Raw genomic sequence first — 57,671 nt, 5'->3', positions numbered from 1 at the left:
ACCGGACTCCCGAGCCGCCCGGAGTTGGTCCGCTGAACCGAAGCGGATCAGCTTGGCGTGCGGACGTTCCGAGAGCACCACCGACTCGCTGGCGCTGGACGGGGCGAGGTCGTCGGTCAGGACACGAGCAAGGGTTCGAAGGTCACTGAGCATGGAGGGCACGGTACCTTGTGCCGCATCCGCCGTCGCACGCCGTGTTGTTCCCGGACGATCGATGTGGTTCCGAGGTGATCGGCGCTCTCCTGCGACACCGAGTGCGGGCGCGCCCGGTGCGCTTCACCGGAAACGGCGGCGGAGCGGGTACCGTTTGTGCTGGTCCGATTGCATGGGACTCCGATTGCATGGGACAAGGCGTCGAGCGTTAGGCTGGATCCGATTCGCTCGTAGGGGCCGCACGGCCCCGAAGCGGAAAAACACGAGATGTTCGTATAGCGTCGCGTGGACAAACCGAACTGTAGACACGAAAGACGGAGGAACCGTGGCTCTTCCCCAGTTGACCGATGAGCAGCGCGCTGCAGCGCTCGAGAAGGCGGCTGCCGCTCGCCGGGTGCGCGCGGAGCTCAAGAACCGCCTGAAGAGCGGCGGCACCAACCTGCAGCAGGTGCTGGCCGACGCAGAGAACGACGAGATCCTCGGCAAGATGAAGGTCTCGGCCCTTCTCGAGGCCCTGCCGAAGGTGGGCAAGGTGAAGGCGCAGGAGATCATGACCGAGCTGGAGATCGCTCCGACTCGCCGTGTCCGCGGTCTCGGTGACCGCCAGCGCAAGGCGCTTCTCGAGAAGTTCAGCTCCTGAGCGTGACCCGGGAGCACACCCGACGGAGGGGCCGACTGGTTGTACTGGTCGGCCCCTCGGCTGTCGGAAAGTCGACCGTCGTCGCACGGCTGCGCGAGCTCGTTCCCGATCTGTGGTTCAGCGTGTCGGCGACGACCCGCGATCCGCGGCCGGGTGAGGTGGACGGTCACGACTACCACTTCGTGAGCCGAGAGAAGTTCGACTCGATGATCGAGAACGGCGAACTCCTCGAATGGGCCGACATCCACGGAGGACTGCAACGTTCGGGAACACCCGCGGCTCCGGTGCGCGAGGCCCTCGAATCCGGCTCGCCCGTGCTGCTGGAGGTCGACCTGGTGGGATGCCGCAACGTGGTGACGGCGATGCCGGAGGCGACGACGGTGTTCCTGGCGCCGCCGAGCTGGGAGACTCTGGTGGAGCGGCTGACCGGCCGCGGCACTGAATCCCAGGAGGTGATCGACCGTCGACTGGAGACGGCGCGGTCGGAGATGGCCGCCCGCGAGGAGTTCCAACACGTCGTGGTGAACGACGATGTCGACGCGGCCGCCGAACAATTGGTAAACTTGCTGGTTGGGCCGCCGTTAGAGGAGCAGGCCCAAGCAGAGACTTCGCAGGAGAATTGAGTGAGCACTCAGACCGAGACCGAATCAACCGTGGTTGTGGACGAGCCCGTCTACGACGCCCCGCTGGGTATCACCAATCCGCCGATCGACGAACTGCTCGAGCGCACCTCGTCGAAGTACGCCCTGGTGATCTACGCGGCCAAGCGCGCCCGGCAGATCAACGACTACTACAACCAGCTCGCCGAGGGCATCCTCGAGTACGTCGGCCCCCTCGTGGAGCCGGGCGTCCAGGAGAAGCCGCTCTCGATCGCGATGCGTGAGATCCACTCGGACCTGCTCGAGCACACCGAGGGCGAGTAGGCCCCACAGGTGTCCAAAGCGCACATCCTGATCGGTGTGGGCGGCGGTATCGCCGCATACAAGGTGTGTTCGGTCATCCGGCACTACACCGAGGCGGGGCACGACGTCCGAGTGATGCCGACCAGGGCCGCCCTCAACTTCGTCGGGGCCGCCACCTTCGAGGCGCTGTCGGGCAACCCGGTCAGCACCGAGGTCTTCGACGACGTCGACGAGGTGGCGCATGTGGCGCTGGGACGCCGCGCCGACCTGGTGATCGTCGCGCCGGCGACGGCGGACCTGATGGCCCGCGCGGTCGCGGGTCGCGCCGACGACCTGCTGACCGCATCGCTGCTCACGGTGAGCTGTCCGGTGCTGTTCGTTCCGGCGATGCACACCGAGATGTGGGAGCATCCGGCTACCGTCGCCAATGTCGCGACCCTCCGGAGTCGCGGCGTGACGGTCATGACTCCGGCCGTGGGGCGTCTCACCGGCACCGACAGCGGTGCCGGGCGCATGCCCGAGCCCGCCGAGATCGCGGCGCTGGGGGATCTCCTGCTGACCCGCGCCGACGCTCTGCCCTACGACCTGTCGGGTGTGCGCATGGTGATCAGCGCCGGCGGCACCCGCGAGGCTCTCGACCCGGTGCGATACCTGGGCAACCACAGTTCCGGCAAACAGGGGTACGCCCTGGCCCGGGCGGCCTCGCAGCGCGGAGCCCGGGTGACGCTGGTCTCCGGCGCCACCTCGGATCCGGGTGAGCCGGCATCGGTCGAGATCGTTCACGTGGACTCCGCACGCGAGATGCAGTCGGAGATGACCACGCGGGCCGCGGATGCCGACGTGGTGATCATGGCGGCCGCCGTCGCCGACTTCCGGCCCACGGCGGTGGCCGGCGCCAAGATCAAGAAGGGCGACGACGGACCCTCTCCCATCCACTTGGACACCAACCCCGATATTCTCGCCGGCCTGGTCGCCGACCGTGCGCAGGGCCGGATTCCCCGGAGTACCGTGATCGTCGGATTCGCCGCAGAGACCGGTGACGCCGACGGCGGAGTCCTCGACCACGGCCGCGCCAAGCTCCGCAGAAAGGGCTGCGACCTGCTGGTCGTCAACGCCGTCGGCGGCGGCAAGGCGTTCGGCACCGAGGACAACACCGGCTGGCTGCTGACCGCGGACGGCCGCGAGACCGGACTGCCATTCGGCTCAAAAACTTTGATGGCGAGCAGAATCCTTGACGAAGTGGCCGCTCTCGTGCCAGATGGACAGGTGCCCTCGCGCGCCGGCACCGGCGAACGAGACGGCAACGAACTGACACACAACCCCGAGAGGAACCGATGAGCGCCTCAGCGTCCCGTCTATTCACGAGCGAATCCGTCACCGAGGGTCATCCGGACAAGATCTGTGACGCGATCAGCGACTCGATCCTGGACGCGATGCTCGCGAAGGATCCGAAGGCCAAGGTGGCCGTGGAGACCCTGGTCACCACCGGTCAGGTGCATGTCGCGGGCGAGGTCAGCACCACCGCCTACGTCGACATCCCGACCATCGTGCGCGAGAAGATCCTCGAGATCGGCTACGACTCGTCCACCAAGGGCTTCGACGGCACGTCGTGCGGCGTCAACATCGCGATCGGCGCGCAGTCGCCGGAGATCGCCCAGGGCCTGACCCACTCGCACGAGAAGCGCACCGGCACCCACGACGACGACATCGACCAGCAGGGTGCAGGCGACCAGGGCCTGATGTTCGGTTACGCCACCGACGAGACGCCCGAGCTGATGCCGCTGCCGATCGCGCTGGCCCACCGGCTCTCGCGCCGGCTGACCCAGGTCCGCAAGGACGGCGTCCTGCCGTACCTGCGTCCCGACGGCAAGACTCAGGTCACCATCGAGTACGCGGGCGACACCCCGGTCCGTCTCGACACCGTGGTGGTCTCCACGCAGCACGCCGCCGACATCGACATCGAGGGCATGCTCGCCCCCGACATCCGCAAGCACGTCCTCGAGCCGGTCTTCGCCGAACTCGACCTCCCGGTGAAGCTCGACACCTCCGACCCGCGTCTGCTGGTGAACCCCACCGGCAGCTTCGTGCTCGGCGGACCGATGGGCGACGCCGGTCTCACCGGCCGCAAGATCATCGTCGACACCTACGGCGGCATGGCGCGTCACGGCGGCGGTGCGTTCTCGGGCAAGGACCCGTCGAAGGTCGACCGCAGCGCCGCCTACGCGATGCGCTGGGTGGCGAAGAACGCCGTTGCGGCGGGCCTGGCCAGCCGCATCGAGGTCCAGGTGGCCTACGCCATCGGCAAGGCCGCGCCCGTCGGTCTGTTCGTCGAGACCTTCGACACCGAGAAGGTGGACCCCGGCACCATTCAGAAGGCGATCTCGCAGGTCTTCGACCTTCGTCCCGGGGCCATCATCCGCGATCTGGACCTGCTGCGGCCGATCTACGCACCGACCGCCGCGTACGGACACTTCGGCCGGACCGATGTGGATCTGCCGTGGGAGCGCACCGACCGCGTCGCCGCACTCCGCGAGGCCGCAGGCCTGTAAGAGTGCGCGAGGCTGCAGGTCGGGGAGCGGTCCGCCGCGGCGCGGTCTCAGGCGATCGCTAATCTCGACGTGTGACAGCCGAGACCGAGCGCGTGGCCGCGAAGCCTCCGCGCAATCAGCGGGTCGCCGCACCGCAGCGACCGGTGGCCCGTGTGCTGCCGATGCTCGGGCTGGCTCACCTGGACCGGCCCTTCGATTACCTCGTGGACGCCAAGACGGACGCGGACGCCCAGCCGGGCGTCCGCGTCCGTGTGCGTTTCGCCGGCCGGTTGGTGGACGGCTACCTCTTGGAACGGCTCGACCGCAGCGAACACGAGGGCGCGCTGTCGTGGCTCGATCGCGTCGTCTCGCCCGAACCCGTCCTCACCCCCGAACTGGCCGCGCTGTGCCGTGCGGTCGCCGACCGGTACGCGGGCACGATGGCCGACGTCCTGCGGCTGGCGATCCCGCCGCGGCACGCACGGGTGGAGAAGGAGGCGGCCAGTCACGACGTGGCGCGGCCGATCGCCGAGCCGGCCGCAGCCGGCTGGGACGTCTACGACTCGGGGCGGTCGTTCATCGAACAGGCGGTCGCCGGAGGGCATCCGCACGCCTGCTGGCAGGCGCTGCCCGGCGAGGACGTGGCCGCCCGGCTGGCCGAACTCGCGGCGTCGGTCGCGGCATCCGGGCGCGGGGTGGTGATCGTGGTGCCCGACCAGCGGGATCTCGATCGTCTCGAAGCGGCGTGCGAACCGCTGCTCGGCGACGCCTGCGTGACTCTCGCCGCGGGCCTCGGTCCCACCGCGAGGTACCGGCGCTGGCTGTCGGCGCTGCGCGGACGGGCACGGGTGGTGATCGGCACGCGCAGCGCCGTCTTCGCACCCGTCGTCGATCTCGGCCTGGTGGTGGTCTTCGACGACGGGGACGACAGTCTCGACGAGCCGCGGTCGCCCTATCCGCACCCGCGCGAGGTGGCCGTTCTCCGCGCCCACGGCAGCGGGGCGGCGCTGCTGATCGGCGGACACTCCCGCACCACCGACGCGCAGGCATTGGTGGAGTCGGGCTGGGCGTTCGACGTCGTCGCCCCGCGGGCCGCGGTCCGGGAGGCGATGCCGCGCGTCGACGGACTCTCCGACGAGGATCGCCGCGTGGCGGGCGATCCGATGGCGCGGACCGCGCGGATACCGGCGATCGCCTTCGACGCGGCCCGGCGAGCCCTCGCCGCCGACCAGGCGGTGCTGTTCAGCGTGCCTCGGCGCGGTTACCTGCCGTCGGTGGCGTGCGCCCGGTGCCGCGCGCACGCCCGGTGCCGAGCCTGCAACGGTCCGCTGCAGATGAGCGAACGCGGCGACCTCGCCTGCCGGTGGTGCGGACGACCGGAGAACCGCTTCGTCTGTCCGGTGTGCGCGGGCACCGCGGTGCGCGCGTTGATGATCGGGGATCGGCGCACCGCCGAAGAACTCGGACGCGCCTTCCGCGGCGTCCCGATCGTCACCTCCTCCGGCGACAAGATCGTGGACGAGGTGCCGGCCGGGCCGCGGGTGGTGATCGCCACGCCGGGCGCGGCGCCGCGCGCGCCGGGCGGCTACGGGGCCGCGGTGCTGCTGGACACCTGGGCGCAGCTGGACCGGGAGGATCTGCGTGCCGCCGAGGAGGCGGTCCGCGCCTGGATGGCGGTGGCGACGCTGGTGCGGCCCCGCGCCGAGGGCGGCCGCGTGGTGGTGGTTGCCGACGCGGCCGCGTCGCCGGTACAGGCGCTCATCCGGTGGGATCCGGTGGGCTTCGCCACCGCCGAACTGCGGCAACGGTTGGAGTTGAAGTTCCCGCCCGCGGTGACGATGGCGTCGGTGGACGGACCGCCCGCGGCCGTGTCGGCGTTCCTCGACCTGCTCACCATGCCGCCGGAGGCCGAGACGCTGGGGCCGGTGCCGCTGCCCGCGGGGGTGCGCCGTCCCGCCGGCCTGGACGAGTCGGGGCCGGTGGATCGCATGCTGTTGCGCACACCGCGCAGCGCCGGGCGGTCACTGGCCGAGGCACTGCGTAACGCCCAGGCGCTCCGGAACGCCCGGCATGACGACACCGCGGGCATCAGGGTCCAAGTCGATCCCTCTACGATTGGTTGACATGAGGCTGGTGTTCGCCGGCACGCCCGAGGTGGCGGTGCCGACCCTGCAGGAACTGCTCGATTCGCCCGACCACGAGGTGGTCGGCGTCATCACCAGACCGGACACCACGGCCGGCCGCGGACGCCGGATGATCCGGTCGGAGGTCGGGACGCTCGCCGACAGCCACGGGATCGACGTCCTGACGCCCCGCCGGATGTCCGATCCGGAGGTGGCCCAGGCGCTGGTCCGGTGGAACGCCGACCTCGGCGTCGTCGTCGCATACGGCGGACTTATCCCGCAGAGCGTGCTGGACATGCTGCCTCGCGGCTGGGTGAACCTGCACTTCTCGGTACTGCCCGCGTGGCGGGGAGCCGCTCCGGTGCAGGCGGCCATCGCCGCGGGCGACGAGTTCACCGGGGCGAGCGTCTTCGCTCTCGAAGCCGGACTCGACACCGGACCCGTCTACGGCACGCTCACCGAGCGGATCCGCGACACCGACACCGCGGGCGATCTCCTCGAGCGGCTCTCGGTGTCGGGCTCGGGCCTGCTCCGCGCCGTCGTGGACGGGATCGCGGCGGGCGAACTGGCTCCGGTGCCCCAGGACGCCGAAGGCGTCTCGCACGCCGGGAAGATCACGACCGACGATGCGCGCGTGCGCTGGGACCTGCCGTCGCACATCATCGGGCGCACGGTGCGCGCCCACACCCCGGCACCGGGCGCGTGGACGATGCTCGGCGACGCACGTATCAAACTCGGCCCGGTGATCCCGGTCGACGGCGACGCCGATGTCCCGGGAGCTCTGGAGTGCGGAGCGCTCGCGGTCACCAAGAAGGCGGTCTTCGTCGGCACGGCGTCCGGTGCGGTGCGGCTGACGACGGTGCAGGCGCCGGGTAAGAAATCGATGAACGCCGCCGACTGGGCACGTGGCAGCCGGCTCGACGGAACGGAGCACTTCGCATGAGCCCTGCGGAGCATCGGAGCGGCGATCGGCGCCCGGAGCGCAAGTACCGCGAGAAGGATCTCGACCCGGCACGCATCGTGGCGCGCGATGTGCTGCGGGCGGTGCGCGAACGCGACGCGTACGCGAATCTACTGCTGCCCAGACTGCTTCGCGAGCGGAGGATCACCGGCCGGGACGCCGCGCTGGCCACGGAGCTGACCTACGGTTCGGCTCGGTCTCTCGGCCTGCTCGACGCCGTGATCGCCGCCGCGGCGGGCCGCCCCGTCGACGAGATCGACGGAAGCCTGCTCGACGTACTGCGGCTGGGGACCTATCAGCTGTTGCGGACGCGGATCGGGTCGCACGCGGCGGTGTCGACCTCCGTCGACATCGCGCGCAGCGAGAACGGGATGGGACCGTCCGGATTCGTCAACGCGGTCCTGCGCAAGGTGAGTCAGCGCGACGAGCAGCTCTGGATCGACGAACTCGCGCCGTCGATGATGGACGATCGCATCGGCAACCTGTCGTTCACGTATGCGCATCCGCGGTGGATCGGCGAGGTCTTCCACCGGGCGCTCGGCGGGTCGACGGGTGAGCTGCAGGCGGCGCTCGCCGCCGACGACGAGCGGCCGATCGTGCATCTCGTCGCACGGCCGGGACAGATCACCGCCGAGGAACTCGCGTTGATCAGCGGCGGCGACGAGGGACGCTATTCGCCGTACTGCGTGTACCTGCCCGAGGGCGGTGATCCGGGCGAGCTCGACGCGGTGCGGGAGGGCTTCGCCGGAGTCCAGGACGAGGGGAGCCAGCTGGTCGCGGTCGCGCTGGCACGTGCCGACGTCGGCGACGACGGCGGCCGGTGGCTCGACCTCTGCGCCGGTCCGGGCGGCAAGGCCGCGCTGCTGGGGTCGCTCGCCGAGGTGTCGGGCGCTCATCTGGACGCCGTCGAGATCTCTGCGCATCGTGCCGAGCTGATCGAGAAGGTGGTCGACTCGCTGCCGGTGACCGTTCACGTCGCCGACGGCCGGTCATCGGGACTGGAGCCGGGCTTCGACCGGATTCTGGTGGACGCCCCCTGTTCGGGACTGGGGTCGCTGCGACGGCGCCCGGAGGCCCGCTGGCGTCGGCGGCCCGAAGACCTCCCGGAGCTGGTGACCCTGCAGAGGGAGCTGCTCGCCGAAGCCCTGCATCTGGTGAAGCCGGGCGGTGTGGTCGTGTACTCGACGTGCTCGCCGCATCCGGCCGAGACCGTCGAGGTGGTCGACACGGTGCTCACGGAGGTGGCCGGGGTGAGCCGCCTCGACGCTCGCCCGCTGGTCGCGGGCGATGTCTTCGATCCGGAGTCGCTGGGAGACGGGCCGTACGTTCAGCTCTGGCCGCACCGCCACGACACCGACGCCATGTTCCTGGCCGCACTGCGGAAGGACTGACGCGCTGCCGCGAGAGCGCCGGCCGCGTTCTCGTAGAATCAGCGCCATGTGCAACCCCGGCCGCCCGGCACCGATGATCGCCCCGTCCATCCTGTCCGCCGACTTCGCCAATCTCGCCGCGGAGATCGCGGCGGTCGGCCCGTCCGACGTCGATCCCGGCGTCGACTGGGTTCACGTCGACGTGATGGACAACCATTTCGTGCCGAATCTGACGCTCGGCCTGCCGGTGGTCGAGAGCCTGCTCAAGGCCACCGACATTCCGCTCGACTGCCACCTGATGATTGAGGACCCGGGCCGCTGGGCGCCGCCGTACGCGGAGGCCGGCGCCTACAACGTGACCTTCCACGCCGAGGCCGCCGACGATCCGTCGGCCGTGGCCCGCGACATCCGCGCGGCCGGAGGCAAGGCCGGCCTGGCCATCAAGCCCGGCACGCCGCTGGAGCCGTACCTGGAGATCCTGCGGGACTTCGACACGCTGTTGGTGATGAGCGTGGAGCCGGGCTTCGGTGGGCAGAAGTTCATGCCCGAGGTGCTCGACAAAGTCCGCACCATCCGGAGCCGGGTCGACAGCGGCGACCTGCGCCTGCTGATCGAGATCGACGGCGGGATCAGCGATTCCACCATCGAGCAGGCCGCCGAGGCCGGGGTGGACTGCTTCGTCGCGGGGTCGGCCGTGTACGGCGGCGACGATCCCGCCGCCCGCGTGGCGCAGTTGCGCCGCAAAGCCACCCTCGTCCGCGACGGTCGGTAGCGCGGTGGTCGATGCGGCCACCGTCGCCGCCGCGATGCGGCGTGCGATCGCCGAGTCTGCGGACTCGCAGGGACTCAGCTCACCGAATCCGCCCGTCGGCGCGGTGATCCTCGACGAGCTCGGCGAGGTGGCGGGAGTGGGCCGGACCCAGCCGCCGGGCGGACCGCACGCCGAAGTGATGGCCCTGCGCGAGGCGGGGGACCGGGCGCGGGGCGGCACGGCCGTCGTGACCCTCGAACCCTGCGATCACACCGGTCGCACCGGCCCGTGCTCGCAGGCGCTGCTCGCCGCCGGCGTCTCGGCGGTGCACTTCGCCGTCGGCGATCCCAATCCGGCGGCGGCGGGCGGCGCCGCCACGCTCCGGGCCGCGGGCGTCGACGTCCATGAGTCGGTGCTCGAGCACGAGGCTCGCCGAGGTCCGCTGCGGCAGTGGCTCTTCCAGCGTGAGCGGGGGCGTCCGTTCGTCACGGCGAAGATCGCGGCGACTCTCGACGGCCGCGTCGCGGCACCCGACGGCACCAGCCAGTGGATCACCGGCGCCGCCGCACGCGAGCATGCGCATGCGCAGCGCGCGCGGATCGACGCCATCGTGGTCGGGACCGGAACGGTGATCGCCGACGACCCGGCGCTCACCGCCCGGCGGCCGGACGGGACGCTGTACAGCCACCAGCCCACCCGCGTCGTCCTCGGGCTGCGCGACGTGCCCCCGACGGCACGGGTGCGCAGTGGACCGTCCCCGCTGCTGCACGTCGCGAGCCGTGACCCGCGCGAGGTGGTGGCCGCGCTGCCGGACGCACTGCACGTCCTGGTGGAGGGGGGCCCGGCGATCATCGGAGCGTTCCTCGCAGCAGGTCTCGTCGACGAACTGCACTGCTACCTGGCACCCACTGTGCTGGGAGCGGGCCGCGCAGCGGTGGACGACGGCACGGTCGGAACACTCGCGGATGCGCACCGCTTCATCCGGACCGGCACGCGTGGACTCGGCGACGACCTGCTGGTCACCCTCGAGCGCCGCGACTGAGCACAGGCCGGCGTTTCGCGCACTGCGCGCTTAACGGTGCGAGGCCCTCTGACGTGCCCGGACCCGGTGTACGGGAGAGCGGGTACGCGGCTGGGCCCGGCTGCGTGCTAATTTCAATATTGAGTTCTCGGGGCGGGGTGAAATTCCCCACCGGCGGTGATGCCCTCCAAGGGATGAGCCCGCGAGCGCCCTCGCGACAGCGAGGGGACGAGCAGACTCCGGTGCGATTCCGGGGCCGACGGTCAGAGTCCGGATACGAGAGAATGGCAGTGCGGCGCCGTGCCGCGATCTGTCTCTCCCGAGCACACCTGGCAAAGGAGAGACGGTGTTCACGGGAATCGTGGAGGAACGCGGCGAAATCACCGCTCGCGACGACCTCACTGAGGCCGCGCGTTTTCGTATTCGTGGGCCGCTGGTCACCAGCGATGCCTCATTCGGAGATTCGATCGCCGTCAACGGCGTCTGTCTCACAGTCACCGAGCTGACCGACGACGAGTTCACCGTCGACGTGATGGCCGAGACGCTGCGGCGCAGTTCACTCGACCGCCTGGGTCCGGGCGCGAGCGTCAACCTCGAACGCGCGATGGCCGCGGGCGGCCGTTTCGGCGGGCACATCGTTCAGGGACACGTCGACGGGGTCGGCGTCATCGTCTCGGTGTCGCCGAGCGAGAACTGGACCGTGGTACGGATCGGCATTCCCGAGCAGCTCGCACGCTACATCGTCGAGAAGGGGTCGATCACCGTCGACGGCATCTCGTTGACGGTCTCGTCCGTCGGTGTCGACCGGGAATACGGGGACTGGTTCGAGGTGTCGTTGATTCCGACGACTCTGAGTGAGACGAACCTCTCCGGCGCCCGAGCCGGGGTGCGCGTGAACTTGGAAGTCGATGTCATCGCGAAGTACGTCGAGCGTCTCACCGGCGCCGGCCGGCTCGCGACCAGTGGTGTGGAAGGCAGTGAGCCGAATGAGTGAGATCGGGACCGGCGGGGTGCGCGAGAGCGCCGAGGGCAGCGGGTCGACAGTCGGCGGTGAGACGGGACGCGTGGTCCTCGACAGCGTGGAGCGCGCCATCGCCGACATCGCCGCGGGCAAGGCCGTCGTGGTCGTGGACGACGAGGACCGCGAGAACGAGGGCGACCTCATCTTCGCCGCCGAGAAGGCGACTCCGGAGCTGGTGGCGTTCATGGTGCGTTATACGTCGGGCTACCTGTGCGTGCCCCTCGCGGGCGACGACTGCGACCGGCTCGGGCTGCCGCCGATGTACTCGGTGAACCAGGACAAGCACGGCACCGCGTACACCGTCACCGTCGACGCCCGCGAAGGCATCGGGACCGGCATCAGCGCGGCCGACCGGGCGACCACCATGCGCAAGCTGGCCGACCCGACGTCGGACGCCCACGACTTCACCCGTCCCGGGCACGTGGTGCCGTTGCGCGCCAAAGAGGGCGGCGTGCTCCGCCGCCCGGGCCACACCGAGGCGGCCGTCGATCTGGCCACCGCCGCGGGTCTGGCGCCCGCGGGCGTGATCTGCGAGATCGTCAGCCAGAAGGATCCGGGACACATGGCCCGCACCGACGAGCTCCGGGTCTTCGCCGATGAGCACGAACTGGCCCTGATCTCGATCGCCGACCTGATCTCGTGGCGCAGGCATCACGAGAAGCACGTCGAGAAGGTCGCCGACGCGCGCATTCCCACCGAGTACGGGACCTTCCGCGCCGTCGGGTACCAGAGCCCCTACGACGACGCCGAGCACATCGCGCTGGTGATGGGCGACATCGCCGAGAACGGCGAGGACGTCCTGGTGCGCGTGCACTCCGAGTGCCTCACCGGCGACGTCTTCGGCTCACTGCGGTGCGACTGCGGGCCGCAGCTGCAGGCGGCCATGGAGATGGTGGGCCGCGAGGGCCGCGGCGTGGTGCTGTACATGCGCGGGCACGAGGGCCGCGGCATCGGTCTGATGCACAAGCTGCAGGCGTACCAGCTGCAGGACAGCGGTGCCGACACCGTCGATGCGAATCTGGAACTCGGTCTGCCCGCCGACGCCCGCGACTACGGTCTCGGCGCGCAGATTCTGGTAGACCTGGGCGTGCGATCGATGCGCCTGCTGACCAACAACCCGGCCAAGCGCGTCGGCCTCGACGGGTACGGGCTGGAGATCGTGGACCGCGTGCCGATGCCGGTGCGCGCGAACGCCGAGAACCTGCGCTACCTGCGTACCAAGCGCGACCGCATGGGCCATGTGCTCGACGGTCTGGACGACATCCTGCCCGAGGCGGCAGAGGGAACTGGAGAAGGTGCATGAGCGGCGTCGGTGAACCCACCCTCGATCTCGCGGACGCGAGCGGACTGAAGGTCGCGATCGTCGCCTCGCAGTGGCATGAGACGATCTGCACCGCGCTGCTGGAAGGCGCACTGCGCGCCGCGGCGGCCAACGGCGTCACCGAGCCGACGGTGGTGCAGGTCGCCGGTGCCATCGAGCTGCCGGTGATCGTTCAGGCGCTCGCGCGCACCCACGACGCGGTCGTCGCGCTCGGCGTCGTCATCAAGGGCGAGACCCCGCACTTCGAGTACGTCTGCGACGCGGTCACCGCGGGCCTCACGCGTGTCTCGCTCGACGAGTCGACACCGGTGGGCAACGGTGTCCTGACCACTTTGAACGAGGCGCAGGCCCTCAATCGCGCGGGCCTGCCGGATTCGGCCGAGGACAAGGGCGCGCAGGCGATGACCGCGGCCCTGGCCTCCGCGCTCATCCTCCGGGGACTGGAATGACCGACGCCGCGACCGACGACACGTGGGAGTACGTCTACCGGCCGCGGTGGATGCGGATCGCCGCGTGGGTGGCGGTCGCGGTGGTGATGATCATCCACCTGACCTTCGGGCTGCTCCTGGACATCTCATACACGGGCGTCAACGTCGGATGGTCGGACAAGGTGGCGTTGATCGGCGTCGGCGTCGTGATCAGCGGCGCGATCCTCTTCCTGACCCGCGCGCGACTGCGGCTCGGGCCCGAGGGCGTCGGAGTTCTCAACCTCGTCTCCGAGCGGGTATTCCCGTGGGATCAGGTGCTCGGCCTGGAGTACCCGGAGAAGGGGTTCTGTGCGCGGTTGCTGTTCCCCGGCGACGAGCACATCCCGGTGATGGCCGTGCAGGCGCGCGACGGCGACCTCGCGGTGGACGCGATGGAGCGCTATCGCGAGTTCCAGACTCGATACGGGGTGGCACAGAACGCCGAGTGAGCCGGAAGCCGGAGCGCGCGGCCGTCCGACATCGTCGTCGCCTCATGCGGCGACCGCGATCTGCGCGGGCAGACCGATCTCGGCGGCTCGCGCCCGTATCGATTCCACGACCGTGTCCGGCGTGGTCCGGGACACCGTGAGATAGACCGCCGCCGCGGGTTCGGGCCGCTGCGAGGTGGCCCGGCAGTGCACGGGGGAGGTGCCGGCCGGCAGCAGTGCGAGCAGGTCCCGGTACCGCCCGAGATCGGCCGGCGTGTCTCCGGCGTCCCACTGCAACACGCAGTCCGAACCGGTCACCGAGAGTTCGCGAATGCCCCCGGAATCGTCGGCGATGAACCGGTCGAGGCTCTCCGCCAGCGGGTACGCGTCCCGCGACGACTCGGCGGCGATCGCCGTGCGCCAGGCGCGCACCGCAGTGACCCCGGGGTTCGACGCGGTGAACTGCCGGGTCCGCCGGACCCAGTCCAGATACCTCGCCGGATCGCCGAGGCGCGGGTTGTCGGAACCGGGTACCAGGTAGATCTCGGCCGCGACGGGTCCGCCGGAGGAGTCGCGTGCCGAGAACTCGACGCGGATGCGGTGCTCGTCGATGACGGCGCCGCCGCGGTGGGCGGCGAGCTCACGCGCCGCGCGCGCGACGTCCTCGTCCGGCAGTCCGGCGCGCAGTGAGACGACGGTGTCCACCGAACCGCGGCTCAGGACCGCATTGTTGGGGTGCACGCGAAACGAGGTCACGTCGGACCGGCCGCGCAGATAGGCGGTGTAGTCCTCGGCGAAGGAGTCGGCGGAGTCGGTGGCGCAGGCCCCGAGAGCCACCGCGCTCATCAGCGCGCCGGCGAGCGCGAACGCCGCCGGCCGCCGGTGTCTGCGGTGCCGACCGGTCATGCGACAAGGCTAGGCGCGGCGGGCGTCTCGCCGCAGCGGTACCACCGCGCGGTGTCGTGACCGCGTCCGGGCCGAACCCGTGTCACCGGCGGCGACTAACCTGGGGGCGTGGCTGATCCATCGACTTACCGACCGGCGCCGGGCACCATCCCGACCGATCCCGGCGTCTACAAGTTCCGCGATCAGCACGGCCGGGTCATCTATGTCGGCAAGGCCAAGAATCTGCGGCAACGGCTCACGTCGTACTTCGCCGACATCACCGGCCTGCATCCGCGCACCCGGCAGATGGTCACCACCGCCGCCTCAGTGGAGTGGACCGTCGTCACCACCGAGGTGGAGGCGCTGCAGCTCGAATACAACTGGATCAAGGAGTTCGACCCGCGGTTCAACGTCCGCTACCGCGACGACAAGAGCTACCCGATGCTCGCGGTCACCCTCAACGAGGAGTATCCGCGCGTCTTCGTCTACCGCGGGGCGCGCCGGCCCGGCGTCCGGTACTTCGGCCCGTACTCGCACGCCTGGGCCATTCGCGAGACGGTCGATCTGCTGACCCGCGTCTTCGGCGTCCGGACGTGCTCCAAAGGAGTATTCCGCCGCAGCGAGCAGATGGGTCGGCCGTGCCTGCTCGGCTACATCGACAAGTGCTCGGCACCCTGCGTCGGCCGTGTGTCGGCCGCCGAGCACCGGGAGATCGTCGAGGACTTCTGCGACTTCCTCGGCGGGCGCACGGACAGTCTGATCCGAAACCTCGAACGCGAGATGAACAGCGCGGCGGAGGAACTCGACTTCGAGCGGGCGGCCCGGCTGCGCGACGACGTCTCCGCGCTGCGGCGCGCGATGGAGAAGCAGGCCGTGGTGCTGGGGTCGGGGACAGATGCCGACGTGATCGCTCTGGTCGGCGACGAACTCGAGTCGTCCGTGCAGGTCTTCCACGTCCGGGACGGACGGGTGCGCGGTCAGCGCGGATGGGTGGTCGAGGTCCAGGAGAACGCCTCGCTCGCCGATCAGGTCGGCACCTTCCTGACCCAGTTCTACGGCGCCGAGACGGACATGAGTTCGGGCATCCCGCGCGAGGTGCTGGTTCCCGCACTGCCCGACGACGCCGCGGATGTCGAGAAGTGGCTCGCCGAGCGACGCGGGGCGCACGTGAGTCTGCGCGTTCCGCAGCGCGGCGACAAGCGCACGCTGATGACGACGGTGGAACGCAACGCCACCGAGGCCCTCGCGCGGCACAAGCTGCAGCGTGCGGGGGATCTGACCACTCGGTCGGCGGCGCTGACCGAGCTGCAGGAGGCACTGGGGCTCGACACGGCGCCGCTGCGGATCGAGTGCATCGACATCTCGCACGTCCAGGGCACGGACGTCGTGGCCTCGCTCGTCGTCTTCGAGGACGGTCTGGCACGGAAGTCGGACTACCGGCATTACTCGATCAAGGAGGCGGCCGGCGACGGGCGCTCCGACGACGTCGCGTCGATCGCCGAGGTCACCCGGCGCCGCTTCGCCCGACACCGCGACGGGGCCATCACCCCGCCGCCGGAAGAGTCCGCCTCGGATCAGGCGGGCGCATCGGGGCAGACGGCGGCCGACGACGAGGCCACTTCGCGCCGACCGAGGAAATTCGCATATCCGCCGAATCTGTTCGTCGTCGACGGCGGCGCGCCCCAGGCGCACGCCGCCGCCTCGGTCCTCGACGAGCTCGGCGTCACCGACGTGGCCGTCGTGGGTCTGGCCAAACGACTGGAAGAGGTGTGGATTCCGGGTGATGATGAGCCGGTGATCCTGCCCCGCAACAGCGAAGCCCTGTTCCTGTTGCAGCGCGTGCGCGACGAGGCGCACCGGTTCGCCATCACCTTCCACCGCAGCAAGCGCAGCAAACGGATGACCGCCTCGGCGCTCGACGGGATCGCCGGCCTGGGTGCGGGGCGGCGGACGGCGCTGGTGACTCATTTCGGTTCCGTGGCCAATCTGAAGAAGGCGACCGTGGCGGAGATCGGCGAAGTGAAGGGCATCGGCCCGGCCACCGCGCAGGCCGTCCACGACGCGCTCCACGACTCCGACCGCGAAAGCCCCGAGACGACCGTCCCCGACATGGAGGAATCGCAGAGTTGACTGAAACGGATAGCCGTACGACGGTGCTGTTCGTCACCGGCATGTCCGGTGCCGGCCGCACGTCGGTGGCCAACGTCCTCGAGGACGACGGCTGGTATGTCAGCGACAACGTGCCGATCTCGTTGATCTCGCAGCTCGTGCAGATGGTGCGGAGCAGCGAGGTGGGTGCGCAGCGGATCGCGATGGTGGTCCGGGGCGGCGATCCCTCCTTCGCGGCCGAGATGGCGGCGCTGCGCCGCGATCTGGAGGACGGCGGCGCCACCACGTCGATGATCTTCGTCGACGCCTCCGACGAGGTGCTGGTCCGCCGGTTCGAGCAGGTCCGCAGGCGGCACCCGTTGCAGGGCAACGGCACTCTGGGAGAGGGGATCGCCGCCGAACGTGCGGTCATGGCACCGCTCGCGGCCGGAGCCGACACCGTGATCGACACCTCCAACCTGAGTTCCACCCGACTGCGGTCGATCGTGGAGAACGTCTTCCCCAACGTCGCGGGCCGCCGGCTCGCCATCGCGGTGCAGTCGTTCGGGTTCAAGTACGGACTGCCGATCGACTGCGATCTCGTCGCTGACGTGCGGTTCCTGCCGAACCCGTTCTGGATCCCGGAACTGCGCGAGCACAACGGCCGCGAACCGCAGGTCCGCGACTATGTGCTGGGACAGGAGGACGCCGCGGAGTTCCTCGACCGGTACGTCGACATCGTGGGCATCGTCGGCCGCGGCTACCTGCGCGAGGGCAAGGGATACATGACCCTCGGCATCGGCTGCACGGGCGGGAAGCACCGCAGCGTCGCGATGTCCGAGGATCTGGCGCGACGACTGTCGGAGGTGGTCGACGCCGACGGCCACCGGCTCTACGACGTCGAAGTGACCCACCGAGACCTGGGCAACGAATGAGCGCCGGCGAAGGCGCACCCGAGATCGCCGTACCCGACCTGATCGAGGGGCTCAAGGTGGTGGCGCTCGGCGGCGGCCACGGTCTGTTCAACACGCTCACCGCGCTGCGCTACCTCACCGCCGACGTCACGGCCGTCGTGACGGTCGCCGACGACGGAGGATCGTCGGGCCGCCTGCGCGCCGAACTCGGCCTGATTCCGCCGGGCGATCTGCGCATGGCGCTGGCGGCGCTGATGGCGGCCCCGGCCGCGCTCGAGGCGCGACGGCGCGTGGACCCGGCCTCCGCGGACCGGCACCAGCGCTGGGCGCGCGTGCTGCAGCACCGCTTCGGCGGCTACGGCGCGCTCGCCGGCCACCCGATCGGCAACCTGCTCCTCAGCGGGCTCAACGAGGTGACCGGCGACGTGGTGAAAGCGTTGGACGACCTCACCGACCTCTTCGACGTCGACGGCCGGGTGCTGCCGATGGCCGACGTCCCCCTGGTGATCGAGGCCGACGTGTCCGGACTGGAGAAGGACCCCCGGGTGAGTCGCGTGATCCGCGGCCAGGTGGCGGTCGCGACCACACCGGGAAAGCCGCGGCGGGTGCGGCTGATCCCCGACGCTCCGGCCGGTTGTGCGCAGGCCGCGGCGGCGATCCGGGAGGCGGACGTGGTGACCCTCGGTCCGGGATCGTGGTTCTCCAGCGTGATTCCGCATGTGCTGGTGCCCGATCAGCTCGATGCGCTGAGCGAGACGTCGGCGCGCAAGATCCTGTTCGTCAATCTCGCAGCCGAGGCGGGGGAGACCACCGGATACTCGGTGGAGCGGCACCTGCATGTGCTGCACGCGCACGCTCCCACCCTTCGGGTGGACGACGTCGTCGTCGATTCCGCGTCGGTGCCGGAGGGCGCCGAACGCGAGTATCTCGAACGCGCGGCGGGCCGGTTCGGGGCCCGTCTGCGGGTGGCGGATCTCGCGGTTCCGGGAACCGCGGTGCACGATCCGGCGAAAACCGCCGCGACGGTGGTCGGGCTGATCGACTGAAATGATCGCCGGTAAGGTTGGACCAGCACATCTGGCATGCTTCCGGACTCGAGACGCTCGGCGCGGCTGTCGGGCAACGGGGGATATCAGAGGACAGGAGGCTTTGAACCGTGGCTATGACTGGGGCGGTCAAGGACGAGCTGAGCCGGTTGTCGGTGACGCAGATCAGCTGCCGCAAGGCAGAGGTGTCGGCGCTGCTGCGATTCGCCGGGGGGATTCACATCGTGGGCGGCCGCGTCGTGGTGGAGGCCGAGGTGGACCTCGGCAACGTGGCGCGGCGGCTGCGGCACGAGATCCACGGTCTGTTCGGCTACAACGCCGACGTCCACGTGCTCCGCTCGGGCGGAATGCGGAAGGGCGCGCGCTACATCGTGCGCGTCACGAAGGACGGCGAGGCCCTGGCGCGCCAGACCGGACTGCTCGACATGCGCGGTCGGCCGGTGCGCGGCCTGCCCGCGCAGGTGGTCGGCGGGAGTGTCGGCGACGCCGAAGCCGCCTGGCGCGGAGCGTTTCTGGCGCACGGCTCGTTGACCGAGCCGGGCCGGTCGTCGTCCCTGGAGGTCAGTTGCCCCGGCCCGGAGGCCGCTCTGGCGCTCGTCGGCGCGGCGCGGCGGCTCGGCATCTCGGCCAAGGCCCGCGAGGTCCGCGGCAGCGATCGGGTCGTCATCCGTGACGGCGAGGCGATCGGCGCGCTGCTCACCCGGATGGGCGCGCACGACACCCGCCTGGTGTGGGAGGAACGCCGGATGCGGCGCGAGGTGCGCGCCACCGCGAACCGTCTGGCCAACTTCGACGACGCGAACCTGCGCCGCTCGGCGCGGGCCGCCGTGGCCGCGGCCGCCCGCGTGGAACGTGCGCTCGAGATCCTGGGCGACGACGTGCCCGACCATCTGCTGGCCGCCGGCCGGCTCCGCGTGGAACACCGGCAGGCCTCGCTGGAGGAACTCGGCCAACTGGCGGATCCGCCGATGACCAAGGACGCGGTGGCCGGCCGCATCCGTCGCCTGCTGTCGATGGCCGACAAGCGGGCCCGGACCGACGGCATCCCGGACACCGAGTCGGCGGTCACCGCCGAACTCCTCGACGAGGCGTAGGGGCGCCCGCCCGGCGTGGTGACGAACACCCCATCGCTCACAAGTGACCTTCCGGTGACCTCGCGAGCGGCGGCTATTAGGCTGGTGGGAGCGGGCCGGTAACGAACCGCCGGCTCAACACCACCGCTTAAGGAGCAACTTGTGACTGTTCGGGTAGGCGTCAACGGCTTCGGCCGCATCGGCCGCAACTTCTTCCGTGCCGTCGAGGCGCAGAAGGCGCTCGGAACCACCGACATCGAGATCGTCGCCGTCAACGACCTGACGGACAACGCCACACTGGCTCACCTGCTGAAGTTCGACAGCATCCTCGGCCGTCTGCCCCAGGACGTCCGCCTGGAGGGCGACGACACCATCGTCGTCGGCGACATGAAGATCAAGGCCCTCGAGGTCAAGGAGGGCCCCGCAGCCCTTCCGTGGGGCGATCTGGGCGTCGACGTCGTCGTCGAGTCGACGGGCATCTTCACCGCGCGCGCGAAGGCCCAGGGTCACCTGGACGCCGGCGCCAAGAAGGTCATCATCTCCGCGCCGGCCTCGGACGAGGACATCACCATCGTGATGGGCGTCAACGACGACAAGTACGACGGCAGCCAGAACATCATCTCGAACGCCTCGTGCACCACCAACTGCCTCGGCCCGATGGCCAAGGTGCTGAACGACGAGTTCGGCATCGAGCAGGGTCTGATGACCACCATTCACGCCTACACGCAGGACCAGAACCTGCAGGACGGCCCGCACAAGGATCTGCGCCGTGCGCGTGCCGCCGCGATCAACATCGTTCCGACCGGCACCGGTGCGGCCAAGGCCATCGGCCTGGTCCTGCCCGAACTGCAGGGCAAGCTCGACGGTTACGCGCTGCGCGTGCCGATCCCGACCGGCTCGGTCACCGACCTCACCGCGGAGCTGAAGAAGACCGCCAGCGCCGAGGACATCAACGCCGCCATGAAGGCCGCCGCCGAGGGCCCGCTGAAGGGCATCCTCAAGTACTACGACGCGCCGATCGTCTCGAGCGACATCGTCACCGATCCGCACTCGTCGCTGTTCGACTCGGGTCTGACCAAGGTCATCGGCAACCAGGCCAAGACCGTCTCCTGGTACGACAACGAGTGGGGCTACTCCAACCGCCTCGTCGACCTCATCGGTCTCGTCGGGAAGTCGCTGTAGTCACCATGGCAGTCCGAACTCTGGAAGACCTGCTGGCCGAAGGAGTCGAGGGCCGCGGCGTGCTGGTGCGCTCGGATCTGAACGTGCCGCTCGACGGCGGCGCGATCACCGATCCGGGGCGCATCGTCGCGTCGGCTCCGACCATCGCCAAACTCGTCGAGGCGGGTGCCAAGGTCATCGTGACCGCGCACCTGGGCCGCCCCAAGGGGGAGCCGGATCCCGCGCTGTCGCTGGCGCCGGTGGCCGCCCGGCTGTCGGAGGAACTGGGCCGCAACGTCCAGCTCGCCGGCGACGTGGTGGGCTCGGATGCGCTCGCGCGCGCCGAAGGACTCACCGACGGTGACGTCCTCCTGCTGGAGAACATCCGCTTCGATCCGCGCGAGACCAGCAAGGACGATGCCGAGCGCAACAAGCTCGCGAAGGCGCTCGTCGAGCTCGTCGGCGACGACGGCGCGTTCGTCTCCGACGGATTCGGCGTGGTCCACCGCAAGCAGGCGTCGGTGTACGACGTCGCCCGGCTGCTCCCGGCGTACGCCGGCGACCTCGTGGCCACCGAGGTGGAGGTGCTGCGCAAGCTCACCTCCGACGTCGAGCGTCCCTACGCCGTCGTCCTCGGCGGTTCGAAGGTGTCGGACAAGCTGGGCGTGATCGAGGCGCTCGCGCCCAAGGTCGACACCCTGGTGATCGGCGGCGGCATGGCCTTCACGTTCATCAAGGCGCAGGGCAGCCCGGTCGGCGATTCGCTGATGCAGGAAGACATGATCGACACCTGCAAGGACCTGCTCGAGAAGTACGGCGACGTGATCCACCTGCCGCACGACATCGTCGTCGCGGACAAGTTCGCCGCCGACGCGGACACCAGCATCGCGATGACGGCGGACGGCTTCGAGCAGGGCATGGGCCTGGACATCGGTCCGGGGACGGTCGAGCGATTCGCCGCGGTGCTGCGCGGTGCCAAGACGATCTTCTGGAACGGCCCGTCGGGCGTGTTCGAGTTCGAGAAGTTCGCCGAGGGCACCCGCGGGGTGGCCGAAGCGATCGTCGAGGCCACCCGCGACGGCGCGTACAGCGTCGTCGGCGGTGGCGACTCCGCCGCGGCAGTGCGCGCGCTCGGCATTCCGGACGAGGCGTTCTCGCACATCTCGACCGGCGGCGGCGCCTCCCTGGAGTACCTCGAGGGCAAGGAACTGCCGGGCCTGGCCGTGCTGGGAGTGCAGCAGTGAGCGGGGCGGGCGCGCGCAAGCCGCTCATCGCCGGAAACTGGAAGTGCAACCTCAACCACTACGAGGCCATCGCACTCGTCCAGAAGATCTCCTTCGCTCTTCCCGAGAAGTACTTCGAGAAGGTCGACGTGACGGTGATCCCGCCGTTCACCGACATCCGCAGCGTGCAGACCATCGTCGACGGCGACAAGCTGCTGCTGACCTACGGTGCGCAGGATCTGTCCGAGCACGACTCGGGTGCGTACACCGGTGAGATCAGTGGCGCGTTCCTGGCGAAGCTCGGCTGCACGTTCGTCGTCGTCGGACATTCGGAACGTCGCACCCTGCACTCGGAGACCGACGAGGTGGTGCTGGCCAAGACCAAGGCCGCGCTGCGCCACGGGCTCACGCCGATCGTCTGCATCGGCGAAGGACTCGAGGTTCGCGAGGCCGGTGATCACGTCGCGTACAACGTGGCGCAGATCAAGGCGTCGCTGGCCGGGCTGTCGGCCGCCGACATCGCGAAGGTCGTCGTCGCCTACGAGCCGGTGTGGGCCATCGGCACCGGCCGGGTCGCGAGTGCGGCCGACGCTCAGGAGGTCTGCGGTGCGGTGCGCGGCGCGCTCGCCGAGATCGCCGACCAGGCCACCGCCGATTCGGTCCGCGTTCTCTACGGCGGTTCGGTCAACGCCAAGAACGTCGGAGAGATCGTCGCGCAGTCCGACGTCGACGGTGCTCTGGTGGGCGGGGCCTCGCTCAAGGCCGACGAGTTCGCGCAGCTGTCGGCCATCGCCGCGGGCGGTCCATTGCTGTGACGCGCTGCAGGTGGTTTCACTAGTCACGACCACCATCGCGTAGACTGTGGCAGGTTGCATCCGAGAAGGACGCGACCTGCCACAGGCGTTTTCGCAAGATTCGACGAACAGGACCACCGACCCGTGACTATCGCGCTCGACATCGGCTTGATCATCACCAGCGTGCTGCTGATCGTTCTGGTTCTGCTGCATCGCGCCAAGGGTGGTGGCCTGTCCTCGCTGTTCGGCGGCGGCGTGCAGTCCAGTCTGTCCGGCTCATCGGTGGTCGAGAAGAATCTCGACCGGCTCACCGTCTTCGTCGGTCTCGTCTGGGTCATCCTGATCATCGGCGTCGGCCTCGACATCAAGTTCTCGTAGTCCGCTCGCTCGGTGAGCCGTGAGGCGGCGCGGCGCGTAGTTTTGTGCGCATGGCCTCCGATTCGCTGACTCCCGAGACCCTCGCCCGCGCCATCGCCACTCCGATGGTCGATCGCATCAGCGTCGACGACACCGGGCGCGCCCTCACCGAACCGCTGCGCGAAGACATCCGCTTCCTCGGTGGACTGCTGGGCGAGGTGATCCGCTCCCACGCGGGAGAGGCGACCTTCGAGCTCGTCGAGAGTTCCCGCCGCGACGCCTTCGGCATCCGCTACGCCGAGGTGACGCGTGATCAGCTGGCTGGGCGGTACGACGGACGGGCGGTCGCCGATCTGATGCCCGTCATCCGGGCGTTCACCAATTTCGCCCTGCTCGCCAATCTCGCCGAGGACCTTCACCGCGAACGCCGACGGCGCATCCACCAGCGCGCGGGCGACCCGGCTCCGCCGTCGTCGTTGGCGGCCACATTCGGCAAGCTCGCCGACGCAGGTCGCACGGACGCCGACGTCGCCGCCGCGCTGCGGTCGGCGGAGGTGGTCCCGGTGATCACCGCACACCCGACGGAGACTCGGCGGCGCAGCGTCTTCGACGCGCAGAACCGGATCACCGAACTGATGCGCGTGCGGGCGCGGACCGAGCTGACTCCGGAGGAGGACGCCCGGTTGACGGAGGACATCCGCAGGCAGATCCTGGTGCTGTGGCAGACCGCCCTGATCCGGTTGCGCAGGCTGACCATCTCCGACGAGATCACCACCGGGCTCCGCTACTACGGGGCGTCCTTCTTCGACGTGGTGCCCGCCCTGAACAAGGACGTCCGCGCGGCCCTGGTCGAGGCCTATCCCGACGCCGGTCTCGACGGCCTGTCGATGATCAGCATGGGTTCGTGGATCGGCGGCGACCGTGACGGCAATCCGTTCGTCTCGGCAGAGGTGGTCGATGAGGCGGCCACGAGTGCCGCACGCACCGCGATGCGCCATCACCTGGACGAGCTCGCTGCGCTGCATCAGGAGTTGAGCCTGTCCGCACGGCTGTTCTCGCCGGTCTCACCCGCACTGTCGGCACTCGGCTCCGGGTTCGCCCCGCCCGACGAACCGGGGGACACCGACGACGAACCCTTCCGTTCGGCGGTCTCAGCGGTGCGTTCGCGCGTTCTCGCCCGTGCGCTGCACACGCTCGGCGAGGATGCCGTCGACCCGGCGGAACTGGACACCGCGCGTGCGGCGGCACCCTACGGCGACGCCGACGAATTCCTCGCCGACCTCGACGTGATCGACCGGGCGCTGCGCGCCGCTCATGACGACTCGATCGCCGACGACCGCCTCGCGACGCTCCGGGAAGCGGTGCGCACCTTCGGTTTTCACTTGTCCGGACTCGACATGCGGCAGAACTCCGAGACACATGAGCAGGTGGTAGCCGAACTCCTCTCGTGGGCCGGGGTGTGCGCCGACTACCCGGCGCTGCCGGAGGCGGACCGGATCGGCCTGCTGACGGCGGAGCTGGCCTCGCGCCGCCCGCTCACGACTCCCGACGCCGAACTGAGCGAGCTCGCGATGAAGGAGCTGGGGGTGGTGCACGCCGCGGCGGGTGCGATCGAGCGGTTCGGCCCCCGCGCCGTCCCGAACTACGTCATCAGCATGTGCTCGTCCGTATCGGATCTGCTGGAGGTGCTGATCCTGTTGAAGGAGGCGGGGATCTATCATGCCGCCGGACCGGGCGACGCCGGGCCGTCGTGCTCGGTGCGCGTGGTGCCGCTGTTCGAGACGATCGAGGATCTGCGCGGCGGCGCGGCCACACTGACCGCGGCGCTGAACCTGGGCTTCTACCGGGCATTGGTCCGCGCGCAGGGCGACGTCCAGGAGGTGATGCTGGGCTACTCGGACTCCAACAAGGACGGCGGCTACCTGGCGGCCAACTGGGCGCTGTATCGCGCCGAACTCGACCTGGTGTCCGCGTCCCGCGCGGCGGAGGTGCGGCTGCGGCTGTTCCACGGCCGCGGAGGGACCGTCGGACGTGGCGGCGGACCCAGTTACGACGCGATCCTGGCTCAGCCGCCCGGTGCCGTCACCGGCTCGCTGCGCCTCACGGAACAGGGCGAGATCATCGCGGCGAAGTACGCCGAGCCCGTCAGCGCGCGGCGGAATCTGGAGTCGTTGCTCGCCGCCACCATCGAGTCGTCGCTACTCGACGTGGAAGGCCTCGACGATCCCGAGCGAGCGTACGCCGACTTCGACGAACTCGCCGAGTCCGCGCGGCGGGCGTACAGCGCGCTGGTGCACGAGACTCCCGGCTTCGTGGAGTACTTCACCGCGTCGACGCCGCTGTCGGAGATCGGGGCGCTGAACATCGGCAGCCGGCCGACCTCACGCAAGCAGACCACCGCCATCTCCGACCTCCGCGCCATCCCGTGGGTGCTCTCGTGGACGCAGTGCCGCGTCATGCTCCCGGGCTGGTACGGAGTCGGCAGCGCGTTCGCGCAGTGGACCGGCGGGGACGACGCGCGGATCGCCGACTTGCGGCGGTACTACGAGAACTGGCCGTTCTTCCGCTCGGTGATGTCGAATATGGCGCAGGTGCTGGCGAAGTCGGACATGGGTCTGGCGTCCCGGTACGCCGAACTCGTGCCGGATGAGGAACTGCGCCGCCGCGTCTTCTCGATGATCGTCGAAGAGCACGAGCGGACTCTCGAGATGTACACCGCGATCACCGGCACCACGGATCTGCTGGCCGACAACGACGCGCTGAAACGGTCGGTCTACAACCGGTTCCCGTATCTGGAGCCGCTCAACCTGCTGCAGGTGGAGTTGCTGCAGCGGTTCCGGTCGGGGGAGGACTCGCCGCTCATTCGCCGCGGTATTCAGCTGACGATGAACGGTCTGGCGACGGCGTTGCGCAACAGCGGGTAGGACGTCAGCGGATCGCCTTGAGGAACTCTCGTGTGCGTTCCTCCCGCGGGTCGCCGAAGATCTGCTCGGGCGGACCCTCCTCGGCGATTCTGCCGTCGTCGAACATCATCACGCGGTCGGAGACCTCGCGGGCGAAACGCATCTCGTGCGTCACGATCAGCATCGTGATGTCGGTGGTGACCGCGATGTCGCGCAGCACCGACAGGACGCCGTCGACGAGTTCGGGGTCGAGTGCGGAGGTCACCTCGTCCAGCAGCATCACCGACGGACTCATCGCGAGGCAGCGGGCGATGGCGACGCGCTGCTGCTGACCGCCCGACAACTGCGTGGGATGCGCCGACTCCTTGTCGCTGAGTCCGACGGTGTCGAGCAGGCTCCGCGCATGCTCGACCGCCTCGTCTCGACTCCGGCCGAGGACGTGGATCGGAGCCTCGGTGATGTTCTGCAGCACCGTCATGTTGGGGAAGAGGTTGAATTGCTGGAAGACCATCCCGATGTTCTTGCGGACCTCGCGAAGGTACTTCTCCTTCGCGGGGACCAGCCGGTCCCCGCGCAGCTGATGGCTCAGCGGTCGGCCGCCCACCCAGATGACGCCGTCGGTGACCTTCTCCAGGGTCATGAGCAGCCGGAGAATCGTCGTCTTCCCCGAGCCGCTGGGGCCGATCAGGGTGACCTTCTCGCCGCGGTCGACGGTGAAGTCGAGATGGTCGAGAACCAGGTGGTCGCCGAAGCGTTTCACGACGCCGTCGAAGCGGATCATGGCATCCGCGGATTCGGCTGCGTCGGGGGCGTTCGGAGGGTTCCGGTCGTCAGCGGGCAAGGCGTTTCTCCAGTCGTCGGATCAGGACCGAGGTCGGGTAGCTCGCCACCAGGAAGAAGGCGCCGGCGAGGGTGAACGCCTCGAGGTAGGCGAAGTGGGCGGCGCCGTAGGTCTGTGCGGCGGTGACCAGTTCGACCACCGAGATCGTGAACAGGTAGGGGGTGTCTTTGAACATCGACACGGCGTTGTTGCCGAGTGCGGGCAGCGAGTTCCGCAGTACCTGGGGCAGGATCATCGCTCGCCAGGTCCGGCCGGCCGGCAGCGACAGCGCACGGGCCGCCTCCCACTGTCCGATGGGAACCTCCTCGATGCCGGCCCGGTACACCTCCGCCATGTAGCTCGAGTAGTGCACTCCGAGGACCGTGACACCGATGGACAGCGGCGTGAACTGCGGGAACAGGGCGAATACGAAGAGCAGTTGCACCACGATCGGGGTGAGACGGATGAACTCGGCCACCGCGTACACCGGCGCGGACAGCCAACGCGGCGCCGACCGTCTGATGACGGCGATCACGAGCCCCAGCGCAGCGGCGATGAAGAAGCCGATCACCGTGGCGAGCAGGGTGATCTGGAATCCGTCCCACAGCACCGGGAGCGCGTCCTGTGCGCGTTGCCAACTCCACTCGATCACAGCGCACCCCCGGGAGCGTCCTGGGACTGCGGACGGAGGCTGAGGATCTCCCGAAGCGTGGGACCGCGGCCGAGACGGTGCTTGGCCCGCGCCTCGGCCAGGTTGATGAACAACGTGACCACGTAGGCGAGCACGAGATAGATGACCAGCCCGACTCCGAAGGAGAACAGCGTGTCGCCGGTGGTCTTCTGCAGGTCGACGATGCCGGCCGTGAGGTCCTGCAGGGTGATGAAGGACGCGAACGCGGTGCCTTTGAGCAGATGGATCAGCAGGTTGCCCAGCGACGGGATCATCATCGCCCAGGCCTGGGGGAAGACCACTCGGGTGAGGCGCTGCCGGGCGGTGAAGTTCAACGCGACGGCGGCCTCCACCTGGGCCGGTGGTACCGCGTTGAGGGCACCGCGGACCACTTCGGCCCCGTAGGCGCCGTAGTTGAGTCCCAGTGCGAGGACGCCGCAGAACACCGGATCGAGTTGATAGCCGAGCAGGGGGAGCACGTAGAACAGCCAGAACAGCTGCACGACGAGGGATGTCCCGCGGAAGAACTCGATGAGGACGCGGGCCACGAACCGGATGGGAAGCGACCTCACCCGTACGAGCGTGCCGAGAGTGAGTGCGAGTGCGAAGGCGAGCAGACCGCCGCCGGCCGTCAGTTCCAGCGTGACGACGATGCCGCGCCCGAGGGCGGGCAGGGCGTCGACGAGCGCGTCGAGATCGTGGCTCATCTCGATCCGAACCCGGTCACTCGCCGCGGCACAACCGGTCGGTGGTGAGTGACGGATCGGGGATGTTCTCCTCGGTGAAGCCGAACGGGCCGAGGATCTTCATGTACTCGGTGCGGTCGGCGAGGATCTTCTTCACCTCGGCGTTGTACGCGTCGCGCAGGGAGGTGTCCTCCTTCCGGAACACCGTCGCACCCGCCGGATTCTGGGGTTTGCCGTCGATGAACGCGATGAACGGCTGCGTGACTTCGACGTTGAGGCCGGGCGTGTGCGTCTTGGCGTAGTTCAGGGATACCGCCGTCAGAGCGAAGGCGTCCACCCGGCCGGAGTTCACGGCATCGATCCCGGACTGCTGGTCCTTGACGAGCATCGGATCGGGGATGTCCAGTTCGGAGGCGTAGTCGGCCTCGATGGCACCGGTCATGGCCGCCATCTTCGCGCCGGAGCGTTTGATCGAATCCATGTCCGTGAGGTGCTTCGGATTGCCCGGCTGCACCATCAGCGCGGTGGTGTAGTTGATCTCGGGAACGCTGAACGCGGCTTGGCCGCACCGCTCCGGCGTGATCGACATTCCGGCGCTGACCAGGTCGTATCGTTTGGCGTTGAGTCCGGGGATGAGGCCGCCCCAGTCGGTCTTCACGCCCTTGAGTTCGTTGACGCCGAGCCGCCGGAACACTTCGCGGTGGAGTGCGATGGTGCCGCCGGTGAGCTGCCCGTCGGCGTCGAACGAATACGGCGCTTCATTGGCGTAGGCCACGGTGACGGTTCCGGCCTTCCGCAGATCGTCGAGTGTGGTCTCGCTGCCGGTGTCGGTCTTGGTGCACGCGGTCAGCGCTGTCGCGGTCACGATCATCGTGGCCGCCACGGCCGCCGCCGTGCGGAACACATGTCGTCGGTCGCCGGCGATCCGTCGCTTGGTCGTGTGTGTCTGCTTGATCTTCTTTGCCACTGTGTTCTCCCGCCGGGCCCGGTCCGGACGGAGCCGATGGCGGAGGAGCTCTCAACGGCGAGTGACGTACGGCGGCCCTTGGTTTCGTATGATCGCACTCTTGACTATCGGGTGAATCGACCGTAGCAAGGTGGATCACTTCTGATGAGCGCTTTGAGAAGCCCATCGCATCATCGTCGGCGGGCGCGGGAGTGCGGACCGGAGGTCAGGACAGTTGCGAGGCCGCGGCGCGATCGAGGAACCACACCGTGTTCTCGACCCCGTGAGCGCCGGCGCACGGCCAGTCCTCGCGCGCGGCGCCGGACGCCGCCGCGGCGACCGCCTCCGCCTTCTCGGCGCCCGAGACGAGGAACCAGACCTCGCGGGAGGCGTTGATGACCGGGAAGGTCAGTGTGATGCGGCGAGGCGGCGCCTTGGGGGAGTCGGTGACCGCGACGACCGGACGCGAGTCCTCCGCGGTCGCCGCGCTATGCGGGAACAGGGAGTTGACGTGCCCCTCACCGCCCATGCCGAGCAGATGGATGTCGAAGACGGTCCCGGAACCCAGGCGGCGAGCGTAGTCGGCGGCCGCGGCGTCGATGTCGTCGCCGAACTCGCCGTCGGAGGGCGCCGCCACGTGGACCCGCGCGCCCTCGACCGGCACGTGGTCGAGCAGTGCCTCACGCGCCTGCAGCGAGTTCCGCTCCGGATCCTCGGCGGGGACGAAACGTTCGTCACCCCAGTACAGTTCGATGCGGGACCAGTCGAGGGCGCGGGGGTGGCGGGCGAGCTCGCGCAGCAGTGCGATTCCGTTGCTGCCGCCGGTGAGCGCGACCGTCGCGACCCCGCGGGCGTCCTGCGCCGCGGTCACCGTCGCGATGAACCGTGCGGCGGCCGTCGCCACGAGTTCGGCCGACGAATCGAAGACCAGGTGCTCCACCGGGGCGCTCATCGGGCCGGCTCCGCCGTCGTGCCACCCGCTGTCGCCCGGTCCTCATGGGTGACGCCGGACAGTCCCTGCAGCGCCAGCTCGTACACCTCGTCGGCGTCCAGGCTGCGGAGTTCCTCGGCCAGGCATTCGGCGGTGGTCCGGCGAGCGAAGGCCGACCGTCCGTCCGGGTGGCCGGAGCTGCGGATGATGCTTCCGTCCGGTCCCTGACTCATCGACAGTTCTCCTCCGGTGTGGACCAGGGTCACCGACATGTCGCCGACGGCGCGCACCACCGGGACGCCGAGTTCGGCGGCGAGCCACCCGGCGAACAGATCGAGTCCCGTGACATCGTGCGGTCCCACCACTCGGGCACGGAGGATCTCGTTGTGCGGGGGACGGTCCAGTGCGGACACGAGCATCGCCCGCCACTGGGTGATGGCCGACCACGCGAGATCGGTGTCGCCCGGTGAGTAGCCGATCCGGCGAGCGCCCAGAAATGCGCCGGGGTCGTCGGTGAGGCGGCCGTCGGTGATCCGCCGCGAGGCGAGCCGTCCCAGCTTGTCGTCGGCGGGCCGCGCGGGAGCCCGGCTCGGCCACCAGGTCACGACGGGGGTGTCGGGAAGCAGGAAGGGGGTCACGGTGGCGTGCGGATGATCGGCGAGCGAACCGTGGAGGTGGAGCACCACCACCTCCGACGCTCCGGCGTCGCCGCCGACGCGGATCTGCGCATCCAGCCGCGTCGGTCCCGAGCGGTCGTGGCGCACCACCATGATGACGCGGCACGGATGCTCGCGGCTGGCGCGGTTCGACGCCTCGACGGCGTCCTCCGCATCGTCGTCGGCGTCGAGGTCGATGACGAGCGTCAGGACGCGACCGAGCGTCACAGCGCCCCCGGTGCGCCGCATCTGGACGAGCTTCTTGCTGGTCTCGAGGGTCGAGGTGTCGGGGAGATCGACGATCACGGGCGCCTCCAGGCTCGTCCGGTGCGGTTCATCATCTCGTCGGCCGAGGCCGGCCCCCAGGTGCCCGACTCGTATTCGTCGGGTGTACCGGACCGGGCCCAGTCCTCGAGTACGGGGTCGAGGATCTGCCAGCTGAGCTCCACCTCTTGCGCCACCGGGAACAGGGACGGTTCGCCGAGCAGCACGTCGAGCAGGAGCCGTTCGTAGGCCTCCGGCGACGACACGGTGAACGCGCCGCCGTACGAGAAGTCCATGTTGACGTCGCGGACCTCCATGCTCGTGCCCGGCACCTTGGACCCGAATCGCAGGGTGACGCCTTCGTCGGGCTGCACTCGGATCACCAGGGCGTTCTGGCCGAGTTCGGCGGTCATCGTGTCGTCGAAGGGCAGGTGCGGCGCTCTCTTGAAGACGATCGCGATCTCGGTGACCCGCCTTCCCAGCCGCTTGCCGGTGCGGAGGTAGAAGGGCACGCCGGCCCAGCGCCGCGTGTCGACCTCCAACGCGATCGCGGCGAAGGTCTCGGTGGTGGAGTCGGGGGAGAAACCCTCCTCGTCCTTCAGCCCGACCACGGGTTCGGAGCCCTGCCATCCCGGACCGTACTGTCCCCGCGCCGAGTTCTCGTCGATCGGGGTGATGTTGCGCGTCGCCGAGAGGACCTTGATCTTCTCCGACTGCAGATGCTGCGGCGAGAACGACACCGGCTCCTCCATGGCGACCAGCGCCAACAGTTGCAGGAGGTGGTTCTGGATCACATCGCGGGCCGCGCCGATGCCGTCGTAGTAGCCGGCCCGGCCGCCGAGTCCGATGTCCTCGGCCATCGTGATCTGCACGTGGTCCACGTAGTGCGAGCTCCACAGCGGGTCGAACAGCTGGTTGGCGAATCGCAGGGCCAGGATGTTCTGAACGGTCTCCTTGCCGAGGTAGTGGTCGATGCGGAACACCGACTCCTCGGGGAAGACGCTGCCCACGAGGGCGTTCAGTTCCCGGGCGCTGTCGAGGTCGTGGCCGAAGGGCTTCTCGATGACGACTCTCCGCCAGCTGTCGCCGTCCTGGTCGGCCATCCCCGTGCGCCGCAGTTGGCTCAGGACCACAGGGAACGCCTTCGGCGGGATCGACAGATAGTAGGCGTGGTTGCCGTCGGTCCCGCGTTCCCGGTCCAGATCGGCGAGCGTCTGCTGCAGAGCGGCGAAGGCGTCGTCGTCCTCGAAGGTGCCCGCGACGAAACGGATGCCCTCGGCGAGCCGATCCCACACCTCCTGTCGGAAGCCGGTGCGGCTGCCCGCCTCCACCGCCTCCCGAACCACGTCGGCGAAGTCTTCGTGCTCCCAGTCGCGCCTCGCGAAGCCGACGAGCGCGAAGCTCGGCGGAAGCAGACCCCGATTGGCGAGATCGTAGATCGCCGGCATGAGCTTGCGGCGCGCGAGGTCGCCGGTCACGCCGAAGATCACCAGGGCGGACGGCCCGGCGATCCTCGGCAGCCGCGTGTCATGCGGATCGCGAAGCGGGTTCTTCCACGGCTTGTCGACCGCACGTCCCATATCGCTCTGGCCTCTCGTATCGTCCGGGCGTCGTGTCGGCTAGCGCTGCGCGGCGTCGAGCTGCGTCCGGGTGGCCTCGAGGAGGTCGTTCCAGGCGTCCTCGAACTTGCTGACCCCCTCGGCCTCCAATACTGCGAAGACGTCGGGCAGATCGACTCCCACGCGAGTGAGTGAGTCGAACACCTCCTGGGACGCCTCGGCCCGGCCGAGGATCGAGTCGGTGTCGACCCACCCGTGGTCGGCGAAGGCGTTCAGAGTCTTCACCGGAACCGTGTTGACCGTGTTCGGCGCCACCAGTTCGCTCACGTACAGGGTGTCCGGGTACTGGGCGTTCTTGGTCCCGGTGGACGCCCACAGCGGGCGCTGGGGCAGCGCCCCGTGCGCTTGGAGATCGGGGAAGCGGATCCCGGTCTCGAACACTTCGCGGTAGGCGGCGTAGGCAAGGCGGGCGTTCGCGAGACCGGCCTTGCCTCGCAACTCGAGCGCTTCGGGCGTTCCGATGGCGTCGAGGCGCTTGTCGATCTCCGAGTCGACGCGGGAGACGAAGAACGAGGCGACCGACTCGATCTTGGCGGCGTCGTGGCCGTTGCGGAGTGCGGCGTCGAGCCCGTCGAGGTACGCGTCCATCACTGCGCGGTAGCGGTCCACCGAGAAGATCAGGGTCACGTTGACGCTGATGCCCTCGGCGATCACCCGGGTGATCGCCGGCAGCCCGGCCTCGGTGGCCGGGATCTTGATGAACAGATTCGGGCGGTCGACGATCTTCCACAGCTCGATCGCCTGCGCCACGGTCTCGTCGGTCTTGTTCGCCAGTCGCGGATCCACCTCGATGGAGACGCGGCCGTCGTGGCCGTCGGTGTCGACGAAGACCTGCTGCAGGACGTCACACGCCGCACGGACGTCGTCGGTGGTGATGGCGGTGACGGCCGCATCGACGTCGGCGCCCACCGACGCGAGATCCTTGACCTGAGCCGCGTAGCTCTCGGATTTGGAGATCGAGTTCTGGAAGATCGCGGGATTGGTGGTGACGCCGACGATCGAGTGAGTGTCGATCTCATCCTGAAGAGCGCCCGAGGCGATCAGGTCGCGGGACAGGTCGTCGAGCCAGACGGACACGCCGGCCTCCGAGAGAGCGGCGAGGTTCTTGTTCTGAGACATGGGGATGACTCCTGTTCTCCGGATCGGGTCGGATGTCGTGTTGCGGTGGTTTCGACGCGCTGCGCTCGCTCGACCGCAGGAGGTCAGCGGTTGAGCACGCGGCGGGCGGCGGCCGCGACGGCGTCGGCGGTGATGCCGAACTCGTCGTACAGCTTCTGGTACGGAGCCGAAGCGCCGAAGTGCTCCAGCGAGACGATCTCGCCGCCCGCGACGATCGCATGCCACGGCATGGCGATGCCGGCTTCCACGGCGACGCGCGGAATGCCGGTCGGCAGCACCGACTCGCGGTAATCGTCGTCCTGCTCGGCGAACCACTCCAGCGACGGCATCGAGACCACGCGTGCGCCGATGCCCTCGGCGGCGAGCGTCTGCGCCGCCTGCACCGCCAGCGACACCTCCGAGCCGGTGCCGATCAGCACCACCTCGAAGGTCCCGTCGGCGTCGGACAGGACGTAGCCGCCGCGGGCGACTCCTTCGAAGCTGGTGCCTTCCAGGACCGGCACGTTCTGGCGGGTCAGGGCCAGCCCGACCGGCCGGTGACGGCGCGTCAGCAGATGCCGCCACGCGTGAGCGGTCTCATTGGCGTCGGCGGGACGGACCACGTCCAGGTGGGGAATCGCGCGCAGCGCGGCGAGATGTTCCACCGGCTGGTGGGTGGGACCGTCCTCGCCGAGGCCGATCGAGTCGTGGGTCCACACGTAGATCGGGTCGATCTCCATCAGCGCGGCCAGACGCACCGCGGGCCGCATGTAGTCGGAGAACTGCAGGAAGGTTCCGCCGTACGCGCGCGTCGGGCCGTGCAGGACGATGCCTGACAGGATCGATCCCATCGCGTGCTCGCGGATGCCGAAGTGCAGGGTCCGGCCGTACGGATCGGCTTTCCAGGTCCCGGTGCTGATGGTTTCGGGACCGAACGAGACGGCACCGTCCATCGTGGTGTTGTTGGAGCCTGCGAGGTCGGCCGATCCGCCCCACAGCTCGGGCAGGACGGGCGCGAGCGCCGAGAGGACCTTGCCCGAGGCCGAGCGGGTCGCCACATCCTTGTCGCCGACCTCCCAGGACGGCAGCACGTCGGTCCAGCCCTCGGGCAGCGCATGCGCGGCCAGCCGGTCGAACAGCTCCTTGCGCTGGGGGTTCTCGGCGGCCCAGACGTCGAAGCCCTCCTGCCACGCGGCTCGCTCGGCGGCGGCCCGAGCCTGCAGCGACCGGGTGTGCCCGAGCACGGCCGGGTCGACGTCGAAGCTCTTGGCCGGGTCGAATCCGAGGATCTCCTTGGTCGCGGCGACCTCGTCCGCGCCCAGGGCCGAGCCGTGCGAGGCGCCGGTGTTCATCTTGTTGGGGGCCGGCCAGGCGATGATGGTGCGCAGGCAGATGATCGACGGCTTGTCGGTGACGGCCTTCGCGTTCTCGATCGCCTCTTCGATCGCGACGATGTTCTCGCCGCCCTCGACGATCTGGACGTGCCAGCCGTACGCCTCGTAACGCTTGGCGGTGTCCTCCGAGAGCGCGATGCTGGTGTCGTCCTCGATCGAGATGTGGTTCTGGTCGTAGAAGACGACGAGGTTCCCGAGTTCCTGCGTACCCGCGAGGGAACTGGCCTCGGAGGTGACGCCCTCTTCGATGTCGCCGTCCGAGGCGATCACGTACACGTGATGATCGAACGGGCTCTGGCCCGCCGGTGCGTCGGGATCGAACAGGCCGCGCTCGCGCCGGGCCGCCATGGCCATGCCGACCGCCGACGCGAGTCCCTGTCCGAGCGGGCCGGTGGTGATCTCCACACCCTTGGTGTGGCGGAACTCGGGGTGGCCGGGCGTCAGCGAGCCCCAGGTGCGCAGCGCCTCCAGATCGCCCAGTTCAAGGCCGAAACCACCGAGATACAGCTGGATGTACTGGGTGAGGCTCGAGTGGCCGCACGAGAGGACGAACCGGTCGCGTCCCACCCAGGCCGGATCGGACGGATCGTGGCGCATCACGCGCTGATACAGGGTGTACGCCAGCGGTGCCAGACTCATCGCCGTGCCGGGGTGGCCGCTGCCGCACTTCTGTACCGCGTCCGCGGCCAGAATGCGAGCCGTGTCCACGGCCTTGGTGTCCAGGTCGCTCCAGTCGGCGGGGTGAACCTGCTGGGTGAGCTCGCGGATCTCGTCGGTAATCGCCACGGTGGTGGAGTCTCCTGTGCCTTGTCGTGGGTGCTCGGACGCAATGGTGATTTCCAGCCTAGCGGTCCGCCGCACGCTCGCGCGCGACTGGCTGGGGACTTTCCGGTGTGATGGACCACCTTCGGCGGGCGCGGTCGCCGGGATTGAGTGCGAGTGTGATCTGGGCAGTGCGGATTCTGTTATGAGAGACCTCCGGGTCTACCATCGGTCGTAGTAGCCCGTCGGTGTGCCCATTGTCGCGTACAGACCGTCGCCCGGATCCGTCGTGGACGGATCGCGCGGCGCGATGACGCCGGGTCTTATGTGAGGAGCATCTGTGAGTATTGGGGAAAGCGCGGACACCGACGCCTCCTCGACCTCGATGTCTACCGAGAACCCGGCCGGGAACGCCGGCCTCGGTGCGCGTGCGTGGGGCATGGTCCTGGCGTACATCGCGCTGACCAAGCCGCGTGTCATCGAGTTGCTTCTGGTCTCGACCATTCCGGTGATGCTCCAGGCGGAGCGCGGAACGGTCGACATCGGCCTGATCCTGATCACCGTGGTCGGCGGGTGGCTCGGTGCCGCGAGCGCCAACAGCCTGAACATGGTGGCCGACGCCGACATCGATCAGAAGATGAAGCGGACGCAGCGCCGGCCGCTGGCCCGTCACGCGGTGCCGGTGCGCAATGCGCTGATCTTCGGCATCGTCCTGGCGGTCGTGTCGTTCGTCGTGCTCTACTTCGGTACCGCGAACGACGCGGGGGAGCGGTCGTTCCTGCCGTCGATCCTGGTTTTGATCACCATCGGCTTCTACGTCTTCGTCTACACGCTGGTGCTCAAGCGCCGCACGTGGCAGAACGTGATCTGGGGCGGCGCCGCCGGCTGCATGCCCGCACTCGTCGGATGGGCGGCGGTGACGCATTCGCTCAGCTGGCAGCCCTTCGTGCTGTTCCTGGTGGTGTTCTTCTGGACCCCTCCGCACACCTGGGCGCTCGCCATGCGCTATCGCGAGGACTACCGCGCCGCGGGCGTGCCGATGTTCCCGGTCATCGCCAGTGACGAGCGCGTCACCACGCACATGGTGGTGTACACCTGGCTGACCGTCATCACGTCCTTCGTGCTCATCCCGGCCGCGTCGTGGATCTACCTCGTCGTCGCGGTCGCCTCCGGCGTGTGGTTCATCTACATGGTCACCAAGCTCTACGTCGAGACCCGCAAGGGCGTCGAGGTGAAGCCGCTCAAGATCTTCCTGACGTCCAACGAGTACCTGGCGCTGCTGTTCTGCGGCCTCGCTGTCGACGCGGTCATCAACCTGCCGACCGTCGCCGGCTACTTCTGACCGACACTCGCAGTCTCAAGGCGCCCGCAGGTGAAAGAGTGAGGACTGCACGCGGCGTGAAGCAGCCGGGCCCGGCCGTCACGAGGACAGCGCTCGCGGCGGTCGTCGCGACACTGTGCCTGGTGGTCGCGGTCGTCGTCGATCTTCCCGTCACCTCGGTTCTGTTCGCGGTCGCCGGCGCCGGTGTCGCCATCGGGCTGATCGGCTCGCTCCGTCGATACGGCCAGAAGTCCGCCCTGCGCGGTGCCGCGGTGGTCGTGGCGACGGTTCTGCTCGTCGGTCTGCCCACCGTGGCGGTGCTGGCCGATCCCGAGACGGCGATCGATTCGCATGCCGCCGACGGTGACGCGGTGCTCGAGGGCGGCGGCGATCCCTCGGCAGCGCTGGCGCGCGCTCTGGACCGCGCTGACCGCCTCGTTCCCGGCGGCTCGTCCTCGATCAGGCAGATCAGCATCGACGACGATCGGGAGACGGTGCGCGTGCTCGATCCGCGGACCGGGCGGGAGATCGCCTCGTATCGATCGGGAACATCGTGGAGCGACTCGGATCCGGCGCGCACCGGCGAGCGCACCGTGTTCACCCGCGCCGATGTCGCCCACTTGGACCTGAACGCCGCGGCCGCCCGGGTGAGCGCCGCGCGCCAGAAGATCGGCTATCCGGAGCCGACCTCCAGCGGCGGCATCGAGATCGGCCCGCGCTCGGTCGACGACAAGGTGGTGGCCCGATTCGGCCAGTCCGGCGGGGAGAGCATCGAGACGGATCTGCACGGGCGGGTCGCCGACACCGTCGGCGCCGCGTCCCTTAGTGAGTTCCTCTCGGTTGCCGAGCGTGTGCTGAAGGACGAGGGCATCGATCCCGATGGGGCCGTGCTCCGTTCGATCGCGTACAAGGCCGTCGATGAGGCCGCGCCGTGGATCGGCGTGGCGCACCCCGGTGTCGAGCTGGAACTGGACGGCGGCGGCATCTACCGGATCTGGGTGCAGCCCGGTCGGTTCCCGGAACTGTCCGAGACCGACTCGGCGTCCGACCCCGATGGTTTCTCGCTGACCGGACTGACCGGAGCGACGATGGTGCGGATCCGCGACGACCTGGTGCGCAGACATCGGGTGGCGGCCTACGACCGCGATGCCGTCGGACTCAAGATCGGCGTCGCGCCCGGCGACGACGATCCGGCGGCGGATCGGCTGCCGGTCACGGTGCAGATGCAGGTCGGTCCCGACGCGGTCGGGGCGACGGGCGTCTACTCGCCGAACGGGAAGTTTCTGCGCGAGGGACGCCGCTAGCGAGGGACGCCGCCGCAGAGGCCGGCCCGCACGGGCTCACGCCTCGATCGCGCGCCGGAGCTGCGCGGTCAGCCCGGCCCGGACGCGCTCGGTCTGGGGAACCACACCCCGTTCGGTGAGACGATCGACGGTGGTCAGCACCTGCTGCAGATAGGCCGCGCGTTCCTGGCTCCGGGCCCCGTCCGCGTGGGCGAGCAGCTTCAGCGCGCGTCGGCAGTCGCGGGCGTCGGCGGGGTCGAGGTCGTCGGTCCCGGTACTCCGCGCGAAGCGGTCGGCCGCGGCCCAGGTGCTGCGCAGGTCGGTCACGGCGGCGATGTAGCGCTCACCGGCGGCGTCCCCGGGGAAGCGGTCGGTGCGGAGCTCACCGGCCGTGGCCAGACTGTCGTGGAATGCGATGATCGCGGGCGCCGACAGGTCCCAGAGCCCCGGATACCGCAGGAGCATGGCCGGATCGAGTTCGAAGGAACCGTACGCGCTGAGAACCTCGTCGTGGTGGGCCGCGCTGCGCCGCCAGCGCTCCTCCACCGAGACCGGCGAGGGTGCAGCCGGACGCGCGGTGGCGGCGATCCGGGACGGCATCGGCACCGAGACCGCCAGCAGACCCACGGCCAGTGCGACGGCGAGGGCCACCATCAGTGCCACCGGACCGAAGGGCCGAGACGCCGCCAGCAGAGCGATCGCGGCGACGGCGACCACGGCCCAGCGCAGACCGGCGGCCGGCCCGCCGGCGCTCTTCGCTGCCGGCTCAGTCATCGTCGGCGACAGCGAGCATCGTCGACCCGACCGTGCTTCGGGATTCGAGTGCGCGGTGGGCCTCGGCGGCCTGCTCCAGCGGGAACGACTGTCCGACGGTCACGGTCAGCTCACCGCTAGCGACGGCGTCGAAGAACTGACCGGAACGCCACGCGAACTCGGCGGGGTCGGCGATGAAGTGGGTCAGCGTGGGCCGGGTCACCGACAGTGATCCGGCCGGATTGAGTCGTTGCAGGTCGAACGGGGGCACCGGTCCGCTGGCGGCGCCGAAGAGCACGATGGTGCCGCGGACGGCGGTCGCGGCCAGGGATTGCTCGAAGGTCGCCGCTCCGACGCCGTCGTACACCACCCGCGCCCCGCGCCCGTCGGTGAGATCGCGGACCCGTGCGGCCACGTCGTCGCCGTAGCGCAGGACCTCGGCGGCACCGGCCGCGCGCGAGAGCTGTTCCTTCTCGTCGGAGGAGACCGTGGTGATCACCCGGATGCCCCGCGCGCTCGCCCACTGGGTCAGCAGCAGCCCGATGCCGCCGGCCCCGGCATGCAACAGCACGGTGTCGCCCGCCTCGGGATGTGCGCTGCCGTCGAGCAGATAGTGGACGGTGTTGCCGCGCAGCATCGACGATCCCGCGGCGGCGAGGGAGACGCCGTCGGGTACCGGAAGTGCCCGATCGGCGCGGATACGGACGTACTCGGCGTAGCCGGCCGAGGCGTCGCACCAGGCCACCCGGTCGCCGACGGCACGGTGCTCGACGCCGTCGCCGACGGCGACGATCCGGCCCGCGCCTTCGCTGCCCGGCACGAACGGGGTGGGCGACGGGTACATTCCGGTGCGCAGGTACGTGTCGATGAAGTTCACCCCGGCCGCGGAGACGGCGACCACCACCTCGCCGGGCGCCGGTTCGGGATCGGGGAGATCGACGAGTCGAAGGACTTCCGGACCGCCGTGAGTGGACACTTGGATCGCACGCATGGGTCCATTTTCGCACGCCGCTATACTCGGCAGTCATGAGCGATGACACCGCTGCGTCCACAGCCACTGCTTCCGAATCCGTCGCGGCCGCGCCGAGCGCCGTAGTCTCCGCGATCGGAAAGTTCGTCGCCGCCGAGGGCGGTTCGGCCAAGGCCGTGGTCCAGCCTGCGGGTGCCGCGGGAGTGCGGATCACCCTGGTGGGTGAGGCCGGCGGGATTCTGGGCGATCAGGTGGTCGACAGCGTGCGGACCGCGGACGCGGTCATCGAAGCGGTCGACGGACTCGAGCGCGCGGAGTGGGACCGGGATCTGACCTCGGTCACCGAGGTGAAGCCGTCGCACTGGCGCCAGATGGCCGGTTGGGTGGCCCACCAGTCGCGGTTTCCCAAGGCGCGCAACCGCAAGATCCTCGACTGACGACGTACGCGCACTGCGACACGTGCGCACAGCGCAGAACCCGGCGACCGTACGCGGTCGCCGGGTTCTCGTGTCAGATCCGGCGGATCAGCGGCGCGTCGTCGCGAGCACGAGCTGCGTCGCGCCGATCATGAGCAGAGCGCTGCCGAACATGTGGAGGATGACGAGCACCTCGGGAAGACCGGCCGCGTACTGCACGTAGCCGATGATCCCCTGTACCACGATCACGCCGCCGAAGATCAGTGCGGCGCGGCGCAGCGACGGCACCGCAGCCACCGCCAGGAGGATGAGCGCGGCCGTCAGTCCCACGAGTGTCCAGACGGCGTCCACGTGGAGCTGAGTGGCCTGCGTCGGCTCCAGACCGTTGCGGTGCGCCTTGATGTCGCCCGCGTGCGGTCCGGAACCGGTGACCACCGTGCCGAGATAGATGGTGACCCACGTCAGTGCGTACAGAGCCCAGGCGAGCAGGACTCCGAACCGTCGGAGAACCGCGGATTCGGCATCGGTCGCCCCCGGCTCGCCGGCGTCCGGTCCACGGGCGGCCGACCCGGTGTGCACCACCATCCAGGTGGCCAGCGAGATGATCACCATCGTCGCGAGGAAGTGGAAGGCCACGATCCACGGGTTCAGGTTGGTCAGCACCGTGATGCCGCCGATGATCGCCTGCAGCGGAACACCCATCGCGACCCCGGTGGCCAGCCGCCGCGACAGTCGGTCGACCGGGACGCGCCGCATCGCGGCCACCCAGGTGGCGATCGCGATGACCACGAGCACCCAGGTGAGCATCCGGTTGCCGAACTCGATCAGCCCGTGGATGCCCATCGCGGCGTGCGGTGTCACCGAGCCCGAGGTGCACTGGGGCCACGTGGGACAGCCGAGGCCCGAGTCGGTGACCCGCACCGCGCCGCCGGTCACCACCAGCAGCACGTTGGCGGCGAGGTTGGCGATCGCCCAGTAATAGAGGTATGTCGCGGTCGGCCTCTTGAAGCCGAACCAGGAGTCGATCATTGGAAGCGGAACCACCTAACTGCCAGCGCGCCGCCGATCGCGGCCCACACGATCAGGACACAGAAGCCGAAGACGTCGAACGACGAGTCGAGGGCCCGGGTGAGCGCCTCGGTGAGAGCACCGGAGGGGGAGAGGCGGGCGACAGTCCGCGCCGCGTCGGGCACATGCTGATCGAAGACGACGAGCCCGGCCAGACCGAGCAGGACGAACCAGATCAGGTTGCCGAGGGCGAGTACCACCTCCGCTTTGAGCGTGCCGCCGAGGAGCAGTCCCAGGCTGGCGAACGCGACCGTGCCGACCGCGATCGCCACCGCGCCGAGCAGCAGACCCGCGATGCTCGGCCGCCAGCCGAAGGCCATGCCGATGCCACCGATGATGATCGACTGCAGGACCACCACGATGAGTACCGCGAGTGACTTGCCGGCGATGATGCCCCACCGCGGTATCGGGGTGGCGCCCAGTCGCTTGAGCGCACCGTAGCGGCGGTCGAAGCCGACCGCGATCGCCTGCCCGGTGAAGGCGGTCGACATGATCGCGACCGCCAGGATCGCGGGCACGAAAGTGGCGGCGCGCGCGGCGGGCGTGTCGCCGGCCTCGGTGTCGAGGGGGAGCAGGCTCAGACCGATCAGCATGGTGATCGGGATGAACATCGTCAGCAGCAGCTGTTCGCCGTTGCGGAGCAGCAGAACCAGCTCCATGCGAGTCTGAGCCGCCAGCATCCGGGTGAGCGGAGCGGGCCGCGGACGCGGAGTGAACGTTCCGCTCGGAAAGCGATTGGTCGCGGGTACCTCGGTGCTCATGCGCGCACCTCCCGTCCGGTGAGGCTGAGGAAGACGTCCTGCAGGCTGTTGCTGGCCACGTTGAGCGAGTCGATCAGGATTCCGCGGTCGGCGCAGAACTGTGCGATCGCCGAGACCACGGCGGGCGTGATGTCGCCGGTCACCACATGCTCACCGGTCGGCGAGAGCGTGCAGCGGTAGCCGGCGGGGAGTGCATCCTGGAGCCCGTTCCGGAGTTCGGCCGCGTCGACCCCCGAGACGCTGAGCCGCAGCCGGCGCTCGGCATCGCGCCGGACGAGGTCGGACGGTGTGCCCGCGGCGACGGCGCGCCCGCGGTCGATGATGACGATCTGGTCGGCGAGTTCCTCGGCCTCATCGAGCAGATGCGTGGTCAGCAGAATCGACACCCCGTCGGCGCGGAGTCGGGAGATCAACTCCCACACCACGATTCGCGCGTGTGCGTCGAGGCCGGCGGTGGGCTCGTCGAGGAAGACCAGTTCCGGCCGGCCGACCAGCGCGCACGCCAGCGAGAGTCGCTGCTGCTGGCCGCCGGAGAGGCGGCGGAATCCCGTGTTCGCGACCTCCGTGAGGCCGAGGGCGTCCATCAACCACTCGGGATCGAGGGGATCGGCGCTGTACGCGGCGCAGAGGCGAAGCATCTCCTTGGCCTTCGCCCCCGGATACGCTCCGCCGCCCTGCAGCATCACGCCGATCCGGGTTCGCAGCGCGTCGTTGTCGGCGATGGGATCGAGGCCGAGCACTCGGACCTCGCCCGCGTCCGGCCGGGTGAATCCCTCGCAGATCTCGACGGTGGTGGTCTTACCGGCGCCGTTCGGGCCGAGCAGCGCGAGCAGTTCGCCGCGTGGCAGCCTCAGATCGAGCCCGTCGACGGCGGTCTTGTCCCCGAACTTCTTCACCAGACCCCGGACCAGGAGCGCCGCGTCGCCCGAAGCCGGTCGGTGATCCGGCCCGGTACCGGGCGAAAGAGCTTCATGCACGCCCAACAGCCTAGGCGAGCGACGCAGGTCACCGGGCTGCGGGGCGGTGCCGGCCGAACGGTGCGCATCGCGCCGACTGATCCGGCCGCACACGGTCCTTACTGGCGATTCCGGTCGTGACGCTGCCTGACCCACATGCGGATCGGGCTGTCGATGAAGAAGACCATCGCCGTGATTGCGACCATGATCACACCGGTGGCCAGGCCCTGGGCCACCACGAGGGGGCTGGTGTCCGAACTCGTCGGCATCACGACGATCGCGATGATTCCGGAGATGACGACGGTGCCGACGCGGAACCAGCGGGTGGTGGCCCATGCGGCCAGCGGGATCACGGCCCACAGCAGGTACCACGCCTGCACGAAGGGGAAGAAGATCACCACGCTCGCCATCGCGATTCCGAGGCCGCCGATCGGATGGATGCGGCCCGCGAGGCATGCCAGCAGCCAGCGGACCACGAGGACCGCCGCCACGAGTTGCCCGATGGGCCGGGCGATGTCCAGGATCGCTTGGGTCTGCTCGCCGAGGCCGAGCCACAGTCCGACGCGGCCGGCGACCACCGAGAGCAGGGTCGGCATCGACATCCACGACCGGACGATGCCGCCGGTGCTGAGAGTGTGGGTCCATCCGAAGCCCAGGCCGGTTCCGAGGCACGTCACCACGACCACCGCGCCGGCGACCACGCCCATCACTCCCGCGCTCGCCGCCAGGGCGGCGAGCGAACGCCGCGACCGTCGCCACCATTGACTCACCGGCGCGTGGCGCAGAGCCGGAAGCGTGGCACCCCAGCGCCGGGCCAGGGCCACGCCGACGAAGCCGAGGGCGAGCATCGACGTCACCTTGATCATCGCCGACGCCGCGATGACGGCGACACCGGCGAGCAGGACCCATCCCGCCCGTGACGGCAGCGGACGGTCGGGTCTGCGGAGACGCTGCGTGCCGTAGACGGCGCGGAACGACCATTCGAGGCCGACGAGCATCATGCCGATCATCAGGGACTCGTTGTGGATGCCGCCGACGAGGTGGAGGATGAGCAGCGGGTTGAGCGCGCCGAGCCACAGCGCTGCCACGGCCGAGACGCCGCACCGCCGTGCCAGCCGGGGCAGCGCCCAGACGATCATCAGGACGCCCGCGATCGCCACCAGCCGGTGCAGCAGCACGGCGACGGTGATGTTCTCGCCGGTGATGGCGGTGATCTGCTCGCCGATCCACAGGAACAGCGGCCCGTACGGTGCCGGCGTGTCCTTCCACAGGTTCGGCACCGACAGGGTGAGCGCGTGGTCGACGCCCAGACCGCGCATCGGACTGTAGGTGTACGGGTCCATGCCCTTGTACGCGATCGCGCTCTGTGCCAGATAGGAGTAGACGTCCTTGCTGAGCAGCGGCGGCGCGATGATCAGCGGCGCCACCCACATGAGCAGGGTGCGGTCGGTCTGGCCGCGCGTCATGCGGCGTGCCGGGCTGCGGCCCTCGGCGACCTCCACCCGGTAGCGCCCGACGGCGTATCTGCCGAGCATCACCCACGCGACGACTAGCATGATCGCGCCGCCGATGGAGATGGTCAGAGCGGTGGAGTACATCCGGGAGGGCAGCGACAGGACTCGGGTGCCGACGATCGGATTCTGCAGCACCGGAAGCATGCCGGTGCCGAGCGAACCGATCAGGATCAGAATCGATCCGGTGGTGCCGAACAGCCTGATCCGACGCATCCGCAGCGTCTCCAGGCGGTTGAGCGGGCCCACCTCGCGTTCGTCGTCGTGCATCCGCGCGACGGTGGTGCCGAAGTCGCCGATGCGGTCGGCGTCGTGCTCGACCGCCGGCTTGCCGAGGCCCACGTAATCGAGCGTCCGGCGCATGAGGGGGAGTTCTGGCACATCGAAGACTCTAACGGGTGGGGTCCGCCGCCCCGTCGGGCCGGAGATTTAGGCGACCCTTGCTAGCCCGGTGGAAGTATTTAGGTAACAATATTGTTGTGAAAAGCATGAGCGGTGACGAGCGGCAGCTGCGCGAGCAGCATGCGGAGGCGGGCGGCCACGACGGCCAGACCCGCGCCGCCGTCGTGTCGCTGCTGGTGGACGAGGGGCCGATGACCGCCGGCGACATCGCCGAGCGGTTGGGGATCTCGCCCGCGGGCGTCCGCCGTCATCTCGAGATCCTGTCGGCCGACGGGGACATCGAGGTGGCGCCGTCCGGCTTCTCCAGGGCTGGTCCCGGCAAGGGTACGCGGGGCCGCCCGGCCAAGTGGTTCCAGCTCACGCCGGCCGGCCGGGGCAAGCTCCGGCACGCCTACGACGATCTGGCCGGTGCAGTGCTGCGGAAGCTGCGCGACGTCGCCGGTCAGCAGGCGGTCGACGAGTTCGCTCATGAGCGGATCTCGGATCTCGTCTCCGGCGTCGAGCCGGCGCGCGAGTCCGGTTCGGTGATCGCGACGGTTCAGCAGATCGCCGACGCTCTCACCGCGGGCGGCTACTCGGCCGACACGCGCGAAGTCGGCGCGGGCGTCCAGATCTGCCAGCACCACTGCCCGGTCGCCCATGTGGCGTCCGAGTTCCCGGAGCTGTGTGAGGCCGAGACGGCCATGTTCACCGAGCTCCTCGGTACGCACGTGCAGCGGTTGGCGACCATCGCCAACGGCGACTGCGTGTGCACCACGCACGTTCCCGTGCATCTCACGACTCCGGAGGCCGCTCAGCCCGCAGCCTCCGACACCCCCGATGGAAAGGTTCTCCGATGACGGTCACCGATCCCGCCGCCACCCAGTTGACGCAGGAAGAGACCATTGCTTCCTTCGATCGCTACGGTTACGGCTGGTCCGACAGCGATGAGGCAGGTGCGTCCGCCAAGCGCGGTCTGTCCGAGGCCGTCGTCCGCGACATCTCGGACAAGAAGAACGAGCCCGAGTGGATGCTCGACCAACGGCTCAAGGCGCTCCGCATCTTCGACCGCAAGCCGATGCCCAGCTGGGGCGGCGACCTCGACGGCATCGACTTCGACAACATCAAGTACTTCGTGCGCTCGACCGAGAAGCAGGCCGAGTCGTGGGAGGACCTGCCCGAGGACATCAAGAACACTTACGACCGCCTCGGCATCCCGGAGGCCGAGAAGCAGCGTCTGGTCGCCGGCGTCGCCGCGCAGTACGAGTCGGAGGTCGTGTACCACCAGATCCGCGAGGACCTGGAGGAGAAGGGCGTGATCTTCCTCGACACGGACACCGGCCTGCGTGAGCACCCCGAGATCTTCCAGGAGTACTTCGGCAGCGTCATCCCCGCAGGCGACAACAAGTTCTCCGCGCTGAACACCGCGGTGTGGTCGGGCGGCTCGTTCATCTACGTTCCGCCGGGTGTCCACGTGGACATCCCGCTGCAGGCCTACTTCCGCATCAACACCGAGAACATGGGGCAGTTCGAGCGGACGTTGATCATCGTCGACGAGGACGCCTACGTCCATTACGTCGAGGGCTGCACGGCCCCGATCTACAAGTCCGACTCGCTTCATTCGGCCGTGGTCGAGATCGTCGTGAAGAAGGGCGGCCGCTGCCGCTACACGACCATCCAGAACTGGTCGAACAACGTCTACAACCTGGTCACCAAGCGTGCGAAGGCCGAAGAGGGCGCGACCATGGAGTGGATCGACGGCAACATCGGTTCCAAGGTCACCATGAAGTACCCGGCCGTGTGGCTGACCGGTGAGCACGCCAAGGGCGAGGTCCTGTCGGTGGCGTTCGCCGGCGAGGGCCAGCACCAGGACACCGGATCCAAGATGGTCCACCTGGCGCCCAACACCTCGAGCAACATCGTCAGCAAGTCCGTCGCTCGCGGCGGCGGACGGTCGTCGTACCGCGGCCTGATCAAGATCAACCCCGGCGCCCACGGCAGCCGGTCCACCGTGCAGTGTGACGCCCTGCTCGTCGATCAGATCAGCCGCAGCGACACCTACCCGTACGTCGACATCCGCGAGGACGACGTGACGATGGGACACGAGGCCACCGTCTCGAAGGTCAGCGACGATCAGCTCTTCTACCTGATGAGCCGCGGACTGACCGAGCAGGAGGCCATGGCGATGGTGGTCCGCGGATTCGTGGAGCCGATCGCCAAGGAACTCCCGATGGAATACGCACTCGAGCTCAACCGGCTCATCGAACTGCAGATGGAAGGATCGGTCGGCTGATGGCGGACGCTTCCCAGACCACCGCCTCGCCCGTGGTGGTCAACAAGGGTGAACTCTTCACCTCCTACGACGTCGACGCCTTCGAGGTGCCGTCGCAGCGCGAAGAGGCGTGGCGCTTCACGCCGTTCCGCCGGCTGCACGGTCTGCACGACGGCACGGCGCTCGCCACCGGCACCACCTCGGTGCAGGTCAGCGGCGACGCCGAGGGCGTCACCGCCGAGACCGTCGGCCGCGAGGATCCCCGTCTCGGTGAGGCCGGGGTGCCCTTCGACAGGGTCTCCGCCCAGGCTTACTCGTCCTTCGAGAAGGCCACCGTGCTCACGATCGGCCGCGAGGCGCAGATCGCCGATCCGGTGTTCGTCACCGTCGACGGTCCGGGAGCCGACGAGGTCGCCTACTCGCACATCCAGATCCGCGCCGAGGCCTTCTCGAAGGCGGTCGTGGTTCTCGATCAGCGCGGCAGCGGCGTGATCGGCGAGAACGTCGAGATCCTCGCCGCCGACAGCGCGCATCTGACCGTCGTGAACGTCCACGAGTGGGAGGACGACGCGACCCACGTCGCCACCCACCACCTGTCGCTGGGACGTGACGCGGTCGTCAAGCACTTCGCGGTCAGCCTCGGTGGACACACCGTGCGGCTCTCGCCGCACGTGCAGTACACCGCGCCCGGCGGCGACGTCGAGCTGTGGGGACTGTACTTCGCCGACGGCGGGCAGCACCTGGAGCAGCGTCTCCTGGTGGACCACTCGCAGCCCAACTGCCGCTCGCACGTCACCTACAAGGGCGCTCTCCAGGGCGACCCGTCGGGCGACAAGCGCAAGGAGGCCCACACCGTCTGGATCGGCGACGTGCTGATCCGGCCGGCCGCCGAGGGCACCGACACCTACGAACTCAACCGGAACCTGGTGCTCACCGACAACGCCCGTGCCGACTCGGTCCCCAACCTGGAGATCGAGACCGGTGAGATCGTCGGCGCCGGTCACGCCAGCGCCACCGGCCGGTTCGACGACGAGCAGTTGTTCTACCTCCAGGCGCGCGGCATCCCCGAAGATCAGGCGCGGCGCCTCGTGGTCCGGGGCTTCTTCGGCGAGGTCCTCGCCAAGATCGCCGTCCCGGAACTGCGCGAGCGGCTCGAATCCGCGATCGAGGCCGAACTCGAGTCGGCCGGCGCCTGACCATCCACACATACTTCGACAAGGAATCACCACAGATGACGACCCTGGAAATCCGCGACCTGCACGTCGACGTCGCGCAGTCCGACGCCGACGCCGAGCCGATCCACATCCTCAAGGGTGTGAACCTCACGGTGCGCTCGGGCGAGACCCACGCGATCATGGGCCCCAACGGGTCCGGCAAGTCGACCCTCTCGTACGCCATCGCCGGTCACCCCAAGTACGAGGTCACCTCGGGATCGATCACCCTGGACGGGGAGAACGTCCTGGAGATGAGCGTCGACGAGCGCGCCCGCGCCGGACTGTTCCTGGCGATGCAGTATCCGGTGGAGGTGCCCGGCGTCTCGATGTCGAACTTCCTGCGCAGCGCGGCAACCGCCGTGCGCGGCGAGGCCCCGAAGCTGCGGCACTGGGTCAAGGAGACCAAGCAGGCGATGGCCGAACTCGAGATCGACCCCGCGTTCGGCGAGCGCAGCGTCAACGAGGGCTTCTCCGGCGGTGAGAAGAAGCGTCACGAGATCCTGCAGCTCGGGCTGCTCAAGCCGAAGATCGCGATTCTCGACGAGACCGACTCGGGTCTGGACGTGGACGCGCTGCGCATCGTCTCCGAAGGCGTGAACGCCTACAAGGAACGCGAGAACGGCGGGATCCTGCTCATCACGCACTACACGCGGATTCTGCGGTACATCAAGCCCGATTACGTCCACGTCTTCGTCGACGGCCGCGTGGTGGAGTCCGCCGGACCCGAGTTGGCCGACGAGCTCGAAGAGAACGGCTACGTGCGGTTCACCGCGGCCGCCGCGAAGTGACGGCCGCCATCTCGATCAACGCGACGAAGGGGGAGTGACATGACCACCGCAGCCGCACTCGACGTCACGGCACTGCGGGCGGACTTCCCGATCCTGTCCCGCACCGTCCGCGACGACAGGCCGCTCGTGTACCTCGACTCCGGGGCCACGTCGCAGCGGCCGCTGCAGGTGCTCGACGCCGAGCGAGACTTCCTGCTGAACCACAACGCCGCGGTTCATCGCGGTGCGCACCAGCTGGCCGAAGAGGCGACCGACGCGTACGAGCACGCGCGCGCGGCGATCGCCGGCTTCGTCGGCGTCGCCGTCGACGAGGTGGTCTTCACCAAGAACGCCACCGAGGCGCTCAACCTGGTGGCGTACACCCTGGGCGATGACCGTTCGGCGCCGGTCTTCGGCGGCAGGGCCCTCGGCCCCGGTGACACGATCGTGGTGACCGAACTGGAGCATCACGCGAATCTGGTGCCGTGGCAGGAGCTGTGCCGCCGCACCGGAGCCACCCTGCGCTGGTACGGAGTGACGGCCGAGGGCCGCATCGACATGGACTCGCTGGTACTCGACGAGTCGGTGAAGGTGGTCGCGTTCACTCATCAGTCGAATGTCACCGGCGCCGTCGCCGACGTCGCCGAACTGGTGCGCCGCGCTCACGAGGTGGATGCGCTGGCGGTGCTCGACGCCTGCCAGTCGGTGCCTCACATGCCCGTCGACTTCGCGGCTCTCGGGGTCGACTTCGCGGCCTTCTCCGGGCACAAGATGCTGGGTCCGTCGGGTGTCGGCGTGCTGTACGGCCGCGCTTCGCTGCTGGCTCAGCTGCCGCCCTTCCTCACCGGCGGTTCGATGATCGAGACGGTCACCATGGAGGTGTCCACGTATGCCGCGCCGCCGCAGCGTTTCGAGGCGGGCGTCCCGATGACCTCTCAGGTCGTCGGTCTGGGCGCGGCCGTGGAATACCTCGAGAAGATCGGCATGGACAACGTCGCCGCGCACGAGCACGAGCTCACCGCGCACGCGCTGGAGCGGCTGACGGCGATCGACGGTCTGCGCATCGTCGGTCCCACCACCGCCGAGCGGCGAGGCGGCGCGGTCTCGTTCGACGTCGAGGGCATCCACGCCCACGACCTCGGCCAGATCCTCGACGACGAGGGGGTCGCGATCCGCGTCGGACACCACTGCGCCTGGCCTCTGCACCGGGCCTTCGGCGTTCAGGGCAGTGCGCGCGCATCGTTCGCCGTGTACAACACGCTCAACGAGGTGGACGCGCTCGCCGACGCGATCGGCGTCGCCCAGCGGTTCTTCGGGGGTCGCTGATGCGGATGGAGCAGATGTACCAGGAGGTGATCCTGGACCACTACAAGCATCCGCACGGCCGTGGTCTGCGGGATCCGTACGACGCCGAGGTGCACCACGTGAACCCGACGTGCGGTGACGAGGTGACGCTGCGGGTGTCGGTGGTCGACGACGCGGTCGCCGACATCTCATACGACGGCCAGGGCTGCTCGATCTCCCAGGCCTCGACCTCGGTGCTCTACGACCAGGTGGTCGGGCTGCCCGTCGACGAGGCGCTCGCCACCGTCGATTCGTTCAACGCCATGATGACCTCGCGCGGGACCGATCCCGGCGATGAGGAGGTCATCGGCGACGGCATCGCGCTCGCCGGTGTCAGCAAGTATCCGGCGCGCGTCAAGTGTGCTCTGCTCGGGTGGATGGCGTTCAAGGACGCGCTCTCGCAGAGCCTCGCCACCGAAGTCCCCGATCCCGCCTAGGAGCGACCAATGACCGAGACCAACACCGAAACCACTGCGCCGGCCGAGCCGGTCGCCACCTCGCTCCCGTCGATCGACGACGTCGAGGAGGCGATGCGCGACGTCGTCGACCCGGAGCTGGGCATCAACGTCGTCGACCTCGGGCTCGTGTACGACGTCGCCATCGACCAGGACGCGGCGGTGAAGCTCGATATGACCCTCACCTCGCCGGCGTGCCCGCTCACCGACGTCATCGAGGACCAGACGCGCAATGTGCTGGTGACCTCCGGTCTGTGCACCGAGGTCGACATCAACTGGGTGTGGATCCCGGCGTGGGGGCCCGACAAGATCACCGACGACGGACGCGAGCAGCTGAGGGCGCTCGGCTTCACCGTCTGACGAATACCTGACCGCCTGAACTGCATAACTGCAGTTCAGGCGGCAGTTTTGTGCCGGTCGACGTAATCGCGCAACGGTTCAAGTACGCGACTGCTTCGAGGGTGAAACGCGATTGCTCGCCGCGTCCACGGGGCATTCCTGAGCGGTCGAATGCTCCGTTCTTCTCCAGCTGTGCGTAGTTTTGTGCGGAATCTGGTCCGCCCACGCCCGCGAAGCTGGTGCGGTGGGTACCCGGAGGGCGATGGCGGGTGCCGTGTGATTGGCGCGATTGCAGGAAAGTGTCGTAGGAGTCGAGGTCACGGAGGGTGATCTGGGGTGCCGTGGGCCACTGGAGTGTACTTCAGAACTACGATCTGGATGCCGCCGTGGGTGATCGTCTGAAGGGGTCGTTCACTGTGGATCGTCAGGTGGCTCGTGGCGGACCGCGGCACCGCCGTTGCTGCGAGTCTGTAACGCCACAGACCTATCTGACAGTCAACGATTTGCAGGATGCAGCCCGGTCGTGGGGTGTTCCTTGAGCGCGGCGTCGAGTCCGTGCCATACCGTCGGATCGACGTGGTGACACCGTAGGTCGTGGCACGTGCCGTACGAGCTCACGCTCACCCAGCCGAAGCCTCGCTGGTGGTGCCCGCCGTCGCGGATCTTGACGATGATCGCATCGAGGTAGATCACCGGATACAGCGCTTCGAGGTCGCGGGTCTGCCATTTGCCGACCTCGTCGGCGGTGCGCAACAAGGCCGCCCACATCGCGGTCGGGGTCGATATGGAGGGCGTCAAGCACGTTCTGGGGATCTGGATTCAGCAGAGGAGAAGGCGCCAAGTTCTGGGCGGCAGTGTGCGCTGAACTGCGCAATCGCGGGGTCGCCGACGTCCTGATCGTGTGCTGCGACGGCCTGACCGGATTCGCCGAGGCCGTGGAGGCCACCTGGCCGCAGGCGACCGTCCAGACCTGTGTGGTGCACCTGATCCGAGCATCCATGCGGTTCGTCGGCTACGGCGACCGCAAGACGGTCGCGGCATTGCTCAAGCCGGTCTACCAGGCCCCTACCGAGCAAGCCGCCGCCGATGCGCTGGAGGTATTCGCCGACTCCGACCTCGGCCGCAAGTACCCCTCGGCAGTCAAGACCTTCCGGGACGCGTGGGAACGGTCCATTCCGTTCCTGGCGTTCCCGCCGGAGTTGCGGCGGGTCATCTACACCACCAACAGCATCGAATCGTTGAACTACCAGCTGCGCAAGGTCACCAAGAATCGTGGGCACTTCCCGAACGATCAGGCTGCGATGAAGCTGCTGTGGATGGCGATCTGCAACATCGAAGACAAACGCGCCCGCGACCGCGCAACAGAACGGGGCCTGCCCGCCGCCAAGCGCCGAGCCTCCGGACGGCTGGTCGAAGGCGCGGTCACCACCAACTGGAAACGCGCACTCGAGCAACTATCACTCGCATATCCAGACCGTTCAACCATCACCTATAAACCGAACACCTGACCGACTTACACAGAAAGATTGACAAGCTCTCCCGACAAGCCGCTGTCACCGGCCGCGCTGGATGCCCACCATGAGCATCGGCTCACCGGACCAGCCACCAGCAACCCGGTGGCCAACCTGCAGGGCGAGGCGGCAATGTACCTGGTGCGCGCCGACGATCATTTTCGAGCGATTGGAAATCTGCTGGTCAGTGAACGAATTGCCTTGAGCCCGTTCACTCTTGCCCGGACCATGCTGATGTCCTGCTCGGCCGCGTTCTTCATTCTCGAACCGGGAATCGACGTCAAGGAACGCGTCGGCCGCTGGATCTCACTGCGACTGCGCAGCGAGTATCAGTCCCTGGGCATGGTGTCGGGAGTGTCGGCGCTGCCGGATACCACTCAACAACTGGTCGACAAGTTGCTCGGTCAGGATCAAGCGATCGGTTACGAACTCAAGCCGCCGTCCGGGCGGAACCGGAATGATCGTCGGCAGATAGATCTGGAGGTTCCGTCGGAGACATAGCTCGCCAAAGCACTTCTGCGGTACTCAGGAGTGGAGCCCGACAGCATGTACTCCCCGATATGTGCAGTCGCCCACTCCCATTCACACGCGAGCGCCCTCCTCGAGACAGTTGAAACTGGCGAACGAGGGGACGGACGAATCGCGGCGTACCAGAAGCTCAATGGGCGATTGGTGGCGCAGATACTGACGGCAACATACGAGGCATATCGTCATGCGCACACGCGGCATCGTCAGTATCTCGGTCTCAGTCCCGCAGACTCCCCGGATGTGGGGGCCAACGCGATGGTGCTGATCGAACAGGCCTACGACCGATAGGACTTGGCGGTTGGCCACCCCCGCGGCACGCGGACCGCCTGAACCAGCTACTCAAACGATTCCGACAGGATCTAGGTCGCGTTGTCCGCGTCACGAGACGCAATGCGTTCGCGGAGAAGGTCGACGTAGTCGGCGCGTAGGACTCCTCTGCATTGAGGACGACTCCCGGCGTTGATGCGGCGGACGTACTCCGCCAGCCGTTTTGGGTTCTTGCCAGCCCAGCCGTTAGATCTATGGGTGTCGGGGATTCCTCGCGTGTTCTGATAGTGGTGGCGTCAGTCGTTTTTGATTGAATAGGGTGTCTAATGCTCTTTGAGATACGTCATTTAGTGATCGGTCGAGGGGTGGCAACTTGCGCGGATCAGCTTCTGGTTCTCCGGTGAGAACGACTCGGAGCCACCTCGGCGGGGGAGCGGCCACTCGCTCCTGCGGCGGACCGGCGGGTAAGAGTGCCCTGATTGCGATGAGCTTCGGGTCTTCCGCTACCAGAGCAACTTGCGGCATCATCGGCGATATGCACACTCTCGCGCTGTGCTGCGCCCTGACTGTGGTGAGAGGTTTCCGCTGCCGGGACTGCTGAGTCATCGACGAAGCAAGCGCAACAGGTGCGGAGGCCTTCATGAAGAGTGGCTAGTGTGCGAGGCCAGGTATGCGCGAATGTGAGCGCACTCGACGGCCCGCGCGCTCCTGTTGGCCAGCTCGTAGTCAAGCTGCTGACGGTGGATCAATGATTGAGTCGAGTAGAGCGCCTGCGCACGGCACCTACCGGTGTGTACCTCCGGTAGTGAATTCGGCTCACGAGATCCGTCTGCATACTGGGCACCCTGTGCCGCCCCGAACTCGGTTCTTGACTGTAGTTTCCCACTCGTGACCCTGGTGGCATCGCCATCTGCATCTGTCGTGACTTGCGGCCTTGAGCTGCCCCGGGCTGCGGCCCGGGTGTGTGAGATTGTCGACGAACTCCGATGCGACCGTGGGAGCTAGGTCGAATAGTGAATGTCCAGGCTTGGGCGATGAACGAGCGTTCGCGGTACGGAGGTGGCTGCATGCTGGACAACCTGTCCCGCCGAGGGCACGCGATGCGACGGTGCTCGTCCACTCGTTTCGGCAGTCCTTGCAACGCCACGCGGCTTTCAGATTCGAGCCGCCCGGAATGTCTTGGGGGGAGCGGTGCGGGCGTCCGACGATCGCGATGAACTCCTCGGCAAGATGGGCTGGGTACTCGTTCAGGCTCTTTCCGCGCGCTGCATCGCGGCGGCTCCGAGTGTCGCCGGCCCGTGCCTGTGCACATTGAGGGCACCCCCTACCGCGCACACGGCTCGCAGGCGATGCGGAGTATTGAAGGTTGCACTCGGGGCACCGCCACGAACAACTGATGTTGCTCGACGGGCGCAGATCTGCAGGTGAGCGGGCCGGTCGACTGCAGGCTTCGAACTCGGCCGCGATTTCTGGGTGGCGATCGCCAAGTGACCCGCCGGCCGGTGCGGTCGACCGGCTCAGCGCAGCCTTGATTGCGCTGCACTCGGGACAACCTGTCCCGAGATATGCCCGTGCTCCGATCGATGACCGCCACTCGTGTCCACAGGTACGGCACTTCCACCAGCACATGTCTCTTGCACTGGGAGGCACCCAGTCTAAGTCGACGCCGGGCCGTGTTTCGTTGCGTAACAGTTCGCGAGAGAGGTCCGGTGCGACGTCTGCCGCTGACCGTAGGGGACGGCCTTGCAGCGTCTTTCTCCACAGGTCCCCCGCAGCCGCGAGGGATTTTGCGGTGCTCTCGGTAGTCGGTTGGAGCCAGGTTCCTCCGAGCGCTTCGACTACTGGTTGGAGGGCGTTCGCCCACTCCGCAGCGTCGAGCGATCGGCGTTCGACCGTTATTGAGGGCGTGCGGTCCAGCATCGGTAGTGCCGCATCTCTGACCCGGATGTACCGGAGTTCGGTCAGTGCATCGACCTTGCGCTGGTCGCGGTTGGTGTCCTTGTGCCAATGCGCCGGATCAAGATCGATGTACAACTCGAGGGAGGCGACATGGATATCGACGCGCCAGGTGCGGGTGTTGGCGCGGACACGCACGTCCACCTCGACATGTTCGCCGGTTGAGAGGCGCAATAGCTCAGCTACTTCCAACTCCAGCCGGGATTGGCCGCGTGCACCACAGCGCGCGCATCCCGTGCCCGCGACGCGTGCTGCGACTGTTGTGACCCATTCGTGCCCTCGTCGGCACCGCCACCGGCACAACGCATTGGACCTTGGGCGGATCTGCGCGGGAGCGCGGCCAGGAAAGGTCTCGTTGGATACGAACTCGGAAGCAAGGTCGGGATATAGCTCCAGCAATGATTCGCCGGCCGCTGCAGCGGTTCGTATGTCGGATGCGCGCCTCGTGCCGCAGGGCGGGCATCCACTCCGGCGCATCACGCGGCTGGCGATCGTGGCCTCCCACTCGTGGGAACACTCGCTGCACCGCCATCGGCATCGATCACCAGACGAGGGCTTCAAGTCGCGCAGACCAAGGGTTGGGTTGGTGAGATTGGCGACTAGCTCGTGTAGGGGGAACGCCGCCCGTTCTGCAGCGGTGTTGGTCGTGGCGGTCGGGCGACGACGAGCGTCGGCCCGTCGTCGATTCGCACAGGCCGTGCACCCCCTTCCGTACGTCCGATTAGCAACAGTGGATTGCCACTGATGTCCGCACTGGGCGCATTGCCACACGCACAGCTGCTGAGCGCGAGCGCGAAGATCAGCCGGGGTCATATCGGGACGCGTCACATTGCGTACGAACTCGGCGGCGATGGTCGGGTAGCAATCCTGCAGTGAGGCTCCCGGAGGTGCCTGGGCTCGTGATCGCGCGCGCTTGGCCTGCGCACAAACGGGGCAACCGCCCCCCTTTGTGCGAGCTGCGACCTTCGCCTCCCACAGGTGCCCGCACGTCGAGCACCGCCAACGAACTGTCTGATTGCTATGGGTGCCGAGCGTGGGGAGCGGCACCCCGGAGGCAACCTGGACTGCCTCGAGGGCGAGCTCAGGGTGCGTATCGATCAGCAATGACGCGGGTTCTCGTCCAGGCATCCATCCTCCTGCCGGTGATTCTGCCGGAAGCGCTCGAGCTGTGACGGTGGTCGACACTAGAACGGATCGGACACTGCAATTGACCAACCCCGGGTGACGATCGCCGATGGTGCCTAACGCGGTTCGCCTGGCAATTCGGTATGCCGAGAATTCTTAGGATTGGAATATATCTTCGCGGCATGACAACTGTGTCTAATGAGTTGCCAGTGCAAACCCGTGCCCTCAATGGCTGGTCGCGAACCAACCCCGTGCAGGCGCATGTGCTCGCGACGAACGATGTCGAGACCATCTCGCAGGCCATTCGCCGCGTCGCTGAGGCGAACGCCGACGCACCCGCGCACCTGCGCAACGGAGTGATCGCGCGCGGTGAAGCGCCCTGGGTTCCGTTCCGAGTCTCAGCAAGGAGAATCGGAGTATGCCCAAGAAGTTCAGTCCAGAGCTGCGTGAGCGTGCCGTGCGCATGGTCTACGACCGCCAAGCCCGCGAGGGCGGCC

The 57,671-nt window shown here is 68.6% G+C and carries 52 protein-coding genes, 2 pseudogenes and 1 riboswitch (1 of these 55 running past the window's edge); of the genes and pseudogenes, 35 read left to right on the top strand and 19 right to left on the bottom strand.

Going from position 1 to position 57,671, the window contains the following annotated elements; translation table 11 throughout:
* Positions 1-153: the 5' end (the start) of an alpha/beta hydrolase gene (locus tag ABFX36_RS10830; RefSeq protein ID WP_062367511.1), read on the bottom strand. It extends 915 nt beyond the left edge of the window; 153 of the gene's 1,068 nt are visible here — the first part of the coding sequence; its start codon is at positions 151-153; the stop codon falls past the left edge of the window.
* A gap of 325 nt (positions 154-478) precedes the next feature.
* On the opposite strand from ABFX36_RS10830, the gene mihF reads away from it, so the two are divergent.
* The 14 genes from mihF to ABFX36_RS10760 all read left to right on the top strand — a co-directional run bounded on the left by mihF (position 479) and on the right by ABFX36_RS10760 (position 13,707).
* The gene (gene mihF, locus ABFX36_RS10825) at positions 479-793 is read left to right on the top strand and encodes an integration host factor, actinobacterial type (protein WP_006894812.1); all 315 of its coding nucleotides are present in this window, start codon (positions 479-481) and stop codon (positions 791-793) included.
* 2 nt (positions 794-795) lie between these two features.
* Positions 796-1,416, top strand: a complete 621-nt coding sequence (gene gmk / locus ABFX36_RS10820; protein WP_082084000.1) for a guanylate kinase — start codon at positions 796-798, stop codon at positions 1,414-1,416.
* Positions 1,417-1,716 (top strand): DNA-directed RNA polymerase subunit omega, encoded by a 300-nt coding sequence (gene rpoZ / locus ABFX36_RS10815; protein ID WP_006894814.1) that lies wholly within the window; start codon positions 1,417-1,419, stop codon positions 1,714-1,716.
* Positions 1,717-1,725: 9 nt separating this feature from the next.
* Positions 1,726-3,033: a bifunctional phosphopantothenoylcysteine decarboxylase/phosphopantothenate--cysteine ligase CoaBC gene (coaBC, locus tag ABFX36_RS10810; RefSeq protein ID WP_006894815.1), complete on the top strand. Its 1,308-nt coding sequence runs from the start codon at positions 1,726-1,728 to the stop codon at positions 3,031-3,033.
* Positions 3,030-4,244, top strand: a complete 1,215-nt coding sequence (gene metK / locus ABFX36_RS10805) for a methionine adenosyltransferase (RefSeq protein ID WP_006894816.1) — start codon at positions 3,030-3,032, stop codon at positions 4,242-4,244. The genes coaBC and metK overlap by 4 nt, the downstream gene beginning before the upstream one ends.
* Positions 4,245-4,315: 71 nt before the next feature.
* Positions 4,316-6,346 carry a primosomal protein N' gene (locus ABFX36_RS10800; protein ID WP_222110814.1) on the top strand — a complete coding sequence of 677 codons (2,031 nt, stop codon included), beginning with the start codon at positions 4,316-4,318 and terminating at the stop codon, positions 6,344-6,346.
* A 1-nt stretch (position 6,347) separates the two neighbouring features.
* Entirely contained in the window at positions 6,348-7,289 is a 942-nt protein-coding gene (gene fmt / locus ABFX36_RS10795; RefSeq protein ID WP_346076278.1) for a methionyl-tRNA formyltransferase, read from the top strand.
* Complete coding sequence (locus ABFX36_RS10790; protein ID WP_222110813.1) at positions 7,286-8,698, top strand: RsmB/NOP family class I SAM-dependent RNA methyltransferase; 1,413 nt, start codon at positions 7,286-7,288, stop codon at positions 8,696-8,698. Before fmt ends, ABFX36_RS10790 begins: the two co-directional genes overlap by 4 nt.
* Before the next feature lie 46 nt (positions 8,699-8,744).
* Positions 8,745-9,449 carry a ribulose-phosphate 3-epimerase gene (gene rpe / locus ABFX36_RS10785; protein WP_006894820.1) on the top strand — a complete coding sequence of 235 codons (705 nt, stop codon included), beginning with the start codon at positions 8,745-8,747 and terminating at the stop codon, positions 9,447-9,449.
* Between the two features lie 34 nt (positions 9,450-9,483).
* Positions 9,484-10,470 carry a bifunctional diaminohydroxyphosphoribosylaminopyrimidine deaminase/5-amino-6-(5-phosphoribosylamino)uracil reductase RibD gene (ribD, locus tag ABFX36_RS10780; RefSeq protein WP_062367533.1) on the top strand — a complete coding sequence of 329 codons (987 nt, stop codon included), beginning with the start codon at positions 9,484-9,486 and terminating at the stop codon, positions 10,468-10,470.
* Positions 10,471-10,589: 119 nt separating this feature from the next.
* Positions 10,590-10,739: riboswitch (FMN riboswitch) on the top strand.
* A 56-nt stretch (positions 10,740-10,795) separates the two neighbouring features.
* Positions 10,796-11,443: a riboflavin synthase gene (locus ABFX36_RS10775; protein ID WP_006894822.1), complete on the top strand. Its 648-nt coding sequence runs from the start codon at positions 10,796-10,798 to the stop codon at positions 11,441-11,443.
* Entirely contained in the window at positions 11,436-12,773 is a 1,338-nt protein-coding gene (locus ABFX36_RS10770; RefSeq protein ID WP_006894823.1) for a bifunctional 3,4-dihydroxy-2-butanone-4-phosphate synthase/GTP cyclohydrolase II, read from the top strand. Before ABFX36_RS10775 ends, ABFX36_RS10770 begins: the two co-directional genes overlap by 8 nt.
* Complete coding sequence (gene ribH, locus ABFX36_RS10765; protein WP_006894824.1) at positions 12,770-13,240, top strand: 6,7-dimethyl-8-ribityllumazine synthase; 471 nt, start codon at positions 12,770-12,772, stop codon at positions 13,238-13,240. Before ABFX36_RS10770 ends, ribH begins: the two co-directional genes overlap by 4 nt.
* Positions 13,237-13,707: a PH domain-containing protein gene (locus tag ABFX36_RS10760; RefSeq protein ID WP_006894825.1), complete on the top strand. Its 471-nt coding sequence runs from the start codon at positions 13,237-13,239 to the stop codon at positions 13,705-13,707. Before ribH ends, ABFX36_RS10760 begins: the two co-directional genes overlap by 4 nt.
* A 42-nt stretch (positions 13,708-13,749) precedes the next feature.
* Here the strand turns inward: ABFX36_RS10760 and ABFX36_RS10755 are convergent, their stop codons facing one another.
* Positions 13,750-14,592, bottom strand: coding sequence for a hypothetical protein (locus ABFX36_RS10755; protein WP_062367508.1), 843 nt, complete (start codon positions 14,590-14,592; stop codon positions 13,750-13,752).
* 108 nt (positions 14,593-14,700) lie between these two features.
* On the opposite strand from ABFX36_RS10755, the gene uvrC reads away from it, so the two are divergent.
* The 9 genes from uvrC (at position 14,701) to ppc (ending at position 26,151) form a co-directional block, all read left to right on the top strand.
* The gene (uvrC, locus tag ABFX36_RS10750) at positions 14,701-16,701 is read left to right on the top strand and encodes an excinuclease ABC subunit UvrC (protein WP_045540110.1); all 2,001 of its coding nucleotides are present in this window, start codon (positions 14,701-14,703) and stop codon (positions 16,699-16,701) included.
* Complete coding sequence (gene rapZ, locus ABFX36_RS10745; protein ID WP_045540113.1) at positions 16,698-17,594, top strand: RNase adapter RapZ; 897 nt, start codon at positions 16,698-16,700, stop codon at positions 17,592-17,594. The genes uvrC and rapZ overlap by 4 nt, the downstream gene beginning before the upstream one ends.
* Positions 17,591-18,619, top strand: a complete 1,029-nt coding sequence (locus tag ABFX36_RS10740; RefSeq protein WP_006894834.1) for a gluconeogenesis factor YvcK family protein — start codon at positions 17,591-17,593, stop codon at positions 18,617-18,619. Before rapZ ends, ABFX36_RS10740 begins: the two co-directional genes overlap by 4 nt.
* A gap of 110 nt (positions 18,620-18,729) precedes the next feature.
* Entirely contained in the window at positions 18,730-19,713 is a 984-nt protein-coding gene (gene whiA / locus ABFX36_RS10735) for a DNA-binding protein WhiA (RefSeq protein ID WP_039866771.1), read from the top strand.
* Positions 19,714-19,854: 141 nt separating this feature from the next.
* Positions 19,855-20,874 carry a type I glyceraldehyde-3-phosphate dehydrogenase gene (gene gap, locus ABFX36_RS10730; protein WP_006894838.1) on the top strand — a complete coding sequence of 340 codons (1,020 nt, stop codon included), beginning with the start codon at positions 19,855-19,857 and terminating at the stop codon, positions 20,872-20,874.
* A 5-nt stretch (positions 20,875-20,879) separates the two neighbouring features.
* Complete coding sequence (locus ABFX36_RS10725) at positions 20,880-22,097, top strand: phosphoglycerate kinase (protein ID WP_346076272.1); 1,218 nt, start codon at positions 20,880-20,882, stop codon at positions 22,095-22,097.
* Entirely contained in the window at positions 22,094-22,891 is a 798-nt protein-coding gene (gene tpiA, locus ABFX36_RS10720) for a triose-phosphate isomerase (protein ID WP_006894840.1), read from the top strand. Before ABFX36_RS10725 ends, tpiA begins: the two co-directional genes overlap by 4 nt.
* Positions 22,892-23,014: 123 nt before the next feature.
* Complete coding sequence (secG, locus tag ABFX36_RS10715) at positions 23,015-23,248, top strand: preprotein translocase subunit SecG (RefSeq protein WP_006894841.1); 234 nt, start codon at positions 23,015-23,017, stop codon at positions 23,246-23,248.
* A gap of 50 nt (positions 23,249-23,298) precedes the next feature.
* Positions 23,299-26,151 (top strand): phosphoenolpyruvate carboxylase, encoded by a 2,853-nt coding sequence (ppc, locus tag ABFX36_RS10710; protein WP_346076270.1) that lies wholly within the window; start codon positions 23,299-23,301, stop codon positions 26,149-26,151.
* Between the two features lie 4 nt (positions 26,152-26,155).
* Here ppc and ehuA read toward each other — a convergent pair whose 3' ends face one another.
* The 9 genes from ehuA to tkt form a co-directional block, all read right to left on the bottom strand.
* Positions 26,156-26,911, bottom strand: a complete 756-nt coding sequence (gene ehuA, locus ABFX36_RS10705; RefSeq protein ID WP_039866791.1) for an ectoine/hydroxyectoine ABC transporter ATP-binding protein EhuA — start codon at positions 26,909-26,911, stop codon at positions 26,156-26,158.
* 49 nt (positions 26,912-26,960) lie between these two features.
* On the bottom strand, positions 26,961-27,602 hold the full coding sequence (gene ehuD / locus ABFX36_RS10700) for an ectoine/hydroxyectoine ABC transporter permease subunit EhuD (RefSeq protein ID WP_346076269.1): 642 nt from the start codon (positions 27,600-27,602) through the stop codon (positions 26,961-26,963).
* Positions 27,599-28,327 carry an ectoine/hydroxyectoine ABC transporter permease subunit EhuC gene (gene ehuC / locus ABFX36_RS10695; protein ID WP_006894845.1) on the bottom strand — a complete coding sequence of 243 codons (729 nt, stop codon included), beginning with the start codon at positions 28,325-28,327 and terminating at the stop codon, positions 27,599-27,601. Before ehuC ends, ehuD begins: the two co-directional genes overlap by 4 nt.
* A gap of 16 nt (positions 28,328-28,343) precedes the next feature.
* Entirely contained in the window at positions 28,344-29,177 is an 834-nt protein-coding gene (gene ehuB, locus ABFX36_RS10690) for an ectoine/hydroxyectoine ABC transporter substrate-binding protein EhuB (RefSeq protein ID WP_278127427.1), read from the bottom strand.
* A gap of 301 nt (positions 29,178-29,478) precedes the next feature.
* On the bottom strand, positions 29,479-30,204 hold the full coding sequence (gene pgl, locus ABFX36_RS10685; RefSeq protein WP_278127291.1) for a 6-phosphogluconolactonase: 726 nt from the start codon (positions 30,202-30,204) through the stop codon (positions 29,479-29,481).
* Positions 30,201-31,145 (bottom strand): glucose-6-phosphate dehydrogenase assembly protein OpcA, encoded by a 945-nt coding sequence (locus ABFX36_RS10680; protein ID WP_045539959.1) that lies wholly within the window; start codon positions 31,143-31,145, stop codon positions 30,201-30,203. Before ABFX36_RS10680 ends, pgl begins: the two co-directional genes overlap by 4 nt.
* Positions 31,142-32,683, bottom strand: a complete 1,542-nt coding sequence (gene zwf / locus ABFX36_RS10675) for a glucose-6-phosphate dehydrogenase (RefSeq protein ID WP_006894849.1) — start codon at positions 32,681-32,683, stop codon at positions 31,142-31,144. Before zwf ends, ABFX36_RS10680 begins: the two co-directional genes overlap by 4 nt.
* 39 nt (positions 32,684-32,722) lie before the next feature.
* Positions 32,723-33,841 (bottom strand): transaldolase, encoded by a 1,119-nt coding sequence (gene tal / locus ABFX36_RS10670; protein WP_006894850.1) that lies wholly within the window; start codon positions 33,839-33,841, stop codon positions 32,723-32,725.
* 83 nt (positions 33,842-33,924) lie between these two features.
* Positions 33,925-36,000, bottom strand: a complete 2,076-nt coding sequence (gene tkt, locus ABFX36_RS10665) for a transketolase (protein WP_346076266.1) — start codon at positions 35,998-36,000, stop codon at positions 33,925-33,927.
* 361 nt (positions 36,001-36,361) lie between these two features.
* On the opposite strand from tkt, the gene ABFX36_RS10660 reads away from it, so the two are divergent.
* Entirely contained in the window at positions 36,362-37,318 is a 957-nt protein-coding gene (locus ABFX36_RS10660; protein ID WP_006894852.1) for a heme o synthase, read from the top strand.
* Between the two features lie 38 nt (positions 37,319-37,356).
* Positions 37,357-38,601 (top strand): hypothetical protein, encoded by a 1,245-nt coding sequence (locus tag ABFX36_RS10655; protein WP_346076264.1) that lies wholly within the window; start codon positions 37,357-37,359, stop codon positions 38,599-38,601.
* A gap of 36 nt (positions 38,602-38,637) precedes the next feature.
* Here the strand turns inward: ABFX36_RS10655 and ABFX36_RS10650 are convergent, their stop codons facing one another.
* Both ABFX36_RS10650 and ABFX36_RS10645 read right to left on the bottom strand, forming a co-directional pair.
* Complete coding sequence (locus ABFX36_RS10650) at positions 38,638-39,354, bottom strand: hypothetical protein (protein ID WP_006894854.1); 717 nt, start codon at positions 39,352-39,354, stop codon at positions 38,638-38,640.
* Positions 39,347-40,324, bottom strand: coding sequence for a quinone oxidoreductase family protein (locus ABFX36_RS10645; protein WP_346076262.1), 978 nt, complete (start codon positions 40,322-40,324; stop codon positions 39,347-39,349). Before ABFX36_RS10645 ends, ABFX36_RS10650 begins: the two co-directional genes overlap by 8 nt.
* A 35-nt stretch (positions 40,325-40,359) precedes the next feature.
* On the opposite strand from ABFX36_RS10645, the gene ABFX36_RS10640 reads away from it, so the two are divergent.
* Positions 40,360-40,740 (top strand): hypothetical protein, encoded by a 381-nt coding sequence (locus tag ABFX36_RS10640; RefSeq protein WP_006894856.1) that lies wholly within the window; start codon positions 40,360-40,362, stop codon positions 40,738-40,740.
* Between the two features lie 87 nt (positions 40,741-40,827).
* On the opposite strand, the gene ABFX36_RS10635 is transcribed toward ABFX36_RS10640, so the two are convergent.
* From ABFX36_RS10635 to mptB, 4 genes are all read right to left on the bottom strand, one after another.
* On the bottom strand, positions 40,828-41,748 hold the full coding sequence (locus ABFX36_RS10635; RefSeq protein ID WP_006894857.1) for a COX15/CtaA family protein: 921 nt from the start codon (positions 41,746-41,748) through the stop codon (positions 40,828-40,830).
* On the bottom strand, positions 41,745-42,548 hold the full coding sequence (locus tag ABFX36_RS10630) for an ABC transporter permease (protein WP_006894858.1): 804 nt from the start codon (positions 42,546-42,548) through the stop codon (positions 41,745-41,747). The genes ABFX36_RS10635 and ABFX36_RS10630 overlap by 4 nt, the downstream gene beginning before the upstream one ends.
* Positions 42,545-43,525 carry an ABC transporter ATP-binding protein gene (locus tag ABFX36_RS10625; RefSeq protein WP_346076260.1) on the bottom strand — a complete coding sequence of 327 codons (981 nt, stop codon included), beginning with the start codon at positions 43,523-43,525 and terminating at the stop codon, positions 42,545-42,547. The genes ABFX36_RS10630 and ABFX36_RS10625 overlap by 4 nt, the downstream gene beginning before the upstream one ends.
* A gap of 98 nt (positions 43,526-43,623) precedes the next feature.
* On the bottom strand, positions 43,624-45,378 hold the full coding sequence (mptB, locus tag ABFX36_RS10620) for a polyprenol phosphomannose-dependent alpha 1,6 mannosyltransferase MptB (RefSeq protein WP_039866775.1): 1,755 nt from the start codon (positions 45,376-45,378) through the stop codon (positions 43,624-43,626).
* A 125-nt stretch (positions 45,379-45,503) separates the two neighbouring features.
* Here mptB and ABFX36_RS10615 point away from each other — a divergent pair, with 125 nt between their 5' ends.
* The 7 genes from ABFX36_RS10615 to ABFX36_RS10585 are packed head-to-tail and all read left to right on the top strand — an operon-like array spanning position 45,504 to position 51,808.
* The gene (locus ABFX36_RS10615) at positions 45,504-46,256 is read left to right on the top strand and encodes a helix-turn-helix transcriptional regulator (protein ID WP_006894861.1); all 753 of its coding nucleotides are present in this window, start codon (positions 45,504-45,506) and stop codon (positions 46,254-46,256) included.
* The gene (gene sufB, locus ABFX36_RS10610) at positions 46,253-47,689 is read left to right on the top strand and encodes a Fe-S cluster assembly protein SufB (protein ID WP_006894862.1); all 1,437 of its coding nucleotides are present in this window, start codon (positions 46,253-46,255) and stop codon (positions 47,687-47,689) included. The genes ABFX36_RS10615 and sufB overlap by 4 nt, the downstream gene beginning before the upstream one ends.
* Positions 47,689-48,864 (top strand): Fe-S cluster assembly protein SufD, encoded by a 1,176-nt coding sequence (sufD, locus tag ABFX36_RS10605; RefSeq protein WP_045539145.1) that lies wholly within the window; start codon positions 47,689-47,691, stop codon positions 48,862-48,864. Before sufB ends, sufD begins: the two co-directional genes overlap by 1 nt.
* Before the next feature lie 35 nt (positions 48,865-48,899).
* Entirely contained in the window at positions 48,900-49,670 is a 771-nt protein-coding gene (gene sufC, locus ABFX36_RS10600) for a Fe-S cluster assembly ATPase SufC (RefSeq protein ID WP_006894864.1), read from the top strand.
* Between the two features lie 39 nt (positions 49,671-49,709).
* Complete coding sequence (locus ABFX36_RS10595; RefSeq protein WP_346076256.1) at positions 49,710-50,975, top strand: cysteine desulfurase; 1,266 nt, start codon at positions 49,710-49,712, stop codon at positions 50,973-50,975.
* Positions 50,975-51,430 (top strand): Fe-S cluster assembly sulfur transfer protein SufU, encoded by a 456-nt coding sequence (gene sufU / locus ABFX36_RS10590; RefSeq protein ID WP_006894866.1) that lies wholly within the window; start codon positions 50,975-50,977, stop codon positions 51,428-51,430. The genes ABFX36_RS10595 and sufU overlap by 1 nt, the downstream gene beginning before the upstream one ends.
* A gap of 9 nt (positions 51,431-51,439) precedes the next feature.
* Positions 51,440-51,808, top strand: a complete 369-nt coding sequence (locus ABFX36_RS10585) for a metal-sulfur cluster assembly factor (RefSeq protein WP_006894867.1) — start codon at positions 51,440-51,442, stop codon at positions 51,806-51,808.
* Positions 51,809-52,432: 624 nt separating this feature from the next.
* Here the strand turns inward: ABFX36_RS10585 and ABFX36_RS10580 are convergent.
* A pseudogene (locus ABFX36_RS10580) lies at positions 52,433-52,531 on the bottom strand (transposase); the annotation flags it as partial.
* A gap of 1 nt (position 52,532) precedes the next feature.
* On the opposite strand from ABFX36_RS10580, the pseudogene ABFX36_RS10575 reads away from it, so the two are divergent.
* Positions 52,533-53,282, top strand: a pseudogene (locus ABFX36_RS10575) (IS256 family transposase); the annotation flags it as partial.
* Positions 53,283-53,313: 31 nt separating this feature from the next.
* Positions 53,314-53,799, top strand: coding sequence for a hypothetical protein (locus ABFX36_RS10570; RefSeq protein ID WP_346076254.1), 486 nt, complete (start codon positions 53,314-53,316; stop codon positions 53,797-53,799).
* 1,110 nt (positions 53,800-54,909) lie between these two features.
* On the opposite strand, the gene ABFX36_RS19065 is transcribed toward ABFX36_RS10570, so the two are convergent.
* Positions 54,910-57,177 carry a zinc-ribbon domain-containing protein gene (locus tag ABFX36_RS19065; RefSeq protein WP_428832053.1) on the bottom strand — a complete coding sequence of 756 codons (2,268 nt, stop codon included), beginning with the start codon at positions 57,175-57,177 and terminating at the stop codon, positions 54,910-54,912.
* Between the last annotated feature and the right edge of the window lie 494 nt (positions 57,178-57,671).

This window comes from Gordonia cholesterolivorans (genome assembly GCF_039531975.1).
In the GTDB taxonomy this organism is placed as follows: domain Bacteria; phylum Actinomycetota; class Actinomycetes; order Mycobacteriales; family Mycobacteriaceae; genus Gordonia; species Gordonia sihwensis.
This window is presented reverse-complemented; position numbering and strand designations above follow the sequence as displayed.

Coding starts and splice junctions, on each gene's coding strand:
- metK (WP_006894816.1), top strand. CDS start 3,030: ATGAGCGCCTCAGCGTCCCGTCTATTCACGAGCGAATCCGTCACCGAG.
- fmt (WP_346076278.1), top strand. CDS start 6,348: ATGAGGCTGGTGTTCGCCGGCACGCCCGAGGTGGCGGTGCCGACCCTG.
- ABFX36_RS10790 (WP_222110813.1), top strand. CDS start 7,286: ATGAGCCCTGCGGAGCATCGGAGCGGCGATCGGCGCCCGGAGCGCAAG.
- rpe (WP_006894820.1), top strand. CDS start 8,745: ATGTGCAACCCCGGCCGCCCGGCACCGATGATCGCCCCGTCCATCCTG.
- ribD (WP_062367533.1), top strand. CDS start 9,484: ATGCGGCGTGCGATCGCCGAGTCTGCGGACTCGCAGGGACTCAGCTCA.
- ABFX36_RS10770 (WP_006894823.1), top strand. CDS start 11,436: ATGAGTGAGATCGGGACCGGCGGGGTGCGCGAGAGCGCCGAGGGCAGC.
- ribH (WP_006894824.1), top strand. CDS start 12,770: ATGAGCGGCGTCGGTGAACCCACCCTCGATCTCGCGGACGCGAGCGGA.
- ABFX36_RS10760 (WP_006894825.1), top strand. CDS start 13,237: ATGACCGACGCCGCGACCGACGACACGTGGGAGTACGTCTACCGGCCG.
- ABFX36_RS10755 (WP_062367508.1), bottom strand. CDS start 14,592: ATGACCGGTCGGCACCGCAGACACCGGCGGCCGGCGGCGTTCGCGCTC.
- ABFX36_RS10740 (WP_006894834.1), top strand. CDS start 17,591: ATGAGCGCCGGCGAAGGCGCACCCGAGATCGCCGTACCCGACCTGATC.
- ABFX36_RS10725 (WP_346076272.1), top strand. CDS start 20,880: ATGGCAGTCCGAACTCTGGAAGACCTGCTGGCCGAAGGAGTCGAGGGC.
- ppc (WP_346076270.1), top strand. CDS start 23,299: ATGGCCTCCGATTCGCTGACTCCCGAGACCCTCGCCCGCGCCATCGCC.
- ehuA (WP_039866791.1), bottom strand. CDS start 26,911: ATGATCCGCTTCGACGGCGTCGTGAAACGCTTCGGCGACCACCTGGTT.
- ehuC (WP_006894845.1), bottom strand. CDS start 28,327: ATGAGCCACGATCTCGACGCGCTCGTCGACGCCCTGCCCGCCCTCGGG.
- ehuB (WP_278127427.1), bottom strand. CDS start 29,177: ATGATCGTGACCGCGACAGCGCTGACCGCGTGCACCAAGACCGACACC.
- pgl (WP_278127291.1), bottom strand. CDS start 30,204: ATGAGCGCCCCGGTGGAGCACCTGGTCTTCGATTCGTCGGCCGAACTC.
- zwf (WP_006894849.1), bottom strand. CDS start 32,683: ATGGGACGTGCGGTCGACAAGCCGTGGAAGAACCCGCTTCGCGATCCG.
- tal (WP_006894850.1), bottom strand. CDS start 33,841: ATGTCTCAGAACAAGAACCTCGCCGCTCTCTCGGAGGCCGGCGTGTCC.
- ABFX36_RS10660 (WP_006894852.1), top strand. CDS start 36,362: ATGTCTACCGAGAACCCGGCCGGGAACGCCGGCCTCGGTGCGCGTGCG.
- ABFX36_RS10650 (WP_006894854.1), bottom strand. CDS start 39,354: ATGACTGAGCCGGCAGCGAAGAGCGCCGGCGGGCCGGCCGCCGGTCTG.
- ABFX36_RS10645 (WP_346076262.1), bottom strand. CDS start 40,324: ATGCGTGCGATCCAAGTGTCCACTCACGGCGGTCCGGAAGTCCTTCGA.
- ABFX36_RS10640 (WP_006894856.1), top strand. CDS start 40,360: ATGAGCGATGACACCGCTGCGTCCACAGCCACTGCTTCCGAATCCGTC.
- ABFX36_RS10635 (WP_006894857.1), bottom strand. CDS start 41,748: ATGATCGACTCCTGGTTCGGCTTCAAGAGGCCGACCGCGACATACCTC.
- ABFX36_RS10630 (WP_006894858.1), bottom strand. CDS start 42,548: ATGAGCACCGAGGTACCCGCGACCAATCGCTTTCCGAGCGGAACGTTC.
- mptB (WP_039866775.1), bottom strand. CDS start 45,378: ATGCGCCGGACGCTCGATTACGTGGGCCTCGGCAAGCCGGCGGTCGAG.
- ABFX36_RS10615 (WP_006894861.1), top strand. CDS start 45,504: ATGAGCGGTGACGAGCGGCAGCTGCGCGAGCAGCATGCGGAGGCGGGC.
- sufB (WP_006894862.1), top strand. CDS start 46,253: ATGACGGTCACCGATCCCGCCGCCACCCAGTTGACGCAGGAAGAGACC.
- sufD (WP_045539145.1), top strand. CDS start 47,689: ATGGCGGACGCTTCCCAGACCACCGCCTCGCCCGTGGTGGTCAACAAG.
- sufC (WP_006894864.1), top strand. CDS start 48,900: ATGACGACCCTGGAAATCCGCGACCTGCACGTCGACGTCGCGCAGTCC.
- ABFX36_RS10595 (WP_346076256.1), top strand. CDS start 49,710: ATGACCACCGCAGCCGCACTCGACGTCACGGCACTGCGGGCGGACTTC.
- sufU (WP_006894866.1), top strand. CDS start 50,975: ATGCGGATGGAGCAGATGTACCAGGAGGTGATCCTGGACCACTACAAG.
- ABFX36_RS10585 (WP_006894867.1), top strand. CDS start 51,440: ATGACCGAGACCAACACCGAAACCACTGCGCCGGCCGAGCCGGTCGCC.
- ABFX36_RS19065 (WP_428832053.1), bottom strand. CDS start 57,177: ATGCCTGGACGAGAACCCGCGTCATTGCTGATCGATACGCACCCTGAG.